Origin of the sequence: Bifidobacterium canis (assembly GCF_009727065.1) — a bacterium.
Lineage (GTDB): Bacteria > Actinomycetota > Actinomycetes > Actinomycetales > Bifidobacteriaceae > Bifidobacterium > Bifidobacterium canis.
Genome location: NZ_WNLP01000001.1, coordinates 1 through 57,671 on the forward strand (window position 1 = coordinate 1; position 57,671 = coordinate 57,671).

The following is a 57,671-nucleotide window of genomic DNA, read 5'->3' on the forward strand; positions in this document are numbered from 1 at the left end:
AAAGGTACCCCGGGGATAACAGGCTGATCATTCCCAAGAGTCCATATCGACGGGATGGTTTGGCACCTCGATGTCGGCTCGTCGCATCCTGGGGCTGGAGCAGGTCCCAAGGGTTCGGCTGTTCGCCGATTAAAGCGGCACGCGAGCTGGGTTCAGAACGTCGTGAGACAGTTTGGTCTCTATCCTCTGCGCTCGTTGGAATCCTGAGGAGGCCTGCCCATAGTACGAGAGGACCTGGGTGGACGAACCTCTGGTATGCCGGTTGTCACGCCAGTGGCACGGCCGGTTGGCTACGTTCGGATGGGATAACCGCTGAAAGCATCTAAGCGGGAAGCCCGCTCCAAGATAAGGATTCCTGACACCCCATGAGGGTGTGTGAGACTCCAGGCAGAACACCTGGTCGATAGGCCGGACGTGGAAGCCCCGCGAGGGGTGGAGCCGACCGGTACTAACAGTCGAAGACAACCAATCAACAATCAATCGTCACCAAATATGACCCCGACGTCACGGAAACGTACGGGCGGTCACTCGAACACACACTTGCGCTTGCGTCCACCATCCGGTCCCCAACCCGCCACCCGGCTCCCGTCATGGGAGACACCGAAACGGGGATGATAAATAATATAAGATTTTGCGGCGGCCATGGCCCAGGGGAGACGCCCGGTCCCATTCCGAACCCGGAAGCTAAGCCCTGGCACGGCGATGGTACTATGCTTGAGAGGGCATGGGAGAGTAGCACACCGCCGCAACACAACGTTGATGAGGGACCCCGGAAGGCAACAGCTTTCCGGGGTCCTTTTTCCATACCCGGACACGACACGGCTCCCTCCGATGTGCGTGGGAACGCATCGTTGTACACCAGCGGCAGTTCCGTTCTGCTGCCTGTGCGGGAGGGCATATATATTCGCGCACTGTCAGCAGATGCGTTCCGTCCGGCGTGCGCGAGACGGTTTCTCTATGTACTGTTGGCAGATGCATCCTGTCAAGCGTGCACGAGCCGGCTTGTTCGCGCACAGTTGGCAGATGCGTTCTGTGCACTGCACGTGAGGGAGTTTCCCCGTGCACCGATGGCAGGAGCATTCTGCCAGGTGCACGCGGGGGAGCAGCTTTGCGCACCCGTGGCAGATGCTTTCTGTCCGGTATGCACGAGGATGCATCTACATGTGCAGACAGCAACTCCTTCCTGCTGGTCGTGCATGAAAGGGCTCCCGGACCTGCACCTAACAGTCCGGTTCCGTCAGGCGTGCATGAGGCGGTTTCTTTGCGTGCACGTAGCAGTTCCGTTCCGTTCACTGCACATTGGCGCGACCCCGTACACACCACAGCGGGAAGCTATTTCGCTGGCGGGGATACAAAACGCTCGGCCGACACAGTACACGCTCTGGTGAAATGGCGGAAAATAGCGGTTCTTCAAAAGCGAATACGCAGCCCGTCAGAAGTTTTATATCCCCACCAGCAAATTGGGAGTAGATGGCGCAGGCATATTTGCTAGATAAAGCCGGGTACGGAAGCACAGCGCCGCGTTACGAGAGCATGGCGGTGCCGGTGTTGATATAGCGTCGCTGCCACTCCAGACACTGATACGTCTGTGTGGCGTCGGAAAGCGCGCGATGCTCCTCGACGTCCGAAATGCCGTAGCGCTGAATCAGATCCACCAAACGATGGCGTTCGGTGGGGAAGAGCTGGCGGTCAATCGACATCGTATCGATCGGTCGAACGCTGAAGCGGGTCGCGTCACCGATCACCCTGTTCGCGTTTGCGGTCAGGAACGACAGGTCAAAGCGAATATTATGCCCCACCAAACGATCCGATTCAGTCCACTCGATAAATTCTTCAATCACGTCGTCAATAGCAGGCTTATCGGCGAGCATGGCGTCTGAGATGCCGGTCAGCGAAGTGATTCTGCTCGGAATCGGTCGCAACGGGTTGACCAGCTGGCTATAGCGGTCAACAATCTTCCCGTCACGTATTTTCACCGCGCCGATTTCGGTGATGCGGTCGGTACGCGCGCTGAATCCCGTGGTCTCAATGTCGAGCGAAACATAGTTCTTTGGTATTCTCGCTGCTGGTTTCATACGCCTCTCGTTTCGTCTTCGTCTTCCCCAGAAGACTCGCGTCTGCACAATCCGCCGCGCCGCACGCCTCGTTGTGCGAGCGCGAACATACCCCTCAGTGTAGCGAATAGGCGCGCAACTGGCTAGATAATACTGATTTGCGCGCAATTTACACGCACTATTTCCACGATTTCGCTATATTTGCGTAATTATTGTGCGTATTCAGGCAAAAGAAAGACGCGCGCGTTCACGACACCTGCGGGAACTGCGAGGTAATCGTGTGCTCGTGATCCATGTATGCCGTGGTTTCCTTCATAGCCAGCGAAATACTCGCCTGCAGAAGGTCGGCGCCGGGCGCGTCTTCCGGCACGTTGAACTTGAGGCGCATTTGGTGCCATGCCACATTGCTGTGATTCGACTCACTGCGCCCCTCGTCCACGAATCCGAACGAGCTGTAGAACGGCAGCTTCTTCTCTTTGCAAGCGAGCACAATGCCTTCGCGGTGGGCGAGGGCGGCGTCGAGAATAACCTGGCGCATCAAGAACGACGCGCAACCGCGGTGCTGATACATCGGTGCGGTGTTCACGCCGAGGATCATCTGCCAGGGAGCGTCGCTGTTGTGCAGTTCCGGTGACTCATACATCTCGTCGGTCAGATCTGCCTGCGCGGTGACGGGTCCGTCGATGAAGCTGACGAGCATACCGTCGTCGAGTTGCGCGGGGAAACAGTCGTTATCTGATGTCACAGGATTGACCAGCAACCAGAAGTGATCTGGGTATGTTTCAAGTCTGTTGGCCAGTCGGTCAAGATCGGCGGCTTCGCTTGGTGGGAAGCATGCCGATTCAACTGCAGCCAGCGCATCCAGATCATCCAGTGTCGCATGTCGAACAAGCATAAGGTATATAGTCTCTCAGGGCATACCCAAGTAGCCGATTTTCCTAGATAACTACTGAGAAAATGATCGAAAACTGCTCAAGTAGTGAGTCATTCTCGCTCGCATGCTGCGTTTGCCCGCAATATTGAATATCGCGCTGATTTTTGCTCGTGTCACTATATGGACGCTTCATATTACAGTTATTTGCTATTTTGCCGCCACGCTCGGCACTGCAATTCCAGCTCGTGAGAGCAACGTATCAGTTTAGCTATAGCCACGCCGTGTTTTCCGCTGATTGAGCTCGTACAGTAACAACTACCGGCGCGAAACACACGCTGGCAATCAATTGAAAACAGCGAAAAATCGCATGAGTGAAAGGTGGCAGAGGTGAAATACGCGGTTCTGGGAGCAGGCGGCATGGGTATTCAGTATGGCGTGCTTCTGCAGGAATTTGCTCACCAGTCGGTAGATTTCGTGGACACGTGGACGCCAAACGTCGAGAAGATTCGCGAGCAAGGCGGCGCATACGTGTCGCAGGACGGGCAGAACCGCCATCTCGTGCCGATCAACATCTATTACCCCGAGGAATACGACGGCGACCCCGACGTGTGGATCATCTTCGTCAAGCAGAACCAGCTGCCGGAGTTTCTCGAGCGCACCGCGCCGAAGTTCCGCGAACACCAGGCTGTGTTCTCGGCGATGAACGGCTACGGTCACTTCGAGAAAATCGCGGAGTATTTCCCGAAGAACAAGATCTACGGTGGGGCACGGCGCTGATCGGCGCGTACGTGTATGGCCCGGGCGATTTCAACTTCACAGGCGGCGCGCACGCGAAGGCTATGAACATGTGCGCGTACGACGAGCACGATCTCGAAACGGATCCGGTGGAGCAGGCGCTGTTCAACGACTTCCAGAACGCGACGCTCAACCCGACCGTCGTGGAGCACTTCCTCGGCATGTGTTGGGCGAAGATCGTGTTCAACTCGGTGCTCAACACACTGTGCACGATGTACCAGATTCGATTCGGCGAATTTGCTGAACATCCGGCCGCGCCGGTGCTGACGGAACGGCTCGTCGATGAGGCTTACGGCGCTGCGGAACACGCGGGCGTCACGCTGCTCGGCACGAGGGAAAGCGAGGTGGAGACGATAATGCACACGGCATCGATTGCGCATCCGCTGCATTATCCCTCGATGTATCAGGACCTGACTCGCTGCCGCCCGACCGAAGTGGACTACATCAACGGATACATTGCGCAGACCGGACGCGAGCACGGCTACATCTGCCCGCTGCACGAGTTCGTGACGCAGGAAGTCCACCTGGCTGAGCACGCGTTCGCGATTCACCACCCGGAGATCGCGCAGCAGCAGGCTCTCAACGACTAAATCTTTCTCCGCCCGCGCTTTTCCGACCAATATGTAGGTCATTACGAGAGCAATTTGCGACTCGTAACTATACAGGTCGCGGAGGGGAAGCCCAAAAGACCCATATATATGGGTCGGTAGAACGTAACTGGAAATGCGACATCTCACGCCGGTTTCGGCGTTGAAATGCAAGGGGAGGGGTATTTCTCGCCCGCGTGCCCGTTATGCGCACGGCATGCAGACTTCAGCGCTGCGCAACCGCATCTGGCAACACTTGCAAGGAACTCTTGCATAATCGCGGGATTATGCGGGTACGCGGGCGGGAAATATATCAAGCGCGACTCGCCAATTGCGCATAATACCTGTGCGCTGACAACACTGCGCCGAAAGCGCACTTCTCATTCGCATAATTCGGTCAAATACTCAATTTTCACTACGCACATCAAGAGAAATACGAAGAAATAAGAGAGATAATAATGTCTATTTTTGCCAATCTGAAGAAACTCGCCAACCACCGCAAAGCAGCCGTTCGCGTGACGGCAGGCGCGCTCGCCGCCGTCACCCTGTTCGCCAGCACCGCATGCGGCACAGCACAGAGCGCGAACGCCAGCTCGAACACAATAGCCGAACCGACCAACGGCAAAACGGTGAAAGTCACCGTCGGCGTGTGCGCCGGACCTTACGGAGACATGGTCGAAGAGGTGATCGCCCCACTGCTCAAAGAGAAGGGCTACGAGGTGAGCACCAAGGTGTTCAACGACTACGTGCAGCCAGACAAAGCGCTTGCCAGCGGCAAAATCGACGCGAACCTGATGCAGCATGGCAACTACCTGAAGAAGTTCAGTAAAGACAACAATCTCGATTTGGTGTCGCTCGGGCAGACGCCGACGCTGGGACTGGGCATCTATTCGAAGAAATACAAGTCGATCAGTGAGATCCCAGACGGCGCGACCGTGGCGATCGCGAACGACGGCTCGAATTTGGCGCGCTCACTCGGCGTGCTGCAGCAGCAGAAACTCGTGACGATCAAAGACGGCGTGGATTCCACGAAGGCGTCGGTCTCCGACATCACGTCGAATCCGAAGAACCTCAACATCAAGCCGATCGATGCGGCGCAGCTCGCACGTTCGCTCGACACCGTTGACGTGTCGCTCGTGCCAGGCAACTACTCGTGGGCGGCGGGACTCGACCCGAACAGCGCGCTCGCCCTGGAGAAGCAAGACGACGGCGTGATCGAAGTCTTCGCCATCGCCGGCTCGAACAAAGACACGCATTTCGCGAAGACGGTGAAGGCACTGCTCGTGAGCGACGAGTTCAAGAACGCGATCGCGAAGAGCAAATTCAAGGACTTCGGCAAGCCGGCGTCGTGGAACGCTTGAGTCGGGCGCGCGGCTGAAACCGGCGAATACGAGTGCAGAAAAGAGATGCGATGAGCGAGCAAAATATAAGTAATGCAAATATTATTGAGCTGCGTGATATCTGCGTCACGTTCCACGAAAAAGACCGAACCGTGAACGCGGTTAAACACGTGAACGTGAGCGTGCGCGAGGGTGAGATCTTCGGCATCGTCGGATTCTCCGGCGCGGCAAATCCACGCTCGTGCGCACGATCAACCTGCTCGAACGCCCCACGTCCGGTCAGGTGATCGTGGAAGGGCGCGACGTGACGAACTTGCGCGGCAAGGAACTGCGCGAACTGCGTAAGTCGATCGGCTTCATATTCCAAGGATTCAACCTGATCGACAACGTGACAGTGGGCAAGAACATCGAGTTCGCGCTCAAAGCGGGCAACTACCCGAAGAACAAGTGGTGTGCGCGCATCGAGGAGCTGCTCGAACTCGTGGGACTTTCCGAGAAAATCGACAGCTACCCATCGAGCTTGTCGGGCGGGCAGAAGCAGCGCGTATCGATTGCGCGCGCGTTGGCAAACAGCCCTCGGATTCTGCTGTGCGACGAGGCGACGAGCGCGCTCGACTTGGAGACCACCGAGGAGATTCTCGCACTGCTCAAACGCATCAACTCCGAGCTAGGCATCACGATAGTGTTCATCACGCACCAATTCGATGTGGCGAAAGCGATTTTCGATGACGTCGCGGTGATGGAACATGGCGTGATCGTGGAGCAGGGCAGCACGTTCGACGTGTTCTCCGCACCACAACACCCGACCACGAAGGCGCTCGTGGAACGCTATTTGGGCATCGCGCTGCCGGATCAGCTCGTGCCGCGCCTGCCGGCCGGCCGCCTGATCGAGTTGCGATACAAAGACGAGGGCGCGTTTCGCCCGCTCATCAGCGAGGTCGCGCAGCATCACGACGTGTCGATCAACGTGCTGCACGGCAACGTCGGCTACTTCGGCACGCAGGCGATCGGCACACTGATCGTGCTCGTCAGTGCCCGCCAAAACGGGCAGGTCGGCGCGCAGACCGTGCAGAACGCGATCGACGAACTGGGTTCGCACGTCTACTCATGGCGTGAACTGAGCAGCGATTTGAACGATGACCTCGGGCATAGCGTCGAGGCGGTATTCGCGGACGATGCGCTGGCGGGCACAACCGGAGCTACGGGCGAGGCAGCGGACGGTGCAACGGAACAGGGAAACACTGCGAAAAACAACAGCGTGAAACACAGTGGCGTGAAACATGACGATGAGGAGGTGCTCGCATGAGCGACACGATCGAGATTCTGCAAGATAACCTGGGGCAGGCGTTGTGGGACACGTTCTACATGGTCGGCATCGCCACCGTTGTCGGCGTGGTGCTCGGCACGGCTCTCGCGCTGTTGCTGTACCTGACCCAGCATCGGCTGTTCACCCCAAACCGCGTGGTCAACGAGGTCATCGGATTCGTCGTCAACGCCATCCGCTCGATGCCGTTCCTGATTCTGCTCGTCGTGCTGATTCCGCTGATCCAACTGCTCATCGGCGACCCCTACACGCCGACCGGCGGCGCGATCGCCTTGTCGATCGCCGCAGTGCCGTTCTTCGCACGCATCGCCGAAAGCTCGTTCTGCGAGGTGGACGACGGTCTGCTCGAAGCCGCGATCTCCACCGGCGCGCCCACTCGCCAGATCATCTTCGGCGCGATCTTCCCACAGGCGTTGCCAAGCTTCATCCGCGGCATCGTGCTCACGATCATCTCTCTGCTCGGCTATTCGGCGATGGTCGGCACCATCGGTGCGGGCGGCATCGGCGACCTGGCCATCCAATACGGCTACAACCGCTACGAAACCGGCGTGCTCGTCGCCATCGTGCTGCTGCTGATCGTGCTCGTGCAGCTCATTCAGTGGATCGGCGACCGCATCGCCCTGAAAGTCACCCACTAACCACGCCATTCACCCATTTCCGCCCCCTCATTTCGCTGGTGGGGATATAAAACTGCTGAACCACCAAGTATACGGAAAACAAGATCCGCTGTTTTCCAACGATTTTTGCAACCGGATACTTGGAGGTAACAAAGTTTTATATCCCCGCCAGCAAAATGGGGAGGAAAGAGAGGGGAGGAAGAAGACCATCATGACGATTTCGTTCTCGAAAGCCGCTCAATCCATTCCACCGAACGTGTTCGAACGCATGGATCGCAAAGTGCTGGCTGCGAGGCAGCGCGGCATCGACGTGATCGACCTGTCGAAAGGCAATCCAGACGGATTCCCCGAAGACTTCATCCGTAGTGTGACGCGCAAGGCGGTCGACGAGCCGGCGAACGCGCGCTACACGCCATTCGACGGCAAGCCGGAGTTCCTGCAGGCCGCCGCGAACTGGTATCGCAACGTGCACGGCGTCACCCTCGACCCGCAGTGCGAGCTCTTCGCAGTCGAAGGCGCTGTGGACGGACTCGCCGATCTGTTCAGCATCCTGCTCGACCCGGGCGATGCCGTCGCCTTCGCCGACCCTTATTACCCGTCGTATCACTGCATGGCCAACATCTGCGGCGCGCGCGAGGTGTTGCTGCCCGCGCGCGAAGACCTCGGCTGGCTGCCCGACCTCGATGCCGTAGCGCCGCAAACCTGGCAGGATGTGAAGCTGCTCGTGCTCAACTACCCGAACAATCCCACCGGCGCGCAGGCACCGCTCTCGTTCTTCGAGCATGCTGTCGAACTAGCCGTCGAACACAACTTCGTGATCGTGCACGACTTCGCCTACGCCGGCCTCGGCGTCAACGAACAGCAGCACAGTCTGCTCGAAGTAATCGAAGATCTGCCGGAACACCACCCCGCGCGAGACCTGTGCGTGGAGGTGTGCTCGCTGTCGAAAATGTATGCAATGGCGGGCTGGAGAGCAGGGTTTATAGCCGGTAGCGAACAAGTTCTTGACGTAGCGAAAGAATTCCACTATCAAATGGGTTCTATGATTACTTCTTTCGTGCAAGACGCAGGCGTGGCCGCGCTCAACAGCGACCAGAGCTGCGTCGCGCGTCAAGCCGCGCACTATGCGACTCGCCGCGCCATTGTAGCCAATGGCTTGCGCGAACTGGGGCATGATCTGTTCGACTCGCAAGGCGGACTCTACGTGTGGATGCGCGCGCCGCAAGGCAAGAGCGGAGAGCAGTTCGCGGATGAACTGCTCGACAAGGCAGCGGTGGCAGTGCTTCCGGGCACGTGCTTCGGTCACACAGGCGAACACTATGTTCGCCTGAGCTTGTTGCAGCCGGACGATCGTCTCGCAGAAGCCGTTCGCCGCATCGGCGCATGTTGTTGATATTGAGCACCGTATTTTTGAAAACAAGATCTCAATATGTGAGTCGTGAGCCAACCGTCTAACATAGCTCAGGCACGCTTGAACACGGCACGAAACTCGCGGTTCCCAATATCAGCAGCACAAGGGGAGACATAACCACATGTTCGATTGGTCGTTCGTCTCGAAATACGCGCCGTTCTTCGTGAACGGCGCATGGATGACGCTGTTCATATCTGTATTCGGCATCGCGCTCGCAATCCTCACCGGACTCGTGTGCGCGGGCATCGAAACCGCGAAAATTCCGGTGCTCAAGCAGATCACCAGCGTCTACATCGAGATCAGCCGCAACACTCCGTTGCTCGTGCAATTGTATTTTCTATATTTCGGTCTGCCGAAAATCGGGTTCGTGTGGGACGCCGAAACCTGCGCGATCATAGGCCTGGGGTTCCTCGGCGGATCTTACATGGCGGAGGCCATGCGCGCCGGACTGCAGTCAGTGCCGCAGATTCAACGCGAGAACGCGTATATGCTCGGCTTCTCGAAATGGCAGACGTTGACGCGCGTCGTCGTGCCGCAAGCCGTGGGCATCAGCATGCCGGGCGTCGTGGCGAACGTGATCTTCCTGATCAAGGAGAGCTCGGTGGTCTCCGCGATCGCGCTCGCCGACGTGATGTATATGGCCAAGGATCTTATGGGCATGTATTACAACACGTATGAGTCGCTGTTCATGCTGATTGTCACCTATTTGATCATTCTGCTGCCGATCTCCATTCTCGGCACTTGGCTGGAGAGGAGGTTCGATTATGCAAGGCGCTAACATTCTGCTCGAACCCGGCGTGTTCCCACGCTTGCTGCAGGGACTGTGGGTGACGGTGTGGATCGCCGCCGTTTCCGTGGGGCTGAGCATTCCAGTGGGGTTGATCACCGGTTGGCTGATGACGTTGAAGAACCCGATCATCCGCTTCATCATGCGGTTCTACCTAGATTTCATTCGTATTATGCCGCAGCTCGCATTGCTGTTCATCGCGTTCTATGGCATTGCCCGCATGTCGAACTGGAATCTGGACGCCACCGGCGCGTGCGTGCTCGTGTTCGTGCTGTGGGGCGGCGCCGAGCTCGGTGATCTGGTACGCGGCGCATTGCAGTCGATCCCGCAGATTCAATATGAGACCGCATACATGCTGGGCATGAGCAACTGGCAGTCGTTCGTTCACGTGATTCTGCCGCAGGCCGTGCGCCGACTGCTGCCCGGTGCGGTGAACCTGTCGACGCGCATTGTGAAAACCACGTCATTGGCCGTGCTGCTCGGCGTGGTCGAAGTGATCAAGGTGGGCCAGCAGATCATCGACGCGAACCGATTCCAATACCCGACCGGCACACTGTGGGTGTACGGCGTGATCTTCGTGATGTATTTCATCGTGTGCTGGCCGCTGTCGCTGGTGGCACACGCACTTGAAAAGAGGTGGGCAAATGACTGAGCAGACTGTGCAAGTTGAGACTGTGCAGAACAGGCAGACTGACGATGCGGCTGCGATGCTGCAGGTGACTGACTTGGTGAAGCATTATGCCGGCGCGGAGCACAACGTGTTCGACGGCATCTCGTTCTCGGTGCCGAAAGGCAAGGTGCTGGTGATCGTCGGGCCATCCGGTTCCGGCAAGTCGACGCTGCTGCGCACGATCGCCGGTTTGGAGCCGATTCAGGGCGGCACGATCTCGCTTGACGGGCAGGTGATCGAAACCGGCAAACCCGGCAACGAGAACAGCGGGCGCGCCAAGCGGCCCGAAGCGTTGCGCACGAAATTCGGCATGGTGTTCCAAAGCTACGAACTGTTCCCGAACAAAGACGTGCTCGGCAACATTACGATGGCTCCGATCCTCGTGCAAAAGCGCAAGAAAGCCGAAGCCGAACGCGAAGCCATGCAACTGCTGGAACGCGTGGGGTTGGCGGATCGCGCCCACGCCAAGCCGCACGAGCTTTCCGGCGGCCAGAGGCAGCGCGTGGCGATCTGCCGTGCGTTGATTCTGCATCCGGAGATCCTGCTGCTTGACGAGATCACGGCGGCACTCGACCCCGAGATGGTGCACGAAGTGCTCGAAGTGGTGGTGGAATTGGCCGACGCCGGTCAGACCATGCTCATCGTGACGCACGAGATGCAGTTCGCACGTGCGATCGCCGACCGCGTGATTCTGCTGGCAGACGGCAAGATCGTCGACAGGTCCACCGACCCTGAGCAGTTCTTCACCGATCCGCAGACGGAGCGCGCCAAGGAGTTCCTGCACTCCTTTGACTTCAAGCGCAACCGCACCGAACAGGCCGAAGAAGCATTGGAACGTTTCGACAACGAATAAAGGGCAACCAGACGTTGTTGAAGTGAAGAGAATTTGATCAATAGGGAAGAGCGAAGAAAGGACACAACCATGAGCTCATCCATGTTCAAACAGCTGGGAAAGGCAATCGCGGCAGCGGGGGCTGCGGTGATGATGATCACCGCTGTTGCCGCTTGTGGCCCGAACGCAGCCACCCCAAGCGAAGCCGGATCAGCTTCCGGCGATTCCACCACGACCACCACGGTGAAGGCACGCTCGCTCGATGACATCAAGAAGTCCGGCGAACTGCGTGTGGCCGTGTTCTCCGACAAAGCGCCGTTCGGCTATGTCGATAAAGACGGCAACTACGCCGGCTACGACGTTGTGTTCGCTGAACGTCTCGCCAAAGACCTCGGCGTCAAGCCCGTCTACACGTCGGTCGATCCGGCCGCCCGCGTCGACGTGCTCGCCTCCAACAAGGTTGACGTGACGCTGGCGAACTTCACGGTGACGAAGGAACGCGCCGAAAAGGTTGATTTCGCCAAGCCATACATGAAGGTGTCGCTCGGCATCGTCTCACCTGAAAAAGCGCCGATCAACGACGTGAAAGAGCTGGATGGCAAAACGCTGATCGTCGCCAAGGGCACGACCGCCGAACCGTATTTCGAGAAGAACTACCCGAACGTCAAGCTGCTGAAATTCGACCAGTACGCCGATGCCTACAACGCCCTGCTCGACGGGCGAGGCGACGCGATGAGCACCGACAACACCGAGGTGCTCGCTTGGGCGAAGGCCAACAAGGGCTACACGGTGGGTGTCACCGAACTCGGTGACGTCGAGACGATTGCGCCAGCAGTGCAGAAGGGCAACAAGGAGCTGCTCGACTACATCAACAGCGAAATCGAACCCCTCGGCAAGGAGAAGTTCTTCCACAAGGACTTCGAACAGACGCTGAAGCCGGTGTATGGTTCCGAAGTCGATCCAGACGACATCGTTGTGGAATCCGGAGTCGTCGAGGAATCCAAGTAATCCATCGATTCTCATAAGAATGGCGCTTGCGTAGATTTATCGTCTATGCAAGCGCCATTCCTTTTGCCGTTTTGTCAGATGGTTTTGCCGTTTTTGCTTATGTTAGGGCTGTTTTGTGTGCCAAAACGTCAGATTCATCTGTAGAAACAGCGAAAGCATGCTGTTTTGCTGTTTTGCCGGCTGCTTTTGCCGTTTTGCTTATGCTGGGGCTATTTGGCATGTCGGATCGTCAAATCTATTTGCCATAACGTCAAAATAATCTGTATTTGCTGTTTTGTCGGATGCTTTTGCCGTTTTATACGGTTTTACGGCTGTTTTGTGTATCAGAACGTCAAATCCATCTGTAGAAACGGCGAAAGCATGCTATTTTGCCGTTTGTCAGATGATTTTGCCGTTTTTGCTTATGCTGGGGCTGTTTTGTGTGTATAAACAGCAAATCCATCTGATATAACGTCAAAATATTTTTATAGCCGTGTTGGGTCGCGCCTAGGGGTGGGCGGTGATGCGCGCTTCGTCAGGGTATTCGTTCTCGCCGCACTTCGTGTGGCTCGAGGCGAATGTTCCTCAGCGCACATCACCGCCCACCCCTAGGCGCAGATTCGTAGGGGCTCATCCTCACGGCATTTGGTTGGGGGGGGGGGGAGACGTCTCTCGGTGCCCACCTAGGCGTAATCGCATTTCGCACGCCTGCATATATGTTGTGTGCAGGAAGATCGTTCACAGAGAAAGAGCCTGCTATGACTACGGAACCGACATATGCCCATGCCAGCGCGCATAATCTCGGCAGCGGTGCCCGCCGTTTCATCGTGTTGTGCTATGTTTGCGCACTGGTTTTTCCACCGCTTGGACTCGTGCTGTTCATTGTGGCGTTGCGCAGAAATCACAGCGCCAATGGAACGGAACGCGCGGCAATCATCGGAGGAATCGTCCTTGGCATCATCAATACATTGCTGCAGTACGTTGATTGGCGACGCGTATGTAGCGCGATTCGCGCGCATCGCCGCAGTGCGCGTGCGTAGCGTTACGTTCTCAGCAATCGGTGACACAGCACCGGCAAACGATTGGGCGTCCAAGTATTTTCAGCAATACTTGGACGCCCAATCAGTGTTTTGTGTGCGATACGGTGAAACTTACTAATTGTTCTGTGGGGTGGAATCCTGCGTGGTGAGCATCGCCTGCGTCATCTGGTTGAACAGATCGGAGTAGCCGCCTGGAGTCGATGCCGGAACCACGAGCGTTTTCGCGTTCTTCGATTCGGATAGCGAACGGAGCACATCGAGGTATTGGTTGAACAGTACCACGTTGTTGACGGCGGAGATGTCCATGCCGACTTCCTGAAGGCTCTTGATCTGGTCGACGATGCCGTCTGCGATCTCGCGGCGATAGTTCGCCTGGCCCTCACCCTGCAGGCGCACCTTCTCAGCTTCGGCGGCAGCCTGCGTCTCGATCTGAATGCGCATGGCCTCGGCACGCTGACGAGTCGCTTCCTTTTCGCGCTGTGCGGCGTTGATCGAATCCATTGCAGACTTCACCTGCGGGCTCGGGTCGATCGCCGTGATCAGCGTCTTGACCACAGTAAAGCCGAAGCGGGCCATTTCGGTGCCGACGGTCTGCTGCACGTCAGCCGCCACCGAATCCTTCTTCGCGAAGGCGTCGTCAAGCGTGAGCATAGGAATCGCGGAGCGCAGGGCGTCTTCCATGTACGAACGCAGCTGCCCCTGCGGGTCGCGCAATTCGTAATATGCCTTAGCCACGTTGTCGGGATTCACGCGATACTGCGTCGATGCAGCAATCGTCACGAACACATTGTCGAGCGTCTTCGTCTCGAGTTTCACATTGAGCTGTGAAACTCGCATGTTCGTTTTCATCGCGATGCGGTCGACGAACGGAACGAGCAGGTGAATGCCGGCGAAGCGAACCGCGCGGAATTTGCCGAAGCGTTCGATGACGTATGCCTGCTGCTGTGGCACGACGTAAATCGCCATGCACACCAGCACGATCACGATCACCAGTAACACGATGAGCGAGATAAACGAGCCCATGATTTCCTTCTTTCTCTCGTCATGGCGCAATAGCTCAAGAGTATCTGAAAGAAGCATGCCAGTTCGCGTGCTGTTCGGGAGCCGGATATGGCGTCGAGCGAGTGTCTCATAATGTGAAACACTGAATCCGCATATTGATTCGCTCACAGCTCAAGATAATGCGAAAACTATGCAGTGAGTTCGTCACAGTCGAACGCGCCAAACTTTTTCGACCAATATAAATATTGGTCGAAAATGCAAAAGCCCTACTGCGAACTAGTATTCAGTAGGGCTTTTGAGTACGTGCCTCGAGAGATGTTGTTCTGCTTAACCAATATATTGGTCAAAATCAGGAAGCGAGGAAGTCTTTGATTTGCGCGGCCTGTGCGTAACCGGCACGGTACATGCGCTCAAGTCCTTCGAACGTCTTCGTCAGTGTGGAGAGCCCGTAGAGCTCTTCGGGAGCGAGAATAAGCACGCGCCCGTCATCGCGGTATTTCTTGGCGAGAGCCACCTCGTCGTTGTACGTCTTGTAGCGGTTGAGCAGTCGCTCGGCAGCGGCGGGGTAGGAGTGGCGCAGAATGCGCGCCGGAGCGACGTCGTGATGCTGTTCGCGCAGCACGTCGAGCTGGCGCGTCAGAATCACCACAACGCGGTCGCAGCCGTCATCAATCGCCTTCTGCACCGGAATCGGGTCGACGATGCCGCCGTCAAAATACGGCACGCCGTCGATGAACTGCGGTTGGCAGGCGACAGGCACGGCGGAACTCGCCTTCATGATGCTGAAGTCGTCGTAGTGCACGTCATCTTTGGTGAAATACTTCGCGGAGCCATCCTCACCATTGCAGGCGACCACGGTGAACTCGGCGGGGTTCTTCTCGAACGCCGCATAATCCACCGGATTCTCACCGTCGTGATTGCTCAGCGTGCCATACACGTAGTCGAGGTCGCAGAAATTGTGCTTGTGAATGAAGTTGTCTACGCTCGCGTATTCCTTGCGGAACGCGTACTGCGTGTAGAACGTGTGGTTGCGGCCGAGCTGACCCGCCATATACGAGGTCAGGTTCGCGGAGCCGGCGGAAACGCCGTAGCAGCGGTCGAAGTTGATGCCCTCTTCAAGCAGGCGATCTTCCACTCCCGCGCCGAAAATCGCGCGGAAGCCGCCGCCGACGTCGATGACGCCGGTTTTATGCGCGTTCGTGTGTGAACTGGCGGGTGCTGCGGTCATGAGTTCTCCTCATTTCTCGATGTCTCTGCAATATTCTCTCGTGATATTTCGCACGCAAGATTTTTCCGTAAATACGTTTGAGTCTAGTGTTGCGCGAGTATTTGGCGGGCCGCATGCCCACGGATTAGAGCGAGTTATAGCGGGCGATTGAGCAGCTCGTTCGCAAGTGCGGCGATTCGCGGACTCGTGTCGGAATTCGCGAGCTGCACGCTGCCCTGCTGGTCTTCGGGCGCGAGCTCTCCGAGCGATTCGAGCACCACATGCAGGTGATGCGCAGTGCCCTCATTGCCGTCGATGATCGCCACGTGGTCGGGCAGCAGCTCGCGGAAGTAGTCGCGGTAGAACACGAAGTGCGTGCAGCCGAGCACCACCGAGTCAACGGAGTCGAGGTCGTACTGAGAGAAGTATTCATGCAGCGTGCTCATCACGAGATCATGGTCATCGAGCTGCCCATGTTCGACGATTTCGACGAGCTTCGGGCAAGGCTGCTTGTAAATCGTGTGATCGTTCTCGAAGCGGTGCATGAGCGCGGCGAACTTCTTCTCGCGCAACGTGAGCGGAGTGGCGGCGACGATGACGGTCTGGCGCTCGCCATGACCGCGGTCGCAGGCGACTTTGAGCGCGGGCTCCATGCCGATGATCGGGATGCTGTAGTGTTCGCGCAGCTGCTGCACGGCGCTCGACGTGGCGGTGTTGCAGGCGATGACGATTGCCTTGGCGCCCTGCTGCACCAGATGCTCCACAATATCGAACGACAGTTCGCGCACTTGCTCCGGCGTTTTCGTGCCGTAGGGTGCGTGCGCGGAGTCGCCGAAGAAGATGACGTGCTCGTTCGGCAGATCTTGGCGAATCTGCTTGACCACGGAGATGCCGCCAAGTCCGGAATCGAATGCGCCGATTGGGGCAGTGGAAGTCATGAGGCCTCTTTTCTTTTCCGATCGCATTTTATTCTACTCGAGAGATGGCTTTTGAGGTAGAGTGGGGCGTATGAGTTTGCCAGAACATATGATCAAGGCGCAGGGCACCGGCAACGATTTCATCATGTATGCCGACCCGAATGGTGAAGCGGCGCCTACGCAGAAGGAAATCGTGAAGGTGTGCGACCGACACTTCGGCATCGGCGCGGACGGGCTTATTCGCGTCACGCACCCGCAATACGTTGACGATTTGGACGAGCACACGGTTGAGGCGCTCCACGATGCCGGCGTGGAATGGTTCATGGACTACCGCAATGCAGACGGTTCATTGGCTGAGATGTGTGGCAATGGCACTCGCGCCACCGCGCAGTTTTTGGTGCAGCGCGGGCTGATCTCGTTGGGTGAGAACGAGTCGTTCAAACTCGGCACTCGCGCCGGCGCCAAGCGCATCACGCATCTGCCCGACGATGCCGAGCTCGGCTCTCAACTGTTCCGCGTCGACATGGGCAAATGGTCCATGGGCGCCAGGAACGAATACACGGTGACCATCCCCGGTTCGCAAGGCGAGGGCAAGGGTACGTTCGTCGACATGGGCAATCCGCACGTGGTGACGATCGTCGAAGACGCCTATTCCACACTGCCCGTGCTCGGCGACTTGGAGCTGACCCACGCGCCAGACGTGACGCCGGAACTGCCGAACGGCCAGAACGTGGAATTCGCGCGCATCGACAACCTCGACACCGAGCGCGACTTGGGCGACGCCTCAATGCGCGTGTACGAGCGCGGCGTGGGTGAGACGCTGGCCTGCGGAACGGGCATGTGCGCCACGGCCATCGTGCTCCGCGCCAAAACGCAGATCGACCACTGGCGCATTCACGTGCTCGGTGGCACTGTGCGCGTTGATGTGACCGATGATTCGGTGATGCTCACCGGCCCTGCCGCCCTCACCGCCGAATTCCAGCTCCTCTAGCGTATTCAGCGGAAGAGCATTGCGCCATCTTTGACCAGGATCAGCGTGATGAGCGCCACTACCCAGACCACATCGACCATCAGATCGATGTTGAGACGGTAGCAGGTGAGTAGTCGGCGCGCTTTCGACGGCAGATGCTGCACGGTGACGGTGGCGTGCGAAACCGCCATGAACTGAATCGTCGTGGCGAACATAAGCACCAAGCACCACGGGCACAAGGCGTTGATGACGAACAACGACTGCGACGTGAGCCAATACGAATAGGCGAGCGCCGCCAGCGATCCGAGCCAAGTGCAGGTGGCGAACCAGCGTGGCATTTTCATGCGGGCCAGTCCGATGACGGCGATCGTGACGAACACCGACTCCGCCGCAATGCCGAAGAACGCGTTGGGGAAGCTCAGCTCGCCGAATTTGACGATTTCCGACTGCCACGACTCCGCCACCGTCGAGCATGAGAGCACGGCGTTCACATCGCAGCCGAGCGACTGGTTCGGGTGGCGCGCCAGCTGCAATGTTTCGGCGGAGAGGATGAACGAGACAAGCAGTGCCACGCCGGAGGCGAGCAGCATGATCAGGTACGTCCACGTGGCTCCATGACGCCATCCGGTCGGGCGCAGATTCACCAACTCCGCGGTGGCCGTGTTTGTGGTGGCCGCGCTCTCGGATGGTGCAGAATTCGCCGCCTTGTTGCCCGTGCTGCTCATGCCAATCTCCAATCGATGCAATACAAATCTCAACGCGCGTCGATGTGCGCTTCTGGCGTTTACGATACCGCAAGGTGGGCGATAAAACAGTCAAGCGTCAACATTTTGCGCACAATTGCGACCGATAAATATATGAGTCGCAGGCAAAGCGCGGGCACGCCGACTCGAAACGGGCACACGGCGGGCACGAACTCGTTTACGATGGAGATATGACTGATTATGTTATGCCGACCCAGCCGCCGCGCGAAGGCTGGGATCTGCACTGCCATACGGTGTTCTCGGACGGCACGCGCACTCCGCGCCAGCTGCTCGAAGAGGCCCGTGACCGCGGTTTGCACGGCGTGGCGATAGCCGATCACGACACGACGGCAGGTTGGGAGCAGGCGATGCACGCCGCCGAAGAGCTGCATTTCCCGCTGATGCGCGGCACTGAGATAACCGCACAGTGCGGTTGCGTGTCGGTGCACATGCTCGCGTATCTCTATGATCCAAACAATCGTCAGATAAGCGAATTATTCGAAAAAACACGACGTGCACGCGTGGCTCGCACCAAAAGATGGTGGAGTTGCTGTCGAAAGACTACCCGATCACTTGGCAGAGTGTGCTTGAGCAGGTGAAAGAGGGGAGCCGCACCACAATCGGCCGCCCGCATATCGCTGACGCGCTCGTTGCCGCCGGCGTCTACAAAGACCGCAGCGAAGCGTTCGCGCACGCCGTTCGCACGGGTAGTAAATACTACATTCCAACGCCGTCGCCGTCTGCTTCGGAAGTGGTGAATGCGGTGAAAGATGCGGGTGGTGTCAGCGTTGTGGCGCATGCCGCCGACCCGAGCCGCAATCTCACGCTGCTCTCCGACGCGCAGATCGAAGAGCTCGCCGGCGAAGGACTCGGCGGACTTGAAGTGTGGCATCGCGGCAACCCCGAGTCGGAGCGCGCGCGTTTGCTCGAGCTCGCGGAGCGCTACGATCTGCTCGTCACCGGCGGTTCGGATTGGCACGGCGCGGGCAAGCCGAACGAACTCGGCGAAAATCTGACCGATGACGCCACCGTGCGAGAAATCGTGAGACGCGGCGCGATCTCACTGTGTGACTAGCCGGTATTAACGCGCAATAATTTGCGTGCAATACATAAAATAAAAGTGCTGAATATCTCATACTGAGATATTCAGCACTTTTGTAAAGACAAGAAAAATTAATCAGTCCGCGAGATTGCCGAAGCCGACAGTGTGACGCTGCTCGGAGCCGATGATCACATAACCGAGCGAATCAGCGGGCACAACAAAGCGACGATCCTTGTTGTCGGTCAGCACGATCGGCTTGTGCTCTTCGAGCGCGCGATCGATCGTTGCGGTGACTTCCTCGGCTGCTTCGTCGGTGGTGAACGTGACGGTGCGAGCGACGTTCTGAATGCCGATTTCGATGTCCATAATGTTCCTTTCAACAGGTTGATTCCTGCTATATACAAGTTGCCGGAAGCTGAACTTATTTCAGCGTGCGCGTATTTACCCGCATTGCTGAACGCGGTTACACGCGGCGGAATCAGCCGCGCGTATCATCGTCGTCATCCTGCGAGTCGGGCGTCACGGCCGGAGTGCCCGCCGACGATGCCGGACGAACGTTCTCCAAGCCGGCGCGCGCGTCGCGCATCGCCTGCTCCTCGCGCTCGAGCAGCGGAATCACCGTGGTCTGCGCGTCGCTGTCGCTTCGCGCGACATTGCTGGTCGCGGTGGAATTAGTCGCTGGCTCGGCAGCATACGTGCCGCTGTTGGTGTCGTCGGTTTCGTACTGGTAATCTTCCTCGCGCACGATGCGCGTGCCGCGCGAGGAGCTGTCGTTGATGCCGATGATCAGCGTTTCGCTGGAGAGCACGGGGGAGCTGTTCGTATTATCGGCGTCCTGCGCGTTTGTGACATTGGTTGCGCCGGTGTTTGTGGCGTGTGCGGCGTCGCGGTTTTCGATCACTTCGGTGTAGGAGACGCGATGATCGCCGGTGATGTCGGACTCGTTCGTCGAATCGTCGGCGAACTCGCCGGACGCGGTGTTACGCGAATTATCGCGCAGCAGCGTGTTGACGGTGACGGTGCTCGGGGCACTGGCCGACGCGCCGGAAGCGTTGGAAGCAGGGCGCGCCGTGTTCGCCCGCGACGAGCGCGCGGAAACACCGAGTTTGTGGGCGAGCCTGTCGACCTGCACCTTGAATTCCATGATGCGCTCGTTGTCGCCCGCGTTCAGCGCCTTGATGAAGTCGCCGACCTGCTCCATCTGCACCCACAGATTGGCACGCAGCATGATCAGGTCGTCGAGACGATTGCCCAACACACGGCCATACGCGGTGATGACGGCGTTGCGATGCGTTTCGTCGAGCTTCGAGAACACCCACGCCAAATCGCGGGCGGGATCGTTGATCTGCATGTCTTGCCAGTTGGTGATCGCCGTGATCGACGAGCCCGAATAGATCAGGTCACCATCGGAAAAACCGCCATGAACGGGGCGCGTGGAGAACGACCAGAGTCCCTCTGTTTCCATAATTGCTGCCCAACGGCTGGTGATCTCAGGCGGCACGTGGCCGGCTTGACGCAGGCGCTTGATCCACGCGGTGAGCTGCGCGTGAATCTGGCCGGTGGTGAACACCGGATAGTGTGCGTTCGTGATGAAATCGGGGCGCAAACGGTGAATCGCGCCGATGGCCGTGCCAAAACTCGTGCAATCGTCGAGCGTCAGCAGGTCGAGCGAACGGGTGACGCCATCGGGATGCGTGGTGATGAGCACGGAAGCGTCTTCAGGGCCGTTCTTGCCAGCATGGAATGCCACCACATGCTCGGTGGCGAAGCCGAGTCCGGCGAATTCACGTGAACGATCCACCACCTGTGCGGCACGACCACGTGCCAGCAGGCGCTTCTTACCGCGCGCATCGAATGCCGCATACACGTTGAACAGACGTCCGCGCGTGTCTTGCACCACGGCTTGTTCGATGCCGACCGCGCGATCGGTGTCGTTATCTTGCTCGCTATCGCGCACACCGGCCACAGACACGCTTGGCATAGCCGCCGAAGCCAAGGCCGCCAACTTGAAATTGCTTCGCTCACTCACACTGTTATCATGACATGTAGCTAGTACAAAATCCAATGATTGCAACGCTTTACGTTAGTTGTGAACGCGTGCGTGCGCACTGTTGCGACCAATGCACACAGGTCGTGAGGGGCGCGCTTGATGACACATATATATTGGTCGGGGAAAGAAACGGACACGCCATGAAGCCCGCTTCACCTGTCGGCGCGAGCGTGGCACAATGGCGACATGAGTGAATCGGCGAACGAGATATTGGAAGGACTCGACGAGTCCCAGCGCGCGGCGGCGCAGTCGGTGGACGGCCCCGTGCGCATCGTCGCCGTGGCAGGCGCGGGCAAAACGCGCACGATCACCCGCCGCATCGCCTACGCATGCGCAAGCGAGCAGTGGGATGCGAACCGCGTGCTCGCAGTGACATTCTCCATCAAAGCCGCCAACGAAATGCGCGAACGACTCGACGCACTGCACGTGCCTGCCGGAGTGCGCGCGTCGACGTTCCACTCCGCGGCACTGCGGCAGATGCGCGAAGCATGGCCGCAGATATGCGAAGGCCCGTTCCCCGAAGTCGCAGACAGCAAAGAGCCGCTCGTCTCACGCGCGCTCTTCCGATTCTCCAATCAGGAGCCGCTCAAGCAGGCGGTGGCAGACGTGGGGCAGGAGATCGACTGGTGCAAGGTGTCGCTCGTCGATTCGAAGAACTATGCGCGCGTCTGCGCAGCCACGCATCGCCAGCCACCGGCAGGGCTCGAACCCGAGCAGTTCGCGCAGGTGTACGACCAATACGAGGCTGAGAAAACGTCGCGCATGCAAATAGATTTCAACGACATTCTGCTGCTTGCATGCCATGTGCTCAACGCGTTCCCCGACGTCGCTGAGCAGATTCGCCGCAGCATCGGCTGGCTGACCGTCGACGAATACCAAGACGTGTCGCCACTGCAACACCTGCTGATGAAGAACTGGCTCGGCAGCAATCGCAACGTGTGCGTGGTGGGAGATCCGGCGCAGACGATCTATTCGTTCGCCGGCGCGACGAGCTATTACCTCGAGTACTTCGCCAAAGAGTTCGAACCGCTCGCCGCCGACATCGCGTTGAGCACCGATTACCGTTCCGTCGCGCCGATCGTCGGTTACGCGAACCGCGTGCTCGCACAGTCGCAGTTCCGCGATGGCTACATCAAACTCAACTCGGGGCGCGACGGCGGCGCTCGCGTGATCAGTCACATCTACGACAGCGACGCGCAGGAGGCGCAGGCCGTCGCCGTGCAAATACAACGCATCATCGCGCACGGCGGCAAGGCAAGTGACTGCGCGGTGCTCACGCGCGTCTCGGGGCAGCAGGCGATTATCGGTCAGGCTCTGCGCGCCGCCGGCATTCCCTACCAAGTGCGCAGAAACTCGGGGTGGCAGTCGTCGGCGCTCGCCGGACCGGTCGCGGCGAGCACGTCGAACGAAGGTGTGGAAAAACTCGGTGTCTCCGCGGGACGTGTGACGATCTCGACGATCCACGCCTCAAAAGGCTTGGAATACAAGCATGTGTTCGTTGTCGGCTTGTCGGACGGGTTGCTGCCATACAAGCCTTCCACCGACGCGCAGAAAGTGGAGGAGGAGCGGCGCGTGCTGTATGTGGCGATGACGCGCGCGGAAGATACGCTGCACCTGTCGTTCGCGAAGCGAGCCGACGAGCAGACGGCATACGTGCGCCAGCTGAGCCGCTTCCTACATTAGTGAGATTAATTATATTAGTAGTTATTATTCGTTATTGTGATTATTTATTTACTTCAGTTATTGTAAATATGAGATAATAATTATTTATAATAATATATAAAAACGTGGGGCTTTACACTAGTTCAGTGTGAAGCCCCACGTTGTATGTCAACAAGTGACTATCAGTTGAGATCAGTCATCGGCAGGAGTGTCGCTCGGCGTTGACGGAGCGGAATCAGAGCCGCCATCACCACCGTCGCCATCGCCTGAATCGCCGTTGGCGTTATCGTCACCAGCATTGTCGGCATCGCTGCGTTCGCCGTCATTGCCAGCGTCTGAGTCGGTAGCGTCGCCATCATCAGCGGATTCGTCGAGCAGCTTGCTCAGCTCGGCGTCCCAGTCGATCGAGTCTTTCGCGGGAGCGGAATCCGCCTCGGTGTTCGCGTTCTCCTGCGCGTCGGCGTCGTCGGTCTCGGCGGCGAGCTGCGGCAGCAGATCGGGGTGCGACCACATCGCGTCACGAGCCTCAATGCCTTGCTCGGCGGTGATCTTCTCCCACAGCTGGGCAGCTTCGCGCATGCGCTTCGGGCGCAGCTGCAAGCCGATCAAGTTCTCGAATGTGCGTTCTGCAGGGCCTCCGACAGCGCGCTCGCGGCGCATCATCTCACGCAACTGGTCGATGTGCGGCAGGTGCGCCATACCAGCGCGCCACATCACGCAATCCACCCAGCCCTCGACGAGAGCCAGCAGATTCTCGAGCGAACGCATCGCGTCCTTCTGCTCCGGAGTGTCTTCGCTCATGCCCACGTTCGTGAGATTCAGAGCGCCCGACAGCGAATCCGGGTCGAGTCCATCGGCGTCACGCAACTCGTCTTCCATCGCGTCCAAGTCAATCGTGATGCCGCGCGCGTACTTGCCGAGCAGCGCCTCGAAACGCGGCATAAGCCACGGCACGGTTGCGAACAAGCGGGCGTAAGCCTCCTCGTGCAGCGCAAGGAACGTGGTCACCTCGTCCTCATCGAGTTCCAGGGACTTCGCGTATTCCTTGACATTCTGCATGATCAAGCCGCCAGCTGGATTCTTCAGCAACGCCAAGCCTTGGTCGAAGCTGCCGCGCACCTCATGCGAGAGCGCGCCTGCGGCATTGCCGAGCTGCATGCTGAACGTCGCCTTCGCAAGCTGCCTCATCAGCTTCTTCGGGTCGCGCATGTTCTCAGGAATCGGAATCGGGATCGGACCGGCGAACATGCCGGTGATCTCGCCGCCGAACTGGTCGCCCAAGCGGTCGTTGATCACATCGTTCATCGCGTCGCACATCGACGACGCCACAGGTGCGGCGAACTTCGCCCACTGGTCGATCGTGCCATCGATCCAACTCGTGCGCGTCAACGCCTCGGCGTCACCGGCGACGGGGTTGAACTCGGTCGCCGTGTCGAGCCACAGATTCGACTCGGTCATCGCGCGGCGCATCGTTTCGCCGTCGGTGGCGGTCACCACCGACTCGCTCGAGGAATCGCTCGTGTATTGATGGGCGATCGTCTTCGCGATGTTCACGTCGACCGCGGCGTCACTGGCATTGCCGGCGTCTGCGCTTGCTTCGGCAGCGCCGTCAGCACCATTAGCTTGTGCGTCGGCAGCCGCACTGCGGAATCCGGCTGGCACGTGAGCGTCACCGTTCGCGGAGCCACCCATGTTCATACCGTTCATGCCGCCCATGCCGAACATCGACGCGGCCGTCGAATCGCCACCCATGAACATCTGCATCATCTGCTTCATCTGCTCAGGGCTCGGCAGCGCCGACGGATCTTGACTCATCAGCTGGTCACGAAGCGATTCCGGCAGTTGCGACAGCTGTTCGTACGCCTGCTCGCCCTGCTCTGGGCCAAAGCACTCAATGAGCCATTGGCGGATCGCATCTTCACTCATACGCTGATCCTTCCTTACAAGTATTCATTCTTAGACTTCTAGCATTTCTACTCGCAATCGCGGGGAAATATTCCAGTTCGCGGTATTCGTGCCGCGCGCCGAAGCTGCGGTGGGTGCGGTGAACCATAATATGAAGCTATGAACCAAGCGAATACTGCAGCAGACGACGAACTCACGCCAGAGACGCCAAGCGAAACCGGCGGCAAGCGAAGCGTGTTCGCCCGCCTGCGCAAACGGTGGAGCGGCAGGCCGAAGCGCTATTTCATCGGCATGCTCACCGTGCTCATTGCAGTGGTTCTGCTCGCGTTGCCGAGTCCGTACGTGGTCGAGATGCCCGGGCCGACGGCGAACGTGCTCGGGGAGAGCGGCGGCAAGGAAGTCATCACGATCAAAAACGCGAAGACCTACAAAGACTCCGGCAAACTGCTGCTCACCACAGTGAACGCGAGCGGTGTGCCAGGCTACGAAACGTCGAATTTCTGGGCGTTGGTCGGCTGGCTCAACCCGCATATGAACGTGCTGCCCAGCGAAGCGGTGTTCCCGGTGGGGCAGAGCAGTGAGGAATACAACGCCGAATCGAAGAAAGACATGGATTCCTCGATGAACTCGGCGATCACCGCTGGCGTCGCATACGCAAAGAAACTCGGCGTCACCGATGTGAAGGACTCCGACGTGTCGATGCACATCGACGACATCGGCGGTCCCTCCGCCGGCATGATGTATGCGCTTGGCGTGGTCGACAAACTGACCCCGCAGAATGAGGCGAACAATGTGACCATCGCCGGAACCGGCACGATAAGCGACGACGGCACAGTGGGCAAAATCGGCGGCATCGACCTGAAGATGATCGGCGCACGCAATGCCGGCGCCACATGGTTCTTGGCACCCGCCGACAACTGCGACGAAGTGGTGGGGCACGTGCCAAGCGGCTTGCGCGATGTGAAGGTGTCGACGCTGGCTGAGGCGTATGAGGCGATCACGAAAATAGGCGAAGGCAAGGCGGACTCGCTGCCACACTGCACCGTCACCGCAAGCAGCACAGCGAACAGCACCGACAGCTCCAGCGAATCGAACAAATAATATTTTCGGTTTGCGCGCGTTTGTCAACGCGTGTTTGAGAAGTGAACGGCTGTTTTCCGCTCTGTTCAATGGCTTTGGTATATTGGCGAGCGTGAATCAAACAGCATCAGAAAGCGCTGAGGAATTCGGCTTCCACGATGGCGACCTGGTCCAGGAATGGCTCTGGGACGACGACGTGGATGACGCGATCAGAGAGAAAATCGAAAAGCTCACCGGTGAAGATTTGGTTGACGAGGACTATGATTCCGCCGTCGACGGGCGATCATCTGGTGGCGTGACGGTGATGATGAAGATGAACTTTGCGACACGATCGTCGACGCCTACGCCGTTCTGGGGCAAGATGGCCCGTTGTGGGTGCTGACCCCGAAGCCGGGACGCGATGGAGCTCCAAGCCCGAGCACTGTGCAGAACGCCGCGAAAACCGCGGGCATGAACGCAGCCACGCCGCTCACTGTCAGTGATGATTGGAACGGCATTCACCTGCGCGCGTTCGGCAAAGGCAAGTAATAGATACCATTTTTATTCACTGATTTCTCGCGACCTGTTAAATGTAACAGGTCGCGAGTTGCATATGTGAGCTTGCATATATCTATATAGAAAACGCTGCATAGGGAACACGGCGTGTCAGATAGCTGCGCAATATTGCGCAGCTCAGTAATACGTGATTTTGGCAAAACCCAAGAAAAAGTGGGCGATGAGGGATTCGAACCCCCGACATCCACCGTGTAAAGGTGGCGCTCTAACCAGCTGAGCTAATCGCCCGTGCGCACTCATAATACTCAAAAACGATTATTATGAACGAAACCACTATACATGATGGTGTGAAAAGCAACACGCTTCGCGTGCCTCTGCGCAATGCGGCGGGAATCGTTGAGTGAGAAGATATGCGTCACCGCGAGCATAATGAGTCGGTGAGTAATCTACAATAGGACTTGCACGAAACTCCATGTGACGCGAATATGTGAGTTTGCGTGGCAAATATTCTTGAGATTGGTATGGAAGGAACGTTGATGGCGCAGGCAAAGGAATCTGATAGCGCAACCACCACCATCCCGCACGTCGGAAAGCATTCGAGGGGCTATGATCCTCGCCAGGTCGACACGTTCCTTGAGCAGGCACATAAGGAATATGAGAGCGGCGGCAATTCGCTGACGCTCGCGGATATTCAGAACGCCTCGTTCTCGATGGTCAAGGGCGGGTATGTGCCGGCGGACGTGGATTCCAAACTCGACAGATTGAAGAACGTGCTGTGCGACCGCCAAACGCTCGCTGAGATCAACGAGGTCGGGCGCGTGGCTTGGAAGGCGCAGATGGAGTCGTCGCTGCACGAGCTCGAGCAGCACGCCGCGCGAGATCACGGCGCGCGCTTCGCCTCCGGGCAGAAGAAGCACCTCTCGTACAAGCGCAAGCAGGTCGACCGTTTGATCGACAACATCATGGACAAGGCGCGCTTCGAGCTCTCCGAAGTGACCGCCGACGGTTCGAACGCGCAGGCGGGCGAGGATCCGTTCCCGAAGATCAACTCGAAGTCTGTGGAAGACGTGGCGTTCACCGTGCAGAAGGGTGCGCGCGGGTACGAGCAGCGGCAGGTGGATTATTATCTCGCCGCCTGCGCGGATCTGCTCAATCAGCTCGAATCATACCGTCGCCTTGACGAAGACGGCAGCATATCCGCGCCGTCGATCACCGAGACTGTGACCGAAACGGAGACGGTGACCGAACCGGCAGATGGTGTCAAACCACTGTTCCCAGACGTCGCGCAAACTCAGGCGACGGTGACGATGACTACTGCGGAAGCGCCGCAGTCCACGACTTCCGACGGTAGTTTCGACGAACTGCACCGCGCTGAAGAGGCTATTTTCACCGCCGACAGCAGTTCCGCGTCGCCGGTGAGCGAGCCGACCGGAGTGAGCACGCCGAGTTTTCCGAACATGCCGACGGCTTCGGTGACCGTTTCCGAGGAATCCGCTCCGACCGAGACGATCGCACCGGTCACGGTGGAAACGCCGTCTGCCAGCACGCTTGGCTCCGGCATGCGCGCCGCAAACCAGACTTCGCTGTCGTCTATTCAGCCGATCACACCGGCTCCGCGTTCGGTTCCGCAATACCAGCACGCTGTGCAGCCAACGCCGTCGACCGACACGTCGACTGCGCACACCGCGGCACCGAGCACGCATGAAACCACTACCGCACCTGCGCAGGCTGCGCCGGTTTCCACTCCGTCAGCATATGCTCCTGCTTCGCATACGGAGACCGCCGCTTCGCCGGCAGAACCGGCTTCCTCAACTGCGCCGACCGCTTCAGCGGCCACTGCTCCCGCCTCTTTTGTGCCGAGCAGCAGCGAACACGCCACGCAGGTGGATCCGGCTTCGCCGTCTCCGTCGCTCTCTTCGCTCGCTTCTCTTGCCGAGCACACGTCGACGATTCCAGAGACCACGCATTCCTACGAAGGCGCGAAATCTCTGCTTGACACGCTTTCCGTGCCGAAGCTCTCGAGCGTGTCGATTCCCGACTTGCCAATGCCGAGCTCCTCGAACAGCGCCGATCCCGGCAATGGTGACGCTGCTTCGGCCGGCTCATCTTCAGACGACGATGATCCGGTTCGCCGCTACATGCGCGAGAACCAGATGAACATCGACATTCCGGATCTCGCGTTCCCCGACACGACGGACGATCTGCCGTCGCACGGCTCGAATACAGCGAACAATCAATGATTTCCAAACTCCAATAGCACTGCTGCATGCGCTGACATGCAGCAGTGCTATTACAATATTGCTTCGGTATCGCCCAACTGAATCGGTGAGCGGCTTGTGAGACCGTCGCCGAACAACACTGGGCATCGGGTGAATTCGAACACTATCTCACCTCACCAGATTGCAAACGAGGTATGTAACTTCATGCAAGAAGAGCATCAGAACGTCATTATTCTCGGATCCACCGGATCCATCGGCACACAGGCGCTCGACGTGATCGCACGGCATCGTGACCGTTTCGAAGTGGCAGGCTTGGCCGCAGGCGGAAGCCACGTCGACATGCTCGCCGAACAAGCCGCCACGTTCAACGTTCCCGTCGTGGTCGTCGCGGATCCCGCGGCAGTGAAACCGCTGCGCGAGGCACTGGACGCACGAGGAGCACAGGCGACCCAGATACGAGCGGGGCAACGCGAAGTGGTGGCGCTCGCTGGAATCGGCGCGCCCGTCGTGCTCAACGGCATCACGGGATCCATCGGCTTGGAGCCATCCATCGCCGCATTGCAGGCGGATTCGCAACTCGCGTTGGCGAACAAGGAATCCGTGGTCGCTGGCGGCCACCTGCTGTTTGACGCCCAAACGCGCGAAAACCAGATCAACCCGGTGGATTCCGAACACTCCGCCATCTGGCAGAGCCTGCGCTCCGGCACCCATGCCGAGGTCTCGAAACTCATTGTCACAGCATCGGGCGGACCATTCCGCGGTTGGACGCGCGAGCAGATGCGGAACGTCACCCCGCAGCAGGCCCTGAACCACCCGACGTGGAACATGGGCCCTGTGGTGACGATCAATTCGTCGACGCTGATGAACAAGGGCTTGGAAGTGATCGAAGCCAGCCGATTGTTCGACATCGCGCCAGACAACATCGAAGTGACCGTGCATCCGCAATCCATCGTGCATTCGATGGTTGAATTCCGCGATGGCGCGACGATCTGCCAGGCATCGCCGCCCGACATGCGCCTGCCGATCGCCCTTGGCCTCTCCGCCCCCGATCGCATGGGGAATGTTGCCAAGGCATGCGATTGGACGAAGGCGGCGGAATGGACGTTCGAACCACTCGACAACGAAGCGTTCCCAGCCGTCGACTTGGCTCGCAGATGCCTGAAGGCTTCGGAAAAGCACACAACGGTGCTCAACGCAGCCAACGAGCAGGCGGTGCACGCCTTCCTGAACGGCGTGATCGGCTATCTCGACATCGTGCCCACCGTCGCAGACGTGATCGATGCGATGGATGCGCAGTTGAGTGCCAAACCGCTATTCGAATCCGTGGAAGAGGTCGAGCAGCTCGAGCGTGAGGCTCGTGCGCGCGCCGACGAACATATCGCAACAATCGGAAAGACGAAGAATCTGTGATGACAGCAAACGAACAAGGGTTCCGCAAAACAGGCGAGGCTGCGATCAGCGAAAGCCCGCTGCACCCACGCCGCAAGTCACGCCGCATCATGGTCGGCCCCGTGCCGGTGGGCGGCGGCGCACCGATTTCGGTGCAGTCGATGACGAACACGAAAACCGCTGACGTCGGCGCGACGCTGCAGCAGATAGCCGAACTGACCGCAGCCGGCTGCGACATCGTGCGCGTGGCCGTGCCGAATCAGGAAGACGCCGACGCTCTGCCGCAGATCGTCAAAAATCGCCGATTCCGGTGATCGCCGACATCCACTTCCAAAGCAAATACGTGTTCGAGGCGATCGACGCCGGATGCGCCGCAGTGCGCGTGAACCCCGGCAACATTCGCAAATTCGACGAGGTCGGTCCGCAGATCTGCAAGGCCGCCACCGACGCCGGCATCTCGCTGCGCATCGGTGTCAACGCCGGCTCGCTCGACAAAGAACTGTATGCGAAATACGGTGGCCCGACGCCGGAAGCGCTCGTCGCCTCGGCGCTTAAGGAAGCCCACATGTTCGAAGACGTGGGATTCCATGATTTCAAGATTTCGGTGAAGCACCACGATCCGGTGACGATGGTGGAGACCTACCGCTTGCTCGCCTCCAAAGGCGACTGGCCGCTGCACCTCGGCGTCACCGAGGCAGGCCCCGCATGGCAGGGCACGATCAAATCATGCGTGGCCTTCGGAGCACTGCTGGCAGAAGGCATTGGCGACACGATCCGCGTTTCGCTGTCTGCACCGCCGGTCGAAGAAGTCAAAGTCGGTTGCAAGATCCTCGAATATCTGGGCTTGCGCCCACGCAAATTCGACATCATCAGCTGCCCGAGCTGCGGCCGCGCGCAAGTCGACGTGATCCACCTGGCAAACGAGGTCACCGAAGGACTCAAAGGCATCACCGCGCCGATCCGCGTCGCCGTCATGGGCTGCATCGTCAACGGTCCGGGCGAAGCGCGCGAAGCCGACCTCGGTGTGGCATCGGGCAACGGCAAAGGCCGCATCTTCATCAAAGGTGAGGTGGTCGAAACGGTTCCCGAAGACCAGATCGTGGAGACACTGCTCAAATATGCGCGCGACATCGCCTCGAAAATGGAAGGCGACGAAGACGGCATGGCCACCGGTCCGATCGTCATGCCGATAACCGAACAATAATCGAGCAAAAGCAACGAACAGTAATTCGCATGCCGAGCACTGCGCGCAAGCAGTGCTCGGCATTACTCAACAGTGAGCAGTTCAGTAATACTGCAACTACTGATCTTTAGAAAAGTTTCGTCGATTCGATAGGATCGTGAGCGTGGAACAACGTCAGTCTCAGCACACAAGCGCGCAGGAGCAAGCGCCGCAGTTCAGCCGGTCCCGCAGATTGATGATCAAACTGCCGATCTTCATCATTCTGCTCGGCATTCTGGTCATGGCGTCGAACTACACAAGTCTGCCGATCGACAACTCACCGACCGGGCAGACGTTCTCCACACTCACATCAGACACGTCGGTCACGTTCGACACGACGCAAAACTCCCATCGAACGGCACCTACAAAGTTCACGAATGGCATCAGAGCATCGACGCGAAGCGCCCAAGCACAGGTGAGATCCAGAAGATCAACATCGCATTCCGTGAGCCACAGAACGCGGGCAAGAATCTGCCAGCGATGATCTTCCTGCACGGAGCGGGCTACGGCACGTGCGACAACTCGTTCGGCGACATCGCCAGCGCCATGTCGTCAGCGGGATTCGTGACCGCCGTCATCGACAAGCCGGTGTGGTCTACGAACGATCTGACGCGAGACTACCCAGGGTCGGCCGCGATCTACGATCAGGTGATCAACATGATGCGCGGATTCAGTAACGTGGATGCGAAGAAAGTGGGACTCTACGGCACGTCGGAAGGCACGTGGATCGCCTCATATCTCGTGGAGCAAGACAAAGACATCGCCTTCCAGGTTCTGCTCTCGCCGATGGTGTTCTCACCGCGCCACGCGCTCGGATTCCTCGCCGTGCAGGATTTCGCGCTCGTCGGTGCGAACGAAGGCTACCAGTCGATCGTGCGCCGCGTGTTCTCGCTCGACGGCGAAATGTTCGGCATGCACAACTTCGACATCAGCACGAACACCCCAACCTCATACAGCATCCCAACCCTCGTCGCATACGGTTCCAAAGACGTGATGACCGCGCAGGTGCAGGGATTCAAAGACATTCTCGAGCAAGCGCATAAGGCGGGCAACTACGACGTTACGTTGCGCAGCTACCCAATCGCCAACCACGTGCTGCGCCTCGGAGACGAGGCGATGGAGGGCACGCCGTTCGCCGACACCTACGTCGCCGACACTGTGTCGTGGGCAGTCGGCACGTCGCGAGGACTCACACAGACGAGCGAAAAAGTGGCGGGAACCTCGCTGTACCAGTCGATCAGCGTGCCATATGAGCTGCACGCGAGGCCGGCGATGACGACCTACGGCTGCATAGTGCTCGGACTCAACCTGCTGATGATGCTCGTCTCGCTCGTGCTGCTCATCGTGACGCTCGTGCGCGCGATCGTGCGCCGCGTGCGCCACAAGCCGCACACAATGGGCATGAACCGAGAGTTCGCGCGCGCACTGCGATTCGTGACGATCATGACGATATCCGCCGGATTACTGTTCCTCGGCGGGTTCGCGGAAGTCGTCATGGCGGTCGTCGAGCTCGCGTGGGGCAAAGCCCCCGCAGACAGCGCCGGCATGATGTATTGGAGCTGGCCGGTCACGCAGCTCGTGTGCGTGGTCGTGCTGTGGACGTGGGCGTCGATGTTCGAGCACATCATCGAGATCGCCTCGCAACGCGGACTCCTGCAATGGCCCATCAAGCGCGGCACCTGGCATGCACTCGCGCACAACGAAGATCCGATCATCGCGCAGACGCGTTTCGGCCGCGTGTTCTTCTGGATCATCGCATTCACGATGTTCACGATGCTGATGTGCTTCGCGTTCTGGGGACTCTTCAGGTTCTCGTAAAAATATGTAGCTTGGCGATAACTGAGAAATGGCACTGTATCGAGACGAAGCGGTGGTGTTGCGCACCGCGAAACTTGGCGAGGCGGACCGCATCATCACGATGCTCACCAAAGAGCACGGCAAAGTGCGCGCCGTAGCAAAAGGCGTGCGCAGAACAAAATCGCGTTTCGGAGCGCGGCTCGAACCGTTCATGCGCGTCGACCTGCTGCTCAACGAAGGCCGCACATTCGACAGCATCCGGCAGGCGGAGTCGCTCGCCGCGTATGCCGCCGGAATAACCGGCGACTACCGCAGCTACACCGCGGCGAATGCGATGTGCGAAACGGCGAGCGACCTCTTCGCCGCCGAGCATGAGCCGGCGCCCGCGCAATATCGCTTGCTCATCGCCGCGCTCGGCGCGCTGAGCAGACATGCGCATGATGCGCAGGCGATCAGTTTGTCGTATATTCTGCGCGCCATGGCACTGGCTGGCTGGACCATTCGGCTCGACTCGTGCGTCGTGTGCGGCAGGCAGCAGATCTCATATTTCTCCGCGCCAGCCGGCGGAGCGATGTGCGCGGACGACCGCACACCCGACGCCACGCGCGTGGACGAGCGCGTATTCGCACAATTGCGCGCCCTCGAACAGGGGGACTGGCAGAGCGTCGACGAGCTGCTGCCGATCGACGCACGCACCGAGAACATCGTGCGCGAATGGGCGCAGTATTATCTCGAACGACCGATTCGTTCGCTAGGCTTGCTAGATTGAAACCATGGCTTTTGATGCAGTGGACTACAAATCGTTGAGCGTGCCGGCAGCGCCGTTCTCCGACCCGACGATCATTCCGAACTTCCCGAAGAACAAAGTGCCACGTCACGTGGGCGTGATCATGGACGGCAACGGCAGATGGGCGCAGCAGCGCGGACTGATTCGCACCGAAGGGCATCAGGCCGCCGAACCAGTGGTGTTCGACACGATCGCCGGTGCCATCGAAGCCGGCGTGCGCTACCTGAGCCTCTACACGTTCTCCACCGAGAACTGGAAGCGTTCGCCACAGGAGGTGCGCTTCCTGATGGGCTTCTCGCGCGACATCATTCACCGACGTGTCGCGCAGATGGACGAGTGGGGCGTGCGCGTGCGTTGGTCAGGGCGTCGCCCGAAGCTATGGAAGTCGGTTATCGACGAGCTCGAAGTGGCGATGGAACGCACGAAGCACAACAAAGTGATCGACGTGGTGTTCTGCATCAACTATGGTGGCCGTGCCGAAATCGCCGATGCCGCAGCCGCGATCGCGCGTGAAGTGCGCGACGGCAAGATCAAGGGCGATCGCGTCACCGAGAAGATGATCTCCGAGCATCTCTACAATCCCGACATCCCAGACTGCGATCTGGTGATCCGCACGTCCGGCGAACAACGCACGAGCAACTTCCTGCCGTGGGAGGCCGCCTACGCGGAACTCGATTTCGTGCCCGAACTGTTCCCCGACTGCGGTCGCGAGGTGCTGTGGGGCTCCATCGACCGCTATATTCATCGTGATCGTCGTTTTGGTGGTGTTAAATAACTGTTTTACTTCGCGAGATAGGTGTCTGTGGCGAGGTCCTTTGACTGCGGAGCCGTTGTCACCACGTCACCGTTCGCGTCGGTGTATGCATCAGATTGCGCAAGAAAATCAAAGTATTGCTGCGTGCCGTCGTAGTCGATCGCGCCGAACGTCTGCTCGCCGGAGTTGATCTTCGCGCGGTCGCCCCAATACTCGCCGTCGATAATCATCTTCATCGACTTTTTGACGAGCGCGATGTCGAGATTCGCTTCGGGCGCCTCGTCGACGAGAATCTGCGCGGCCTCGTCACCATGCTCGTACGCGTACTCGTAGCCGCGTTGTGTGGCCTGCACGAATTTCTTCACCAAGTCCGGGTCGCTGGAGATGATCTTGTTGCTGGTGATCACGCCGATCGAATCGGCATTGCCCGGCACGCCATAATCCGGTTCGGTGAAGCAGCGCAGTTCAGGGCCGTTCAGTTCCGCCTGCACACCCTCCCACGTCGAGTAGAATCCGCCGAAATCAGCGCGGCCGGAAGTCAACGTCTGGAAAGTGGATGTGCCGACGGTCACTTTGTCGAATGTGCCGGTGCCGCCATCGGTCTGAATCATGCGACGCACCACGGCATCCGACTCGCTCGACCCAAAAGTGGCGAACGTCTTGCCGTCGAAATCGCGCGGCCGGTGAATCGCACCGTTCGACTTCAGCGCGCACCAGATGGCGCTTGGCTTCTGCTGCACCTGCATCACCTGCTTGAGCTGCGCGCCCTTCGTGGCATATGTGCTCACATTGGTCAGCGTCGACAGCGAGAAATCAGCGACGCCGTTGTTCACCGCCTGCTCCGCGCCGGACTGCGCGACTGCCACGACGTTCACATTGAGTCCGGCCTCACGGTAATACCCCTTGTTTTTCGCCACATACACGCCGATATGGTTCGTGTCGGGCGCCCACCACAGCATGAACGTGACGTTGCGCAAACCGTTGGCATCAGTGCTCGCGGCGGAACCGCAGGCCGCGCTCGCGAACACCGTGCACAAAGCGAGCACGAGTGCGAGCAGACGGCGAACTGCGCGGTGGGAGGCGGTGCTGAAAGAGAGCATAAGTATTCCTTGAATAGAAAATAAAATTATTATTTATGTATTATTTGTTATTTGCTTACTGCGCGTCGGCATCTGGGTCAGCGTCGGAATCCGGCGCCCCGAGCAGCAGGCGTTCGACGGCGTGCACGAGAAGCAGCAGTATGCCGGTGATGACGATGATCACCAGCGTCGCCGCGAAAATACGCGGTGTTTGGAACGAGTTGTATGCCGCCTGCAACCAAATGCCGAGACCGCTGCGCGCGCCGAGATATTCGGCGGTGGCGGCGGTGGCGAACACGTAAGCGGCGGAGACGCGCACGCCGCCGAAAATCTGGCGCGCTGCCACACGCAGCTCTACGTGGAACAGCGTCCATGCGCGCGAGGCGCCGCAGGTCATCGCGACGTCGGCATAGAACTGCGGCACGGCTTGCAATCCGCGCATCGTCTGCACGACAATCGGGAAGATGGCGAACACGGCGACGAGCACGATTTTGCCGATCGGCTCGAAACCAAACCAGATCAAGAACAGCGGTGCGATCGAGATGAGCGGCAGCGTCTGCGCGGCGGTGAGCAGCGGGAACAGCGCGGAATACGCGGTGCGTGAGCAGTGAATGCCAATGCCGAGCAGCACACCGAGCACGCAGGCGATCAGGAAGCCGCACACGCCCTCCATCGCGGTCATGCAGGTGGCGGGCCACAGCGTCGGCCAGGAGCGCACGGTTGCGGAGATGATTTCGGTGGGGGAGGCGATCATCGTGGTCGGAGGGTGCGCCACATCAACCCAGATCTGCCAGATGGCGAGCAGTACGACGACGGTGATGACGGTGGGTAGATACTTGCGCGCCGCGCTTCGCGTCGCAGTGCGGGCCGTGTCGTGTGGCGATATGCGCAAAGAGCCTGAAGCCAATGTGCACCTTACTTTCTGCATCATGCGATGCCGCAAGGTTGCCGGCTTCAGGCAGCAAGGTGAGGAGTCTACCGCCGCGCAACCAGAAAAGTTACTCGTGTTCGAAAACAAGCGAACAGTATAGCCCCGACCATGGGCATTGACAAGGCATGGTGAAGATTCACAAAACGGTGGCGAGCGCCGGCATGCGCGGCGCTCGCCACCTGTGGATTGTGCGCAATGGTGGAGTCTCTATTCCAGGCCGATGGATTTGAGATTATGCAACGTAAGGGAGGGGACGGACGTTGTTCCCGATTCCGATACGAGTCGCACCGCGCGGTCTCCGCCGTTGGGGAACGAATATGAGCTCATGGCATGGCGGCCGCCGTTCACATACACTTCCACGCAACCGCGGTCGATGAACACCCGAAGATCGAGCGTGTCGGAGGCGAGCTCGTCTTCACCGAGCACCGCCACGCGGTAGCCCTTGTCTCCGTTGGCAACATTCTGACGGTCGATCACGACTCCGCCGATTTGCGCGTCGAACACGATGGCCGTGTAATGGCCGTCCCCCGTGGCGTGCACGTGCAGGCCGGTACGTTCGGCACTCGTATGTGCAAGGTCGAGGGTCATCTCGATCTCCAGGGCGCCGCCGTCATCGTCGAGAATCGTGGCGCTTTGGTTCGTGCCGAGTTCAAGCGTGTCGAAACCGACATTGTTTTCACGTAGCCCGGTCATTTCCTCAACGGGTGCGGTGCGGAGCGTGCCATCGTCTCCGAGCGTGATCTGCCGTGGAAGCGTCAGATTGCCGCACCAGCCGTCCTCCTCCATCGGAATCGGCGTGACGAATGGGCTCATCCATCCGTACATGATCTGCCTGCCGTCGGCGTTAAACGACTGCGGGGCGTAGAAATTATGCCCCTCATCCCATGGGCGGAACTCGGTTTCCGGTATGAAGGAGCCTCCTGGTTCCCATGCGCCCACGATGTAGCCGGCGTTGTTCACGTTGCGATTCCTGAACCCGTGTGGCTTCGCACCCATGGCCGAGAAGCCGATGACCCATTTCTCATTGCCGTGGGGGTCCCGGATGGGGAAGAAATCGGGGCATTCGAGCATGAACACGTTCGGATCCGGATGTTCGAACAGCACGCGTTCAAAACTCCAGTGCACCATGTCCTCCGACGTGTACAGCCACATCTGGCCGCGTTTGCTTTTCGAGGAGACGCCGAAGGTCATGTACCATGTGTCCCCCGTCTTCCACACCTTCGGATCGCGGAAGTGATGATTCACTTGGTCGGTGGGCAGTCGATGATCATGCCTTCCTTGGTGAAGGTTTTCAGATTCTCGTCATTTGGCTTGGCGAGCATCTGCACCTGCCAGTCGCCCCCGGTGTTGTCTTTGCCATTCGCCCAGCGATGGCCCGTGTAGAAGAACCACGGTTTTCCGTCATCGCCGATCACGGCAGAGCCGGAGAACACACCATGGCGTTCCTGCTCGAGGCTGGGGGCGAAGGCGATTGGTTCACGGCGCCAGTCGACCATGTTGGCGGAGGAGACATGCCCCCAGTGCATCGGGCCCCATTGCGTGCCGTACGGGTGCAGTTGGTAGAACACGTGCCAGCGGCCATTCACGCGGCAGAGTCCGTTCGGGTCATTGATCCACCCGCCATCGGAGGCGATGTGGATCTTCGGGTACCATCGGTCGTTGCGCGTGGCTCGCATGCTCGCCACGCCGGCTTCTGCGCGTGCTAGCTGTTCGGCGTGATCGGCGATCGGGGTGAATTGAGGAATCTCGTACGCGGTGTTCGGGGTTGATTCCATGATGAATCCTTCCATGAGAAACGAATGGGGGTGTGCGGTCTGAAAGCGTGGGGAAAGACGGACGGCTACATGTCTTCGGAATCCGCGGCGAGAATCGTTTCGTCGGCGGCGAGTGTCGGCTTCTTTTGGGAGTCGCGGATGAACGGATCTCCGTCCACCTGCTGGTCGTCTCGTTTGATCACGAAGAAACCGTAGATCGTGGCGGCCAGGACGATGCCGGAAATCGTAAGGAACGTCGTACGGTCTCCCATGCGGTCGTGCAGCATGCCGAGTGGCGTGGAGAACACTACCTGCCCGATCTGCGAGGCGATTTGGAATCCCACCATGTAGAGCGTCGCCGAAAGCTTGGGATTGAAATGAAGCGTGAAGTAGCGGAATGCCGGCAGGCAGAACAGTGGCACTTCAATGGCGTGGAACATCTTGACGATTGAGATGGCCACCGGATTGTGGAAGATGCCGCACAGTCCGATGCGCAGGAACATGACCGTGGCGCCGAGCAGCAGCGCATTGCGTACGCCGATCTTGCGCATGATGATCGGCACGACTCCCATCATCGCGGATTCGCAGAAGACCTGCACTGAGTTGAGCATGCCATACACGGTGTTGCCGGTGGCTTCGTTGGCGAACAGTGAGGCGTAGTAGGTGGGGAACATCTGCTGGTCGAACACGGTATAGAACGTGTTGGTGAGCAGCATGAACACGATGAGCACCCACAGGGCTGGCATGCGCAGCACGTGCAGCATGTCCTTGAGCGAGGGGCTGGATTGCTCCGCGCTCGGCTCGTCAGACTGCTTGATCGCCTCGCGTTGCTCCGCCGGATACCACGTGAGGTACACGATGAGCATGCCGACTCCGAACGCGGAGCCGATCCAGAAGTTGATCATCGGGTTGATGTTGAACACGATGCCGGCCACGAGCGCCACAATGGCATAGCCGAACGAACCCCAAGCGCGGGCCTGGCCGTATTCGAATCCGAACCGGCGGCTATAGCGTTCGGTGAGGGCCTCGATGAGCGAGCATCCCGCCATGAACCCGGCGGACAGCACGATGGAGCCTATGAGCGCGGCGGCCATCATGTTCACGCTCATGAGAGGCGCATACACGAATTGCACGAATGGGCCTATGAGCGCGGCGATGACCGATATGGCGAGTACAAGATGCCTCTTCAGTCCGAGCTTGTCTTGGAGGATGCCGTACCCGAACATGAGCAGCAGCGTGGCCAGGGAGTTGATCGAGTAGATCGTGCCCACTTCGGCGCCATTGAGACCCATGGAATTGAGCCAGCGCTGGAAGAACGACCACCAGATGCCCCATGAGCAGAAGAACAGGAAGATTCCCGTTGAGCTTTGCAGATACGATGGATTGCGCCATATCTTGGCATTTGATTGTGTGCTTGCCATAAAAACCTCATTGTTTTCGGTGCCTTGCGGCAGATGATGGGGGAGGAAACGGGCGATCGGTTCGAACTGAATAGTTGCCTTTTTCACCTGGTTGATTTCCTTGTACCTATGACTATAATTCGTCAAACGATTGACGTCAAACGATTGACGTTTGTGGTGCGCAAAAATGGATCTCGCTGAAACGATTAATGTCAATCGTTTGACGGATTAGCGTGCCCTCACCGAATCATTTGCTGTGTGATGCACGGCGTGTCGCAACGGAGCCCTTCTCGATCAGCGTGCAATGAATCCGCACGGGTGATGGAGTGTTGAGCGGTGGCATCATCGCCGTCGTATGCGGCCATGCGTCTTCGTTGATGGGTCGTTTCTCTATTTGCGAGACCAACTTGTTCGCCGCCCAGTAGCCCATCTCGTAATGGGGCAGCTCGATCGTGGTCAGCTCTGGATCCAAGGTTTCGGCAAAAACGCGGTGGTTGTCGACTCCCACCACACTCAGGTCATGTCCGATGGTGAGTCCACGCCGTGCGGCCGATTCATACACATACCAGGCGCGTGCGTCATTGAAGCAGAAGAAACCGTCTGGTTGCTCGGCGTCGAACAGGTGCTCCACGGCCTGCAACGCCGGACCGTTGTTGAGCACGTCGCAGATCAGACGCTCGTTCGGCGTGCGCCCTGCATCTTCCAATGCTTGGCGGTAGCCGGATAAGCGGCCCGTTTGGGCGATCATCGGCTCGGTGCACCCTATGTAGGCGATGCGCTCGCATCCGGCTTCCACGAGTCGGGTGGTTGCGTCGTAGCCGATGCGAAGCTCGTCGGGCTCCACCGAGGGGAACCGGTTCGTCTCATCGGTCGCATCCACCAACACAAGCGGGAACTCGGCTAGGGAATCAGGGATGTCAACCACACGGTTCGACATGGCGGAATAGAGGAAGCCGTCCACGCCGTAGCGCTTCAACGCGCGTATTTCAGATTCTATCGCCGTGGCATCATCGCCGCTTACCGTGAGCAGCATATAACCGAGTTCGCTCAAGGCGTCCTGTGCGCCTTGAATCATGCCGCCCGCATACGGTGTGGTGGCTACTTGTACGCTTATGAAGCCGATCATACGGGTCTTGTTCGTGCGCAGGGATCGGGCCAATGCGTTCGGCTGGTATCCCATCTGACGTGCCGTTTGGCGAATGCGTTCGGCAACGGCAGGCTTGATGCGCCCTGCATCGTGGCCGTTGAGCACAAGCGAGACCGAGGAAACGGAAACTCCCGCCGCCTGCGCGATTTGCTTCATAGTAGTCATGGTTCAAGCTTAGGCCCACCCGGACGATGTGCATCATCCAACGCACAGCGTCCGGGTGGGCCTAAAACCACATTGCCGGGTATATGGCATGTGATCGACCGTATTCGACGGTTCCGGTTTAGCAGTTCTTCGAACCGTCGATGATGTTGTCGACGAGCTGCTGCTTTTCGTGAATCTGCCCGCTGAATCCGGGGCGAATGTCGAGTTTGAGCGTCACGCCGGTGCGATAGCCCTGCTCTGCGAGCTTCATCGTCGCGTCACGCACCACGCGCAGCACGTCATCGAGATCACCTTCGATGTTCGTGAACATCGCGTTCGTCTCGTTCGGCAAACCGGAGTCGCGGATGACGCCGATGGCTTGCGCCACATATTCGCTCAGTTCGGAGCCGACGCCACTCGGGGCGATCGCGACTGCAGCGACGGTGTTGATGATCGGCTTGCCGGTGGTTTCGTCAATGGGGACTTGCTGGGTGACGGCATTGCGGTCAATCGTGCCGGGCATACTTTTCTCCTTTGTGTCAGCAGTTCGGTGACTCACGGCGGCTCAGTGCATGGTCCAGGCATGGTCCATCGGACCGTGACCTGCGCCAAGGTTGAGATTCGCGCGCAACGCGCCGCTCAAATATGCCTTCGCATCGGTGATCGCATCTTCAAGCGATTCGCCCAGTGCCAGGTATGAAGCGATGGCGGAAGACAATGTGCAGCCGGTGCCATGCGTGTTCGTGTTGTCGATATGCTCGCCTTCGAACCACGTGGTGCGGCCGTCTGGCAATGCCAGAACGTCGTTGGCGTCGTCGACGCCGTGGCCGCCCTTGACGAGCACGGCGATGCCGTAGTCTTTGGCCAGTTGAACGGCTGCCGTCTCCATGTCGGCATGGTTGCCGATCGGCATTTGCGCCAGCACCTGCGCCTCTGGAATGTTCGGCGTGATCACGGTGGCGATGGGGAAGAGCTCCTTGATCTCTTCAGCGATCGTGTCGTCGGCGGCAAGGCTCGAACCGGAGGTGGCGACCATCACCGGGTCGACGACGATGTTCGAAGCCTCATGATCCTTGAGCTTGCGAGCCACCATCTTGACGGACTCCACGCCCACGATGACGCCGATCTTCACGGCGCTCGGGCGAATGTCGTCGAACACCGAATCGATCTGCGCGCCCACCATCTTCGGGTCGACGGCGGCGATCTCCTGCACACCCTTCGTGTTCTGGGCGGTGATGCCGGCGATCACGCATTCGCCGAACACGTCGTTGGCGAGCATCGTCTTCAGATCCGCAGGAACGCCAGCGCCACCGGACGAGTCGGTCGTGGCGATCGTCAGCACGGCAGGCAACTTCGTGGCGGAATGCTTGCGATCGGCATAGCGCACTGTTTCGTCACCGCGAATGGCGGTCCAATTGTCAACGAGTTCGCGTGCCGCCTGCTCAGGGTCAGCTGCAGCGGCGATGGCAGAAACGACGAACCAACCGTCGGCCTTGGTTTTGGCGAGCATCGGAATGTCGTCGATCTTCACGCCGCCACCGACGATCAGCGGGTATTTGCTGATCGTGCACATGGCGTCGATCGATTCCGCGTCAAGCGTCGTTGCCTCGCCGTTGCCGTCAAGCACTGCGCTGTCGGGCTTCGTGGCGGTCATGTGCAACGGGCCTGCGCCGATGTAGTCGATCGTGCCCGCTGGCAGTTCGTTCGCCTCGCGCACCTCGTCGACGGTGTTCGCCGACAATCCGATGATCGCGTCGGGGCCGAGCAGCTTGCGCGCCACAACGGGGTCGAGGTCATCTTGGCCGATGTGCACGCCATCGACTTTGATGCCCTGCTGACGGGCCTGCAAAGCGGCATCCACGCGGTCGTCGATCACGAACGCGACCGAATCGCTCACATGGTGACCGGCGATTTCGTTGGCGATATCGCTCGCCAAGCTGACGATTTGCGAAACGTCCTGCGTTTTGGCACGCAGTTGAACGAAGCTCACGCCACCATCCAGCGCTTTGGCCACCACGTCGAGAATCGGACGGTTGCCGCAGTCATCTGGGCCGACGACGAAATAGAAACGAGGATCGAAACGCTCACGGAGCGACGAATATGGGAAGGCTTTCATACACACCTGATTCTGTTATATATGCCGTTGCGCCAGCAGCCATGCGTCGTGATGCATGTACATCGCTCTAACGCCATGGCTGGCTGGGGGCACGCGGCTATTCCACTTTGATTCTAGGCCAACAGCAACGGCGCCGCGGCGATTTCTTCAGGGGTGACATTCCACAGGGCGTCGAGGAACTCCACTTGGAACGAACCCGGGCCATGTGAATGCCGTTGCGCGATCTGCGACGCGACGTTGTAGAGCATCGACGCGGAGAGCGCGGCGACGAGCGGATCGGCAACAGCCAGATACGTGGCGGTGACGCCGCCGAGCGAGCAGCCTGCTCCGGTGATCTTCGTCATCATGGCGCTGCCTCCTGGCAGGCGGAACACGCGTTTGCCATCGGTCACGAGATCGACCGCGCCGGAAACCGCGACAGCCGCGGTGTGCGTGGGGGAGTGCTGCGCCAAATAGTTGGCGATGTCTTTGGCTGCGCCGATCGCCTGATCCACGCTGTCGACCGATTCCACGCCGGCAGGACCCTGATGCTCCTCAGAGGAGTCCTCTTCGGCGAGATCCCACATGTCGTGCAACGCCAGTGCTTCGGAGGCGTTGGAACGCACGATCGTCGGCGGGTAATCCTTGAATCCTTTGAGAATTTCGGTGCGCGCGACGCCGATGCCCGCAGCCACCGGGTCGAGCACCCACTGGCATTGGTGACGGCTCAGATGCTCGCTGATCTCCTGCAACGCGTCGCGGTAGAACGGCAGAAGAGTGCCCACATTGATGTAGGTTGCTCCGCACTGCTCGGCGAGAGACGTGATGTCGTTGGGCAGAAAACTCATGGCAGCGGTGCCACCGGCGGCAAGCTGGGCGTTGGCCACCAGATTGATCGTGACGAAATTGGTGAACGACTGCGCGAGCGGCGTCTGCTCACGCACCGCCGTTGCCACTTGGCGAATCTGTTCACGGATCGGATCGTCTGCGCCCACTTCGCGCAACGAGACCGAAGATTCATTGGAATTATTGAGATTATCGACAGTGCTCACTGTGTCTGTACTCCCTACTCTGGTATTAGCCAACAGGTTCAAAGGGTTAGGCTGTGTGCCACTCTCAGCTCTTCGAGCTCCCCTGACATGTCATTTCGAACTTATGCGACGCCGTAGACCCGCATGCCCAGCGCGTGTGTTGCTCACGGCGAATCGGTGCTCTGCGGTGCTCAGACTCTTTTCGACCAATATATATTGGTCGAAAGTGTGCAGAGGCTCGGCGGATGGAGAGCCGCGGAAGGCGCAAGTCACAGTGGGCGGAAATGGTCGGCGTGTCGGCGGCGAACGATAGGCTGAAGGCTCGTATAAGACCCCAAACCGTTCAAACCAGAAGGTGCATTGTGGCTAATTCCAAAATCGATGAAGTCGTCTCTCTTGCGAAGCGTCGCGGCTTCGTGTTCCCGGCCGGCGAGATCTACGGCGGCACGCGTTCCGCATGGGACTACGGCCCGCTCGGCGTGGCGCTCAAAGACAACATCAAGCGTGAATGGTGGCGTTCGATGGTCGTCACCCGCCCTGACGTTGTTGGCGTAGACACGTCGATCATCCTGCCATCCGAAGTGTGGGTGGCTTCCGGCCACGTCTCCGTGTTCAATGACCCGCTCATCGAATGCCTCACCTGCCACAAGCGTCACCGTGCCGACAAGCTCGAGGAATCGTATGCCGAAAAGCATCACGGCCAGCTTCCGCCGAACGGTCTCAAAGACATCGTGTGCCCGGACTGCGGCACCCGCGGCAATTGGACCGAGCCTCGCGACTTCAACATGATGCTGCGCACGCACCTCGGGCCGGTGGAAGACGAGAACTCGCTGCACTACCTGCGCCCGGAAACCGCGCAGGGCATTTTTGTGGACTTCAAGAACGTCATGACCTCGTCTCGCTCCAAGCCGCCGTTCGGCATTGCGAACACCGGCAAGTCGTTCCGCAACGAGATCACTCCGGGCAACTTCATCTTCCGCACCCGCGAGTTCGAGCAGATGGAGATGGAGTTCTTCGTCGAGCCCGGCACCGATGAGGAATGGCATCAGTATTGGATCAACGCGCGCACGCAGTGGTACATCGACCTCGGTGTGAACCCGGAGAATCTGCGTCACTACGAGCATCCGAAGGAGAAGCTCGCGCACTACTCGAAGCGCACCGTCGACATCGAATACCGCTTCGGATTCCAAGGCTCCGATTGGGGCGAGCTCGAAGGCGTGGCAAACCGCACCGACTTCGACCTCGGCGCGCACGCCAAGCATTCCGGTGAAGACCTGAGCTACTTCAACCAGGCGACCGGCGAGAAATACATTCCATACGTCATCGAGCCTGCGGCTGGACTTTCGCGCTCGCTTATGGCGTTCCTCGTCGACGCTTACGACGTTGATGAGGCTCCGAACACGAAGGGCGGCGTCGACAAGCGCACGGTGCTGCGCCTCGACCCGCGTTTGGCTCCTATCAAGGCTGCCGTGCTGCCGTTGAGCAAGAAGCCGGAGCTGCAGTCTGTGGCTCAGGATCTGGCGGAAGACCTGCGCCTGAACGATTGGATGATCGACTACGACGAATCCGGCGCCATCGGCCGTCGCTACCGCCGTCAAGACGAGATCGGCACGCCACTGTGCATCACCGTCGACTTCGATACGCTTGACGATCAGGCCGTGACGATTCGCGAACGCGACACGATGAAGCAGGAACGCGTGGCGTTGACGAACGTTGCGGACTATGTGGCCAAGCGCATCAACGACAAGCGCACGCGCGTGCCGATGAAGCCGGAGTCGATGGGCGGCAAGCCGTGGCCAGACAGCGTGCATATCGCTGAGGCCGGCGGCCTGTACTGACGCTGTGCCACTCGCATGAGTGGTGTGCTGCGAACTAGTTGACAAGATGAATGTGCCGCACGGCTGTTGTGGCACATTCATCTTTCTTTTTTGAATTTCTTGAATTACTGTTAGCTGTCGCGCACTGTTGACAATGTTGGAAAATCGGCAGTATTCGGAAATTATTGCGCAAACGGCGCTGTTGAACGGCGTGACCGACTGGTGAACGCTTATGTTGAGGAGTTGAGGAAAGTCGACGATGAGGACTGAGGAAATCGTGGTGGATGAGCGTGAGGATTCGAATGCCGCAACCGCGGATGCGCATGAGGCATCGGCGCGGCTAAACAAGCCGCTCGCGCCGGTGCGACTCGGCGACCTCGAGGTGCGCACACCGGTCGTGCTGTCTCCAATGGCGGGCGTCACGAACTGGCCGTTCCGCGTGATCTGCGAGGAATACGGCCCCGATGGATTGTATGTGGCCGAGATGGTGACCGCGCGCGCACTGGTCGAAAAGAACCCCAAAGCGCTGCGCCTGTGCCGTTTCGCCCCGACCGAGAAGATCCGCTCGCTGCAGCTCTACGGCGTGAATCCGGCGATCATGGAGCAGGCCGCTCGTTTTCTCGTCGACAACGATATGGTCGATCATCTCGACCTCAACTTCGGCTGCCCGGTGCCGAAAGTCACTCGTCGCGGTGGCGGTTCTGCGCTCCCGTGGAAGACCGACCTGTTCAGCGAAGTCATCGAACGCGTAGTGAGGGCATGCGCGCCGGCGAACGTTCCGGTGACCGCGAAGATTCGCGTCGGCATCGACCACGACCACGAAACGTTCATCGAAGCTGCGCACATCGCGCAGGAGGAGGGGTGCGCGGCTGTGACGTTGCACGCGCGCACCACCGCGGAATACTACGGCGGTCACTCCGACTGGTCGCGCATCGGCGAACTCGTCGAGACACTTGACATTCCGGTGTTCGGCAACGGAGACATCTGGGGTGCCGAAGACGCGATCGCGATGGTCAACGAAACCGGTTGCGCTGGCGTGGCCGTCGGCCGCGGCTGCCAAGGCAGACCGTGGATTTTCGCGAACATCAAGAACGCGTTCGCAGGCAGTGACGCGCGCGTGAACCCGACCTTGGGTGAGGTGGGGCAGATCATTCTACGCCATGCCCAGCTGCTCACCGAGTTCTACGACGGCGACGAGACGATGGCTGTGCACGACCTGCGCAAGCACGTCGCCTGGTATTTGAAAGGCTTCCCGGTGGGCGGTTCGACTAGGCGCGCGTTCATGGAATGCGAGAGTTTGGAGGATGTTCGTGAACAAGTGGATGCGCTTGATCCGAATGTCGAGTACCCTGAGCGTGTGGCAGACAAGCCAAGAGGCCGCGTTCGCTTTGCGAAAAGGTGCATTTGCCGTACGGTTGGCTGGATTCGAGGACGACGACGCACGAGGAACGTGAGCGTCTGTTTGGAGATGATCCAATGGATGCGAGCTACTGAGACGTTGACGTTAAGAAAACTTTCGGAAACGTCATCTAGAGTACCCTGTGGAAAACAAAGCGGACATAGCGACGAAGCTTGATGGATGGGAAGTTTCGCATGCTTGGAAAGAACCTTATTTTTCACCCATCTGCGATACAGTATTGTGTAACCGTAAGTGACAGGAGACTAATGTGAGCGAGATCGCCCAGACTGACAATTTCAACGACACTACGATTATCAAAGTCGTGGGCGTTGGCGGTGCAGGCGGCAACGCGGTGAATCGTATGATCGCCGAAGGTCTGCAGAACGTGGAATTCGTTGCCATTAACACTGATGCAAAAGATCTGCTGCGTTCTGACGCCGATGTCAAAATCTCACTGAGTGATGCCTCCAGCCGAGGTCTCGGCGCGGGCGCCGACCCCGAGAAGGGCGCCAAAGCCGCGCAAGACCACCAGTCTGAAATCGAAGAAGCCGTCAAGGGTGCCGACATGGTGTTCGTCACCTGCGGCGAGGGCGGCGGCACCGGCACCGGCGCAAGCCCGCTCGTCGCGCGCGCAGCACGTCAGCAGGGTGCATTGACGATCGCCGTCGTCACCCGTCCGTTCTCGTTCGAAGGTCCGCAGCGCGCGGCATCCGCGGCTCTCGGCATCGACAACCTCCGTGAAGAGGTCGATGCGTTGATCGTCATTCCGAACGATCGCCTGCTTGAGCTCGATGACAGCTCGATCGGCATCGTCGACGCGTTCCGCACGGCAGACACCGCATTGCTCGCCGGCGTGCAGGGCATCACCGACCTGCTGACCATCAACCCATACATTCACGTTGATTTCTCCGATATCACGTCGATTCTGCAGAATTCCGGCACCGCGCTCTTCGGCATCGGTGCCGCGCGGGGAGAAGACCGCGCAGCGCAGGCCGCGGAAATCGCCATCAGCTCGCCGCTGCTCGAAGAGAGCATCGACGGCGCGAGCGGCGTGCTCATCAACATCGCCGCCTCCAACGACCTCAAGCTGGCTGAAGTCAACCAGGCCGTCGGCTTCGTGCGCGAAGCAGCCCACCCAGAAGCGCAGATCATCTTCGGTTTGGCACTCGACGATGCGTATGGCGACGAAATGCGCGTCACCGTCATCGCCGCAGGCTTCAACGACAAGAAGAAGCTCGCCGCCGCGAACGATGCAGCGCAGACCGCCGCTTCGACCACGCCGCAGAACACGACGCCGGCGCATAAGCCAGCCACTCCTGCCGGCCAGCCGACGATCCTGACGTCTCCCATCCCCTCCACCGGTCCGGTGTTCGAAGAGGAGAAGAAGACTGAAGAGAAGATCGTGTCGGAGCCGAACCAGACCACACAGCAGCGTTCCGAATACGATGCGTCTTCAGACACGAGCAGCTACCCATACACGGGTCTCGGTGATCTTGGAGATCTCGACATCCCCGAGTTCCTGCAGTGAACAGCAAATAATCAAATAAGAGAACAGCAAAGAAGGAAACGCGAATGGCCGGATTCATGAAGAAGACGATGTCGTACTTGGGCATGTCGGACGTCGTGCCAGAAGATGAAGATGACGAAGTCATCGACGAAGAGCCGGAGGCATCGTTCGACACCGATCGTTCCGTGACACCGATTCCAGCTCAGAGCGCCCCAAGCTCGACGAGTTCGCGTAAATCCGTGACGCCGTTCCGTGCGAATATCAACCGCATCACCACGATTCACCCGCAGAGCTACGAAGACGCGCAGCTCGTGGGCAGGGCGTTGCGCGACGGCATTCCGGTGGTGCTCAACCTCACCGACGTTTCGCAGTCGCAGGCATACCGCATCATCGACTTCTCGTCTGGCGTCGTGTTCGGCATCTCCGGCTCGATCGAGCGCGTCACTGAGCGAGTCTTCCTGCTGAGCCCCGCCCGCGTCGACATCGTTGCGGAAGACACCGATTCGGCGATGGGGCAGGATCTGTTCAACAACTGAGCACTCTGCCATTCACATATTCTTTGCGAGTCGAAAGCATGTTCCCAGTCTCTCGGTAGTCTGGTGAGCATGCTTTCGACTTTTCTCGTCTTTTTCCTGCACATAGTCGATCTGATGATCGACGCGTATCTCGCCGTATTATTCGCGCGCATGATCTTCGATTGGGTGCTCGTGCTTGCTCCGCGCTGGCGTCCGCGCGGATTCGTGGCGACTCTGCTGCGCATCATCTATCAGCTCACCGAGCCACCGCTGCGCTTTCTTCGGCGTTACATCAAGCCGATTCCAATGGGGCCGGTGTATTTCGACGTGAGTTTCATCGTGCTCTATTTCGTGCTCATCGTGCTGCAGGTGCTCATCTAAACGAGCAGTAAGAAATACCGCTGTTGCAGAAAAACCCGATATAACGCGGGGTGTTGCGCACGTCTCGTGATAGCATCAAAAATAAGGTCAACTAAGCTGGGACTATCCCAAAGCGAGGTGGTAAAATAATGGCTCTTTTGACGCCAAAGGATATCAGGGAGCACACGTTCCAAACCGTGCGCTTCAAAGAAGGCTACGATGTCGATGAGGTCGATGATTTTCTCGATCAGGTCACCGAAACAGTAGAGGCTTTGGGTAAGCAGGCCGTTGCAGGCGGCCAGTCCACGCAGGCTCTTGGACCCGACGTTTCCGCGCTGAACACGAAGATTTCCGACTTGACTGCACAGGTGCAGTCTCTGCAGCAGGAAAACCAGTCGCTCAAGGCCGCCGCAACGCAGGGTGCCAGCGAGCAGGCGAACGCCCAGATCGCTCAGGCGAATCAGGCGGCGCAGGCTGCACAAGCACAGCTCAAGGAAGCGGAAGACAACAATCAGGCGTTGTCTGAGCAGAACGAGCAGCTCAAGAATCAGGTCGATCGCCTGTCTGCACAGGTCGATCAGCTGACCGCGCAGGCGGCGCAGGCAGCACAGGACTCCTCGCAGCCAGAGTTGACTCAGCAGCTTCAGGAAGTCACCCGCCAGCGCGACCAGTTCCGCGCCGACAGCGAGAACCTGCGCAACCAGCTGGCCACCGCACACGAGCAGACAGTTCGTGCACAGCAGGCAGAGTCCCAAGTGCAGGAGCTCACCAAGCAGCTCGAAGAATCCAAGCAGCGCGAAGAGCAGCTGCGCGATCAGGTCGCCAAGGTCGAGCCGAACACCGAAACCGGCAGCCTGCAGAAGATCAAGAGCGCGGCAGCTTCCGCAAACAGTGAGCCGGAGCGCGCCACCGCAATGCTGACACTGGCCATGCAGCTGCACGACCAGTACGTCGACAAGGGCAAGGCGACCGCCAAGGAGATCACCGAGCAGTCCCAGCGCAAGTATGAAGAGCTGATCGCCAAGGCGAACGACTATTCGAACCGCACTCGTTCCGAAGCCGACGACTACAATGCGCGTACCCGCGAAGCCGCCGACGCCTACAGCTCGAAGACTCGTGACGATGCCGACGCCTACAGCGCGAAGACGCACGAAGACGCCGATACCTACATGAAGAACAAGCACGCCGAAGCCGACCAGTATGTGGTCGACAAGACGAACGAGGCCAACACCTACGCCGATCAGAAGACCACGGAAGCCAACAACTACGTGGCCACGAAGACCAGCGAGGCCGACACCTACGCAGACTCGAAGGCTCACGAGGCCGACGAATACGCTCAGAAGAAGCAAGACGAAGGCAACGCCTACGCCCAGCAGAAGAAGAGCGAAGCCGACCAGTATGTGGTCGATCGTCACGACGAGATCAACACCTTCGAAGCCGAAGTCAAGCAGCGCGCCGACGACTACGACAAGAAGACGCGCAGCGCCGCTGACGACTACGCTCAGCAGGTTCGCGACAACCTCGAAGCGCAGTCCAAGGTCGTCGAAGGCAACATTCAGGGTCTCAAGCAGTTCGAGACCGAATACCGTGCTCGCCTCACCGACTTCCTCGGTCAGCTGCAGGCTCAGGTGTCTGACACGAACAACTACAAAGATTTCGAGAACGCCAACTGAGGTTAGCTCCCGTTGAAATCGAACACTAACGGAAGACGGCTGCGTGAACGCGTGGCCGTCTTCGCATGTATTGCCATCGTCGCGATCGGCATCGATCAGCTCACCAAATACCTTGCTCAAACCCATTTGAGCGAAACCGACCATATTCAGGTCATTCCGCACGTCCTCTCACTGACGCTCGTGCACAACCCGGGCGCTTCACTGGGCATGGGGTCAAACGCCACTTGGCTGATCAGCCTGTTCGCCATCATCGCCTGCATCGTGCTCGTCGTGCTCACCGTGCGCACCACATCGATGGTGTGGACGGTGCTGTTCGCATTGGCATTCGCCGGTGCGTTCGGCAACCTCATCGACCGAGCCATCTATGCGACCACGTTCCTCAACGGCAAAGTGGTTGATTTCCTCAACTACGGTTGGTCGGTGGGCAATGTGGCCGACATCTTCCTGATGCTCGCCGGCATCGGCATCGTCATATCGATTCTGTGCAACGTGCCATATCGAACCGAACCGCAGATCGAGAAAGACGACGCACAGCAGGCATAGTGGAGGGGAGTGTATGAGCACAATCATTCCAGCGCCTGACGCACTGATCGGCAGGCGATTCGATGTGGCGGTCGCCAAAATGATGGGCGTTTCACGCGCCAAAGCCACCGAACTGATCGAAACGGGGCAGGCGAGGGTTATCGGGCGAGAGCTCAACAAATCGGGTATTCTGCAGCTTGGAGACACGGTGGAGATCAACGTCGTCGAAGAGCAGCGTGAGCCCGAACCGATCAGCGACGAAATGACGATCGCCTACGAAGACGACGACATCGTGGTGGTCGACAAGCCGGTGGGCGTGGCAGCCCATGCCTCAGTGGGTTGGACGGGGCCAACGGTGCTGGGCTCGCTGCTGCAGCGAGGCGTGCACATCACGTCGATGGGTGCTCCAGGGCGTCAGGGCATCGTGTCGCGCCTCGACGTGGGCACGTCAGGGCTGATGCTCGTATGCAAATCAGATCTCGCCTACAAAGAGATGCGACGTCAGTTCTCCGAGCATGAGGTGAAGAAAACCTACCATGCTCTGGTGCAGGGCAATCTCAAAGAAGATCGCGCCACCATCGATGCCCCGATCGGGCGCGCAAAAGTCTCCGACTTCCGGTTCTGCGTGACGCCGGCGGGCAAAGAGGCCATAACGCATTGGGATGTGCTCGAACGCTTCGGTGAGGCGACGCTCGCATCGATCAACCTTGAAACGGGTCGCACACATCAGATCCGCGTGCATTTCTCGTCGATCGGGCATCCGCTTGTGGGCGACCCGATGTATGGCGCCAATCCCAAACTCTCGGAAGCGCTCGGCTTGGAGCGCCAGTGGCTGCATGCGATGGAGCTCGAATTCCGCCACCCGCGCACGCACGTCACGACGGTGGTGTCGTCGCACTATCCTGCCGACCTTCAGCATGCGCTCGACGTGATGCGCCAACGCCATCAGCTCCGCGATCAGAACCACGAGGAGAGCGTGATCTCCGAGTAATCATGCGCAACCGCCGTCCGGTCACGATACTCAGCACGAGCATCATGACCGCGGCGACCAGCGGAACGAGCATGAGCGGCGCTGTGAATATGAGCGACACCCATGCGTCGAGTTCCTGCGAGCCGGTCGAATACCCAGGCGTATGAGCATGCCCGAGAATCACATGCAACGACTGCGTGACGCCGATCGTCCCCGGAATGCAGAGCAGAGTGAAGCTCGCGCACAGTACGCAGAATATGCGCAGATTTTAGTGAGCCGTTGCTTCTGCCATGCTTGTGATGTGTGAACTTCCTTTGTGTGCAGTGTGTTTTCGCTGGTCATATCGTCCTCCCATTCACCGTTGAATGTGGTGTTGTCCACGCTAACGAGTGGATCACGCCGACGCCACTCGCACAGAGAATTGTGGATAACTTTTCGCGTGTCGGCCGTCTGCGCGCGTGTTCGTAAGTGTGTCGCGGCAGGGCGGCCGCAACCCTGTACAGCAGTCTCGATTCACGATATATTTGAAAACTATGACCGATTCCGCGAACTTCGTCCAATTGCACAATCACACGCATTATTCGCTGCTCGACGGTGCCTCCAAAATCCCGGATCTCGTGAAATACACGAAGGAACTGGGCATGAACGCAGTGGGCATCACCGACCACGGCAACATGCATGGTGCATATGAGATGTGGTCGGAAGCCGTCAAGAACGACATCAAGCCGATCATCGGCATTGAAGCGTATGTGACGCCGGAAACCGCGCGTCAAGACAAGTCACGCGTGCATTGGGGCACCGAAGCCCAACGCAGCGATGACGTTTCGGGCGGCGGTTTGATCACCCACTTGACGTTGTGGGCGGAAAACGACGAGGGATTGGTGAACCTGATCAAAGCGTCTTCGGTCGCCAATCTCGAAGGCCGCGTGATGCGCTACCCGCGTATGGATAAAGAGGTGCTCGCCACTTACAGCAAAGGTGTCATTTGCGGCTCGGGCTGCCCGTCCGGCATCATCCAGACGCGCCTCCGCTTAGGGCAGTTCGACGAGGCTCTGCGCGCCGCCGGCGAGCTGCAAGACATCTATGGCAAAGACAACTTCTACATCGAGTTGATGGATCACAACCTCGAGATCGAGCGCAAGGTGACCAAAGATCTGCTCGAGATCGCCAAGAAGCTCGATGCGCCGTTGCTGGCCACGAACGACTCCCACTACGTGCATAAGGAAGACGCAGGTGCGCAGGACGCGATGCTGTGCATCAACTCAGGTTCGCATCTGGATGACCCCGGCCGGTTCAAGTTCGACGGCGAAGGCTACTACATGCGCAGCGCGCAGGAGATGCGCAGCCTGTTCAAAGACCTGCCCGAAGCCTGCGACAACACGATCGAAGTGGCGGAACGCTGCAACGTGATATTCGATGATCACGAAGACGGCGCGTTCATGCCGAAGTTCCCATGCCCGGAGGGCTGGGACGAGACGTCGCTGTTCCTCAAGAAGGTCGAGGAAGGCTTGGAACGCCGCTATGACGGCAATGTGCCGCAGCATGTGCTGGCGCAGGCCGACTATGAATGCGGCGTGATCTGCCAGATGCAGTTCCCGGGCTACTTCCTCGTGGTGGCCGACTACATCCAGTGGGCGAAAGACCACGACATCATGGTGGGGCCGGGACGTGGCTCCGCGGCAGGCTCGATGGTCGCCTACGCCATGGGCATCACCGAACTCGATCCACTCGAGCATGGTTTGATCTTCGAACGCTTCCTCAACCCGGAACGTGTGTCGCTGCCTGATATCGACGTTGATTTCGACCCGGAAGGCCGTTTGAAGGTCATCGAATACTGCGGTGAGAAATACGGGCACGACAAAGTGGCGCAATGCGTGATCTACGGCACCATCAAAACGAAACAGGCGTTGAAGGATTCCGCGCGCATCATGGGCTACGACTTCGCGATGGGCGAGCGCGTGACGAAGGCACTGCCGCCAGCCGCAACCGGTGGCAAAGACGTACCGTTGCACGACATCTTCGACCCGAAGTCGAAGCGCTACGCCGAAGCGCGCGAATACCGTGAGATGTATGAATCCGATGTCGATGCGAAGCGCATAACCGACGAGGCGATGGGCATTGAAGGACTGATTCGCCAGACCGGTGTGCACGCCTGTGCCACGATCATGGGTTCCGCGCCGATCACCGACACGTCACCATTGCTGGAACGCACCGATGGCACGGTCACCACCACGTTCGAATACCACACCTGCGAAACGCTGGGGTTGGTGAAGATGGACTTCCTCGGCCTCTCCAACTTGACGGTGATCGGCAACACATTGAAGAACATCGTCTCGAACGGCAAGGAGGCGATCGACTACACGAAGATTCCTCTTGACGACAAGGAGACCTACGAGCTGCTGTCGCGCGGTGACACGCTTGGCGTGTTCCAGCTCGATTCCGACGGCATGCGCGCGCTGCTCAAACAGTTGAAGCCCGATAACTTCAACGACATCTCGGCATTGATCGCCTTATACCGACCGGGCCCGATGAGCATGGATTCGCACACGAACTATGCGAAGCGCAAGAACGGGTTGCAGAAGATCGTGCCGATCCACCCCGAGCTCGAACAGCCGCTCAAAGAGGTGCTCGACGAGACCTACGGCCTGATCATCTACCAGGAGCAGGTGCAGTCGGCTGCGCGTATTCTCGCAGGGTATTCACTTGGTAAGGCAGATGTGCTGCGCCGCGCCATGGGCAAGAAGAAGCCGGAGGTGCTGGCCAAGGAGAAGGTGCCGTTCTTCCAGGGCATGAAGGAGCACGGTTACTCCGAGGAGGCGGCGAACGCGGTGTGGGACATCCTCGTGCCGTTCTCCGGCTATGCGTTCAACAAGGCGCATTCCGCGGCATATGGCCTGATCTCGTATTGGACCGCATACCTCAAGACGCATTACCCCGCCGAATTCATGGCGGCTTTGCTGCAGGGTGCGGCGAACAACAAAGACAAGACCGCGCTCTACCTGGGCGAGGCGCGTCGCATGGGCATCAAGGTGTTGTCGCCGGACGTCAATGAATCCGTCTACGCATATTCGGCAGTCGGTGACGTGGTGCGTTTCGGTTTGGGTGCGATCCGCAACGTCGGCGAGAACGCCGTCAAAGACATCATCGCCGAACGCAATGGCCCGCGTGGCAAGTTCGTGAACTTCATGGACTTCATTCGTCGCGTGCCGTTGAGCGCCGTGAACCGTCGACTTGTGGAATCGCTCATCAAGGCTGGTGCGTTCGATTCGATCGACCCGAACCGCAGGGCCATCTACCAGATCCACGAGGCCGCCATCGACTCGGTGACCGACCTGAAACGCAAGCAGGCGACCGGCCAATTCGACTTGTTCGCCGACCTCGATTCCTCCGATAACACGCAGGGGGAGTCGCTCGGAGACGTGTCGATAACCGTTCCCGATGTTGAGGAATGGGACAAAAAGACGAAGCTCAACTTCGAACGCGAGATGCTTGGACTCTACGTTTCCGACCACCCTCTCTCAGGCATGCAATCGGTGCTCGCGTCACTGCGTGAAATGTCGATCGCGCAGTTGATCGACAAAGCCGCGCAGATGCCGGAACGCACGCAGGTGGTGATCGCCGGACTCATCACGAACGTCGACTCGCGTGTGTCGAAGAAGGGCAACCGGTGGGCGATCGTGACGATCGAAGACATGGAAAGCTCGATTCAATGCATGTTCTTCGGCAAGGTCTACGAGGCGAACGCCGCTGACTTGGCGGTCGACACGATCGTGCAGATTCGCGGCATGGTCGAGGAGCGCGACGAAACGGTGTCGATGCGAGCCACCGAGATGATGGTGCCGACGTTGGATGCGCAGGAGAACCGTCCGGTGCTCATTTCGTTGCCAGCACACGCGATCGATATGCAGCGCATGCAGCAGCTTTCCGCCGTGCTCGCCAATCATCCGGGGTATTGCGAAGTGAAACTCGCCGTCACCGGAGACTCGGGAGATGTCACGTTGATGACGTTGGGAGACAAGTTCCGCGTGCGCCGCGAAACCGGCTTGTTCGCCGATATCAAGGTGTTGTTCGGCGCGAACGCACTACCGGTGAGCTGAGCTCGTTCTGTGGCATTCCGCCTGTTGGACTGCGTGCCAAAGCACGGCACGCATTCCAACAGGCGCACCCATATGGCATATCTCACGATGTGAAAAGGATTTCCGCAGATCGCGACTCGTGACACGAGCTTGTTACGATAGAGACTATGACCGAAGAAAATTACATGCGCATCATTGATCTGCGCGGAAAAACGCTGACTCGTGCCGAACTGCTCGCCGCGATGCCGCGTGCTGAAATGGGAACCGACGAAGCCAGCGAAATTGTGCAGCCGATTCTCGACAACGTCAAGAAGAACGGCGCCGCAGCGTTGCGTGAATACGCCGAGAAATTCGACCATATCGTACCGAAGTCGTTGCGAGTTCCACAAGATGTGATCGACGCCGCCGTCGCCAGCCTCGACCCCGAGGTTCGCGCGGCCATCGAGGAATCGGTGCGTCGCGCACGCGCCGTCGCGAAGTCACAGGTGCCGAAAGACTTCCACACCGATCTGGCTCCGGGCGCTCGTGTCGCCGAACGCTGGATTCCGATCCAGCGCGTCGGCCTGTATGTGCCTGGCGGCAAGGCTGTGTACCCGAGTTCGGTGATCATGAACGTCGTTCCGGCTCAGGCAGCCGGCGTTGAATCACTCGCCGTCGCCACGCCACCAAGCCGCGACAGCAAGGAAGGCTGG

Annotated in this window: 42 protein-coding genes, 1 tRNA gene, 2 rRNA genes, 9 pseudogenes and 1 riboswitch (1 of these 55 running past the window's edge); of the genes and pseudogenes, 35 read left to right on the forward strand and 19 right to left on the reverse strand. The window is 58.9% G+C overall.

Translation table 11 applies throughout. The annotated features are described in order from the left end of the window. Positions 1 to 472, forward strand: a 23S ribosomal RNA gene (locus tag GSD1FS_RS00005); the annotation flags it as partial. A gap of 160 nt (positions 473 to 632) precedes the next feature. Continuing rightward, positions 633 to 749 (forward strand): 5S ribosomal RNA (gene rrf / locus GSD1FS_RS00010). A 774-nt stretch (positions 750 to 1,523) separates the two neighbouring features. Here rrf and GSD1FS_RS00015 read toward each other — a convergent pair. Both GSD1FS_RS00015 and GSD1FS_RS00020 read right to left on the reverse strand, forming a co-directional pair. Next, the gene (locus GSD1FS_RS00015; RefSeq protein ID WP_155587850.1) at positions 1,524 to 2,075 is read right to left on the reverse strand and encodes a 3'-5' exonuclease; all 552 of its coding nucleotides are present in this window, start codon (positions 2,073 to 2,075) and stop codon (positions 1,524 to 1,526) included. 226 nt (positions 2,076 to 2,301) lie between these two features. Next, positions 2,302 to 2,949: a GNAT family N-acetyltransferase gene (locus tag GSD1FS_RS00020; RefSeq protein WP_155587851.1), complete on the reverse strand. Its 648-nt coding sequence runs from the start codon at positions 2,947 to 2,949 to the stop codon at positions 2,302 to 2,304. Positions 2,950 to 3,315: 366 nt separating this feature from the next. Here GSD1FS_RS00020 and GSD1FS_RS00025 point away from each other — a divergent pair. The 11 genes and pseudogenes from GSD1FS_RS00025 (at position 3,316) to GSD1FS_RS00075 (ending at position 13,318) form a co-directional block, all read left to right on the forward strand. Beyond that, a pseudogene (locus tag GSD1FS_RS00025) lies at positions 3,316 to 4,313 on the forward strand (ketopantoate reductase family protein). A 461-nt stretch (positions 4,314 to 4,774) separates the two neighbouring features. After that, positions 4,775 to 5,671 (forward strand): MetQ/NlpA family ABC transporter substrate-binding protein, encoded by an 897-nt coding sequence (locus GSD1FS_RS00030; protein ID WP_425481769.1) that lies wholly within the window; start codon positions 4,775 to 4,777, stop codon positions 5,669 to 5,671. A 50-nt stretch (positions 5,672 to 5,721) separates the two neighbouring features. Beyond that, positions 5,722 to 6,956: pseudogene (locus tag GSD1FS_RS00035) on the forward strand (methionine ABC transporter ATP-binding protein). Then, complete coding sequence (locus tag GSD1FS_RS00040) at positions 6,953 to 7,612, forward strand: methionine ABC transporter permease (protein WP_155587853.1); 660 nt, start codon at positions 6,953 to 6,955, stop codon at positions 7,610 to 7,612. The pseudogene GSD1FS_RS00035 and the gene GSD1FS_RS00040 overlap by 4 nt, the downstream one beginning before the upstream one ends. A 190-nt stretch (positions 7,613 to 7,802) precedes the next feature. Beyond that, positions 7,803 to 8,984: a pyridoxal phosphate-dependent aminotransferase gene (locus GSD1FS_RS00045; protein ID WP_155587854.1), complete on the forward strand. Its 1,182-nt coding sequence runs from the start codon at positions 7,803 to 7,805 to the stop codon at positions 8,982 to 8,984. A gap of 139 nt (positions 8,985 to 9,123) precedes the next feature. After that, complete coding sequence (locus GSD1FS_RS00050; protein WP_155587855.1) at positions 9,124 to 9,780, forward strand: amino acid ABC transporter permease; 657 nt, start codon at positions 9,124 to 9,126, stop codon at positions 9,778 to 9,780. Then, entirely contained in the window at positions 9,767 to 10,441 is a 675-nt protein-coding gene (locus tag GSD1FS_RS00055) for an amino acid ABC transporter permease (RefSeq protein ID WP_155587856.1), read from the forward strand. Before GSD1FS_RS00050 ends, GSD1FS_RS00055 begins: the two co-directional genes overlap by 14 nt. Further along, a complete protein-coding gene (locus tag GSD1FS_RS00060) occupies positions 10,434 to 11,312 on the forward strand; it encodes an amino acid ABC transporter ATP-binding protein (RefSeq protein ID WP_425481758.1) in 879 nt (292 codons plus the stop codon). The genes GSD1FS_RS00055 and GSD1FS_RS00060 overlap by 8 nt, the downstream gene beginning before the upstream one ends. Before the next feature lie 69 nt (positions 11,313 to 11,381). Beyond that, entirely contained in the window at positions 11,382 to 12,299 is a 918-nt protein-coding gene (locus GSD1FS_RS00065; protein WP_155587857.1) for a cysteine ABC transporter substrate-binding protein, read from the forward strand. A 26-nt stretch (positions 12,300 to 12,325) separates the two neighbouring features. Beyond that, positions 12,326 to 12,547, forward strand: coding sequence for a hypothetical protein (locus GSD1FS_RS00070; RefSeq protein ID WP_155587858.1), 222 nt, complete (start codon positions 12,326 to 12,328; stop codon positions 12,545 to 12,547). 489 nt (positions 12,548 to 13,036) lie between these two features. Continuing rightward, positions 13,037 to 13,318: a hypothetical protein gene (locus GSD1FS_RS00075; protein WP_155587859.1), complete on the forward strand. Its 282-nt coding sequence runs from the start codon at positions 13,037 to 13,039 to the stop codon at positions 13,316 to 13,318. Between the two features lie 114 nt (positions 13,319 to 13,432). Here GSD1FS_RS00075 and GSD1FS_RS00080 read toward each other — a convergent pair whose 3' ends face one another. The 3 genes from GSD1FS_RS00080 to murI all read right to left on the reverse strand — a co-directional run bounded on the left by GSD1FS_RS00080 (position 13,433) and on the right by murI (position 16,465). Further along, positions 13,433 to 14,341: an SPFH domain-containing protein gene (locus GSD1FS_RS00080; protein ID WP_155587860.1), complete on the reverse strand. Its 909-nt coding sequence runs from the start codon at positions 14,339 to 14,341 to the stop codon at positions 13,433 to 13,435. Positions 14,342 to 14,669: 328 nt separating this feature from the next. Continuing rightward, complete coding sequence (locus GSD1FS_RS00085; RefSeq protein ID WP_155587861.1) at positions 14,670 to 15,548, reverse strand: patatin-like phospholipase family protein; 879 nt, start codon at positions 15,546 to 15,548, stop codon at positions 14,670 to 14,672. A gap of 134 nt (positions 15,549 to 15,682) precedes the next feature. After that, entirely contained in the window at positions 15,683 to 16,465 is a 783-nt protein-coding gene (murI, locus tag GSD1FS_RS00090; protein WP_155587862.1) for a glutamate racemase, read from the reverse strand. Positions 16,466 to 16,535: 70 nt separating this feature from the next. On the opposite strand from murI, the gene dapF reads away from it, so the two are divergent. Then, entirely contained in the window at positions 16,536 to 17,435 is a 900-nt protein-coding gene (dapF, locus tag GSD1FS_RS00095; RefSeq protein ID WP_196424979.1) for a diaminopimelate epimerase, read from the forward strand. Between the two features lie 5 nt (positions 17,436 to 17,440). Here dapF and GSD1FS_RS00100 read toward each other — a convergent pair whose 3' ends face one another. After that, entirely contained in the window at positions 17,441 to 18,139 is a 699-nt protein-coding gene (locus GSD1FS_RS00100) for a vitamin K epoxide reductase family protein (RefSeq protein WP_246165664.1), read from the reverse strand. Positions 18,140 to 18,348: 209 nt separating this feature from the next. On the opposite strand from GSD1FS_RS00100, the pseudogene GSD1FS_RS00105 reads away from it, so the two are divergent. Next, positions 18,349 to 19,232: pseudogene (locus tag GSD1FS_RS00105) on the forward strand (PHP domain-containing protein). 102 nt (positions 19,233 to 19,334) lie between these two features. Here GSD1FS_RS00105 and GSD1FS_RS00110 read toward each other — a convergent pair. Together GSD1FS_RS00110 and GSD1FS_RS00115 are read right to left on the reverse strand one after the other, a co-directional pair. After that, positions 19,335 to 19,565: a DUF3107 domain-containing protein gene (locus GSD1FS_RS00110; RefSeq protein ID WP_155587863.1), complete on the reverse strand. Its 231-nt coding sequence runs from the start codon at positions 19,563 to 19,565 to the stop codon at positions 19,335 to 19,337. 112 nt (positions 19,566 to 19,677) lie between these two features. Next, entirely contained in the window at positions 19,678 to 21,180 is a 1,503-nt protein-coding gene (locus GSD1FS_RS00115) for a phosphotransferase (RefSeq protein WP_155588192.1), read from the reverse strand. 255 nt (positions 21,181 to 21,435) lie between these two features. Between GSD1FS_RS00115 and GSD1FS_RS00120 the strand changes: the two genes are divergently transcribed. Further along, entirely contained in the window at positions 21,436 to 22,932 is a 1,497-nt protein-coding gene (locus GSD1FS_RS00120; RefSeq protein ID WP_155587864.1) for an ATP-dependent helicase, read from the forward strand. Between the two features lie 171 nt (positions 22,933 to 23,103). Here GSD1FS_RS00120 and GSD1FS_RS00125 read toward each other — a convergent pair whose 3' ends face one another. Beyond that, entirely contained in the window at positions 23,104 to 24,837 is a 1,734-nt protein-coding gene (locus GSD1FS_RS00125) for a zinc-dependent metalloprotease (protein WP_155587865.1), read from the reverse strand. A 138-nt stretch (positions 24,838 to 24,975) separates the two neighbouring features. On the opposite strand from GSD1FS_RS00125, the gene GSD1FS_RS00130 reads away from it, so the two are divergent. Both GSD1FS_RS00130 and GSD1FS_RS00135 read left to right on the forward strand, forming a co-directional pair. Beyond that, positions 24,976 to 25,917: a YlbL family protein gene (locus GSD1FS_RS00130; protein WP_155587866.1), complete on the forward strand. Its 942-nt coding sequence runs from the start codon at positions 24,976 to 24,978 to the stop codon at positions 25,915 to 25,917. A 91-nt stretch (positions 25,918 to 26,008) separates the two neighbouring features. Then, positions 26,009 to 26,424: pseudogene (locus tag GSD1FS_RS00135) on the forward strand (DUF3052 domain-containing protein). Positions 26,425 to 26,605: 181 nt separating this feature from the next. On the opposite strand, the gene GSD1FS_RS00140 reads toward GSD1FS_RS00135, so the two are convergent. After that, positions 26,606 to 26,679: transfer RNA gene (locus tag GSD1FS_RS00140), tRNA-Val, on the reverse strand. Between the two features lie 248 nt (positions 26,680 to 26,927). Between GSD1FS_RS00140 and GSD1FS_RS00145 the strand changes: the two genes are divergently transcribed. The 6 genes and pseudogenes from GSD1FS_RS00145 (at position 26,928) to GSD1FS_RS00170 (ending at position 34,580) form a co-directional block, all read left to right on the forward strand. Beyond that, a complete protein-coding gene (locus tag GSD1FS_RS00145; protein WP_155587867.1) occupies positions 26,928 to 28,631 on the forward strand; it encodes a DivIVA domain-containing protein in 1,704 nt (567 codons plus the stop codon). Between the two features lie 183 nt (positions 28,632 to 28,814). Next, positions 28,815 to 30,020, forward strand: coding sequence for a 1-deoxy-D-xylulose-5-phosphate reductoisomerase (gene dxr / locus GSD1FS_RS00150; protein WP_155587868.1), 1,206 nt, complete (start codon positions 28,815 to 28,817; stop codon positions 30,018 to 30,020). Then, positions 30,020 to 31,203, forward strand: a pseudogene (gene ispG / locus GSD1FS_RS00155) (flavodoxin-dependent (E)-4-hydroxy-3-methylbut-2-enyl-diphosphate synthase). Before dxr ends, ispG begins: the two are co-directional and overlap by 1 nt. Before the next feature lie 214 nt (positions 31,204 to 31,417). After that, a pseudogene (locus tag GSD1FS_RS00160) lies at positions 31,418 to 33,039 on the forward strand (alpha/beta hydrolase family protein). A 28-nt stretch (positions 33,040 to 33,067) separates the two neighbouring features. Further along, the gene (gene recO, locus GSD1FS_RS00165; protein WP_155587869.1) at positions 33,068 to 33,787 is read left to right on the forward strand and encodes a DNA repair protein RecO; all 720 of its coding nucleotides are present in this window, start codon (positions 33,068 to 33,070) and stop codon (positions 33,785 to 33,787) included. Positions 33,788 to 33,791: 4 nt separating this feature from the next. Further along, the gene (locus tag GSD1FS_RS00170) at positions 33,792 to 34,580 is read left to right on the forward strand and encodes an isoprenyl transferase (protein ID WP_155587870.1); all 789 of its coding nucleotides are present in this window, start codon (positions 33,792 to 33,794) and stop codon (positions 34,578 to 34,580) included. A gap of 5 nt (positions 34,581 to 34,585) precedes the next feature. Here GSD1FS_RS00170 and GSD1FS_RS00175 read toward each other — a convergent pair whose 3' ends face one another. From GSD1FS_RS00175 to thiM, 9 genes and pseudogenes are all read right to left on the reverse strand, one after another. Next, on the reverse strand, positions 34,586 to 35,659 hold the full coding sequence (locus GSD1FS_RS00175; RefSeq protein WP_155587871.1) for an ABC transporter substrate-binding protein: 1,074 nt from the start codon (positions 35,657 to 35,659) through the stop codon (positions 34,586 to 34,588). Positions 35,660 to 35,714: 55 nt separating this feature from the next. Next, positions 35,715 to 36,530, reverse strand: a complete 816-nt coding sequence (locus GSD1FS_RS00180) for an ABC transporter permease (RefSeq protein ID WP_246165704.1) — start codon at positions 36,528 to 36,530, stop codon at positions 35,715 to 35,717. Between the two features lie 246 nt (positions 36,531 to 36,776). Then, positions 36,777 to 38,359, reverse strand: a pseudogene (locus GSD1FS_RS00185) (glycoside hydrolase family 32 protein). A 50-nt stretch (positions 38,360 to 38,409) separates the two neighbouring features. Then, positions 38,410 to 39,744 (reverse strand): MFS transporter, encoded by a 1,335-nt coding sequence (locus GSD1FS_RS00190; RefSeq protein WP_155587872.1) that lies wholly within the window; start codon positions 39,742 to 39,744, stop codon positions 38,410 to 38,412. Positions 39,745 to 39,970: 226 nt separating this feature from the next. Then, positions 39,971 to 41,035 (reverse strand): LacI family DNA-binding transcriptional regulator, encoded by a 1,065-nt coding sequence (locus GSD1FS_RS00195; protein WP_155587873.1) that lies wholly within the window; start codon positions 41,033 to 41,035, stop codon positions 39,971 to 39,973. A 118-nt stretch (positions 41,036 to 41,153) separates the two neighbouring features. Continuing rightward, entirely contained in the window at positions 41,154 to 41,537 is a 384-nt protein-coding gene (locus GSD1FS_RS00200) for a thiamine-binding protein (protein WP_155587874.1), read from the reverse strand. A gap of 42 nt (positions 41,538 to 41,579) precedes the next feature. Continuing rightward, positions 41,580 to 42,401 carry a bifunctional hydroxymethylpyrimidine kinase/phosphomethylpyrimidine kinase gene (gene thiD / locus GSD1FS_RS10225; protein ID WP_343030164.1) on the reverse strand — a complete coding sequence of 274 codons (822 nt, stop codon included), beginning with the start codon at positions 42,399 to 42,401 and terminating at the stop codon, positions 41,580 to 41,582. 48 nt (positions 42,402 to 42,449) lie between these two features. Next, a pseudogene (locus tag GSD1FS_RS10230) lies at positions 42,450 to 43,130 on the reverse strand (thiamine phosphate synthase); the annotation flags it as partial. A 113-nt stretch (positions 43,131 to 43,243) separates the two neighbouring features. Then, positions 43,244 to 44,161, reverse strand: a complete 918-nt coding sequence (gene thiM, locus GSD1FS_RS00210) for a hydroxyethylthiazole kinase (RefSeq protein ID WP_425481759.1) — start codon at positions 44,159 to 44,161, stop codon at positions 43,244 to 43,246. Next, positions 44,155 to 44,255, reverse strand: a riboswitch (TPP riboswitch). It overlaps the preceding gene by 7 nt. Positions 44,256 to 44,502: 247 nt before the next feature. Between thiM and GSD1FS_RS00215 the strand changes: the two genes are divergently transcribed. The 11 genes and pseudogenes from GSD1FS_RS00215 to hisD form a co-directional block, all read left to right on the forward strand. Continuing rightward, positions 44,503 to 45,978, forward strand: a complete 1,476-nt coding sequence (locus tag GSD1FS_RS00215; protein WP_343030145.1) for a glycine--tRNA ligase — start codon at positions 44,503 to 44,505, stop codon at positions 45,976 to 45,978. 238 nt (positions 45,979 to 46,216) lie between these two features. Continuing rightward, positions 46,217 to 47,451: pseudogene (gene dusB / locus GSD1FS_RS00220) on the forward strand (tRNA dihydrouridine synthase DusB). A gap of 173 nt (positions 47,452 to 47,624) precedes the next feature. Next, complete coding sequence (gene ftsZ / locus GSD1FS_RS00225; protein WP_343030146.1) at positions 47,625 to 48,884, forward strand: cell division protein FtsZ; 1,260 nt, start codon at positions 47,625 to 47,627, stop codon at positions 48,882 to 48,884. A 44-nt stretch (positions 48,885 to 48,928) separates the two neighbouring features. Next, positions 48,929 to 49,399 carry a cell division protein SepF gene (locus GSD1FS_RS00230; RefSeq protein WP_155587877.1) on the forward strand — a complete coding sequence of 157 codons (471 nt, stop codon included), beginning with the start codon at positions 48,929 to 48,931 and terminating at the stop codon, positions 49,397 to 49,399. 69 nt (positions 49,400 to 49,468) lie between these two features. Further along, a complete protein-coding gene (locus tag GSD1FS_RS00235) occupies positions 49,469 to 49,759 on the forward strand; it encodes a YggT family protein (protein ID WP_155587878.1) in 291 nt (96 codons plus the stop codon). Between the two features lie 128 nt (positions 49,760 to 49,887). Beyond that, on the forward strand, positions 49,888 to 51,411 hold the full coding sequence (locus tag GSD1FS_RS00240; protein WP_155587879.1) for a DivIVA domain-containing protein: 1,524 nt from the start codon (positions 49,888 to 49,890) through the stop codon (positions 51,409 to 51,411). A 12-nt stretch (positions 51,412 to 51,423) separates the two neighbouring features. Then, positions 51,424 to 51,954, forward strand: a complete 531-nt coding sequence (lspA, locus tag GSD1FS_RS00245) for a signal peptidase II (protein WP_155587880.1) — start codon at positions 51,424 to 51,426, stop codon at positions 51,952 to 51,954. 13 nt (positions 51,955 to 51,967) lie between these two features. Continuing rightward, positions 51,968 to 52,924: an RluA family pseudouridine synthase gene (locus tag GSD1FS_RS00250; protein ID WP_155587881.1), complete on the forward strand. Its 957-nt coding sequence runs from the start codon at positions 51,968 to 51,970 to the stop codon at positions 52,922 to 52,924. 2 nt (positions 52,925 to 52,926) lie between these two features. Further along, entirely contained in the window at positions 52,927 to 53,070 is a 144-nt protein-coding gene (locus GSD1FS_RS00255) for a hypothetical protein (protein ID WP_155587882.1), read from the forward strand. A 366-nt stretch (positions 53,071 to 53,436) separates the two neighbouring features. Next, positions 53,437 to 57,000 carry a DNA polymerase III subunit alpha gene (gene dnaE / locus GSD1FS_RS00260; RefSeq protein WP_155587883.1) on the forward strand — a complete coding sequence of 1,188 codons (3,564 nt, stop codon included), beginning with the start codon at positions 53,437 to 53,439 and terminating at the stop codon, positions 56,998 to 57,000. Between the two features lie 164 nt (positions 57,001 to 57,164). Next, on the forward strand, positions 57,165 to 57,671 hold the 5' end (the start) of the coding sequence (gene hisD, locus GSD1FS_RS00265) for a histidinol dehydrogenase (RefSeq protein WP_196425000.1). The gene runs 876 nt beyond the window's last position; 507 of the gene's 1,383 nt are visible here — the first part of the coding sequence; its start codon is at positions 57,165 to 57,167; the stop codon falls past the right edge of the window.

Bases quoted from the DNA above. Each gene is read 5' to 3' on its own strand.
- GSD1FS_RS00015 (WP_155587850.1), bottom strand. From the start codon at position 2,075: ATGAAACCAGCAGCGAGAATACCAAAGAACTATGTTTCGCTCGACATT.
- GSD1FS_RS00020 (WP_155587851.1), bottom strand. From the start codon at position 2,949: ATGCTTGTTCGACATGCGACACTGGATGATCTGGATGCGCTGGCTGCA.
- GSD1FS_RS00040 (WP_155587853.1), top strand. From the start codon at position 6,953: ATGAGCGACACGATCGAGATTCTGCAAGATAACCTGGGGCAGGCGTTG.
- GSD1FS_RS00045 (WP_155587854.1), top strand. From the start codon at position 7,803: ATGACGATTTCGTTCTCGAAAGCCGCTCAATCCATTCCACCGAACGTG.
- GSD1FS_RS00050 (WP_155587855.1), top strand. From the start codon at position 9,124: ATGTTCGATTGGTCGTTCGTCTCGAAATACGCGCCGTTCTTCGTGAAC.
- GSD1FS_RS00055 (WP_155587856.1), top strand. From the start codon at position 9,767: ATGCAAGGCGCTAACATTCTGCTCGAACCCGGCGTGTTCCCACGCTTG.
- GSD1FS_RS00060 (WP_425481758.1), top strand. From the start codon at position 10,434: ATGACTGAGCAGACTGTGCAAGTTGAGACTGTGCAGAACAGGCAGACT.
- GSD1FS_RS00065 (WP_155587857.1), top strand. From the start codon at position 11,382: ATGAGCTCATCCATGTTCAAACAGCTGGGAAAGGCAATCGCGGCAGCG.
- GSD1FS_RS00075 (WP_155587859.1), top strand. From the start codon at position 13,037: ATGACTACGGAACCGACATATGCCCATGCCAGCGCGCATAATCTCGGC.
- GSD1FS_RS00080 (WP_155587860.1), bottom strand. From the start codon at position 14,341: ATGGGCTCGTTTATCTCGCTCATCGTGTTACTGGTGATCGTGATCGTG.
- GSD1FS_RS00085 (WP_155587861.1), bottom strand. From the start codon at position 15,548: ATGACCGCAGCACCCGCCAGTTCACACACGAACGCGCATAAAACCGGC.
- murI (WP_155587862.1), bottom strand. From the start codon at position 16,465: ATGACTTCCACTGCCCCAATCGGCGCATTCGATTCCGGACTTGGCGGC.
- dapF (WP_196424979.1), top strand. From the start codon at position 16,536: ATGAGTTTGCCAGAACATATGATCAAGGCGCAGGGCACCGGCAACGAT.
- GSD1FS_RS00100 (WP_246165664.1), bottom strand. From the start codon at position 18,139: ATGAGCAGCACGGGCAACAAGGCGGCGAATTCTGCACCATCCGAGAGC.
- GSD1FS_RS00110 (WP_155587863.1), bottom strand. From the start codon at position 19,565: ATGGACATCGAAATCGGCATTCAGAACGTCGCTCGCACCGTCACGTTC.
- GSD1FS_RS00115 (WP_155588192.1), bottom strand. From the start codon at position 21,180: ATGCCAAGCGTGTCTGTGGCCGGTGTGCGCGATAGCGAGCAAGATAAC.
- GSD1FS_RS00120 (WP_155587864.1), top strand. From the start codon at position 21,436: ATGAGTGAATCGGCGAACGAGATATTGGAAGGACTCGACGAGTCCCAG.
- GSD1FS_RS00125 (WP_155587865.1), bottom strand. From the start codon at position 24,837: ATGAGTGAAGATGCGATCCGCCAATGGCTCATTGAGTGCTTTGGCCCA.
- GSD1FS_RS00130 (WP_155587866.1), top strand. From the start codon at position 24,976: ATGAACCAAGCGAATACTGCAGCAGACGACGAACTCACGCCAGAGACG.
- GSD1FS_RS00145 (WP_155587867.1), top strand. From the start codon at position 26,928: ATGGCGCAGGCAAAGGAATCTGATAGCGCAACCACCACCATCCCGCAC.
- dxr (WP_155587868.1), top strand. From the start codon at position 28,815: ATGCAAGAAGAGCATCAGAACGTCATTATTCTCGGATCCACCGGATCC.
- recO (WP_155587869.1), top strand. From the start codon at position 33,068: ATGGCACTGTATCGAGACGAAGCGGTGGTGTTGCGCACCGCGAAACTT.
- GSD1FS_RS00170 (WP_155587870.1), top strand. From the start codon at position 33,792: ATGGCTTTTGATGCAGTGGACTACAAATCGTTGAGCGTGCCGGCAGCG.
- GSD1FS_RS00175 (WP_155587871.1), bottom strand. From the start codon at position 35,659: ATGCTCTCTTTCAGCACCGCCTCCCACCGCGCAGTTCGCCGTCTGCTC.
- GSD1FS_RS00190 (WP_155587872.1), bottom strand. From the start codon at position 39,744: ATGGCAAGCACACAATCAAATGCCAAGATATGGCGCAATCCATCGTAT.
- GSD1FS_RS00195 (WP_155587873.1), bottom strand. From the start codon at position 41,035: ATGACTACTATGAAGCAAATCGCGCAGGCGGCGGGAGTTTCCGTTTCC.
- GSD1FS_RS00200 (WP_155587874.1), bottom strand. From the start codon at position 41,537: ATGCCCGGCACGATTGACCGCAATGCCGTCACCCAGCAAGTCCCCATT.
- GSD1FS_RS00230 (WP_155587877.1), top strand. From the start codon at position 48,929: ATGGCCGGATTCATGAAGAAGACGATGTCGTACTTGGGCATGTCGGAC.
- GSD1FS_RS00235 (WP_155587878.1), top strand. From the start codon at position 49,469: ATGCTTTCGACTTTTCTCGTCTTTTTCCTGCACATAGTCGATCTGATG.
- GSD1FS_RS00240 (WP_155587879.1), top strand. From the start codon at position 49,888: ATGGCTCTTTTGACGCCAAAGGATATCAGGGAGCACACGTTCCAAACC.
- GSD1FS_RS00250 (WP_155587881.1), top strand. From the start codon at position 51,968: ATGAGCACAATCATTCCAGCGCCTGACGCACTGATCGGCAGGCGATTC.
- GSD1FS_RS00255 (WP_155587882.1), top strand. From the start codon at position 52,927: ATGCGCAACCGCCGTCCGGTCACGATACTCAGCACGAGCATCATGACC.
- dnaE (WP_155587883.1), top strand. From the start codon at position 53,437: ATGACCGATTCCGCGAACTTCGTCCAATTGCACAATCACACGCATTAT.